Annotated in this window: 46 protein-coding genes (1 of these 46 running past the window's edge); 23 read left to right on the top strand and 23 right to left on the bottom strand. The window is 53.6% G+C overall.

Annotated features, from left to right (window positions below; genetic code table 11):
* Window positions 1–1002, bottom strand: a 1002-nt coding sequence (locus tag K3T83_RS38195; protein WP_220208385.1) for a methyltransferase domain-containing protein, incomplete at its 3' end; no start/stop codon positions are given.
* Between the two features lie 190 nt (window positions 1003–1192).
* On the opposite strand from K3T83_RS38195, the gene K3T83_RS38200 reads away from it, so the two are divergent.
* Window positions 1193–1660, top strand: a complete 468-nt coding sequence (locus tag K3T83_RS38200) for a hypothetical protein (protein WP_220208386.1) — start codon at window positions 1193–1195, stop codon at window positions 1658–1660.
* Between the two features lie 218 nt (window positions 1661–1878).
* Here K3T83_RS38200 and K3T83_RS38205 read toward each other — a convergent pair whose 3' ends face one another.
* The 7 genes from K3T83_RS38205 to K3T83_RS38235 form a co-directional block, all read right to left on the bottom strand.
* Window positions 1879–2478, bottom strand: coding sequence for a dihydrofolate reductase family protein (locus K3T83_RS38205; protein WP_220208387.1), 600 nt, complete (start codon window positions 2476–2478; stop codon window positions 1879–1881).
* Window positions 2479–2654: 176 nt separating this feature from the next.
* Window positions 2655–3188 (bottom strand): dihydrofolate reductase family protein, encoded by a 534-nt coding sequence (locus K3T83_RS38210; RefSeq protein WP_220208388.1) that lies wholly within the window; start codon window positions 3186–3188, stop codon window positions 2655–2657.
* Between the two features lie 21 nt (window positions 3189–3209).
* Window positions 3210–4094, bottom strand: a complete 885-nt coding sequence (locus tag K3T83_RS38215) for a haloalkane dehalogenase (RefSeq protein ID WP_220208389.1) — start codon at window positions 4092–4094, stop codon at window positions 3210–3212.
* Window positions 4095–4265: 171 nt separating this feature from the next.
* Window positions 4266–7376 (bottom strand): winged helix-turn-helix domain-containing protein, encoded by a 3111-nt coding sequence (locus tag K3T83_RS38220; protein ID WP_220208390.1) that lies wholly within the window; start codon window positions 7374–7376, stop codon window positions 4266–4268.
* Window positions 7377–7536: 160 nt separating this feature from the next.
* Window positions 7537–8667, bottom strand: a complete 1131-nt coding sequence (locus K3T83_RS38225) for a hypothetical protein (protein ID WP_220208391.1) — start codon at window positions 8665–8667, stop codon at window positions 7537–7539.
* Window positions 8668–8987: 320 nt separating this feature from the next.
* Window positions 8988–10025 carry an NAD-dependent epimerase/dehydratase family protein gene (locus tag K3T83_RS38230; RefSeq protein ID WP_220208392.1) on the bottom strand — a complete coding sequence of 346 codons (1038 nt, stop codon included), beginning with the start codon at window positions 10023–10025 and terminating at the stop codon, window positions 8988–8990.
* A 164-nt stretch (window positions 10026–10189) separates the two neighbouring features.
* Window positions 10190–12100, bottom strand: a complete 1911-nt coding sequence (locus K3T83_RS38235; RefSeq protein ID WP_220208393.1) for an N-acetylmuramoyl-L-alanine amidase — start codon at window positions 12098–12100, stop codon at window positions 10190–10192.
* Between the two features lie 305 nt (window positions 12101–12405).
* Between K3T83_RS38235 and K3T83_RS38240 the strand changes: the two genes are divergently transcribed.
* From K3T83_RS38240 to K3T83_RS38255, 4 genes are all read left to right on the top strand, one after another.
* Complete coding sequence (locus K3T83_RS38240) at window positions 12406–13224, top strand: MerR family transcriptional regulator (protein WP_220208394.1); 819 nt, start codon at window positions 12406–12408, stop codon at window positions 13222–13224.
* Window positions 13225–13386: 162 nt separating this feature from the next.
* Complete coding sequence (locus K3T83_RS38245) at window positions 13387–13743, top strand: nitroreductase/quinone reductase family protein (RefSeq protein WP_220208395.1); 357 nt, start codon at window positions 13387–13389, stop codon at window positions 13741–13743.
* Between the two features lie 45 nt (window positions 13744–13788).
* Window positions 13789–13935 (top strand): hypothetical protein, encoded by a 147-nt coding sequence (locus tag K3T83_RS38250; RefSeq protein ID WP_220208396.1) that lies wholly within the window; start codon window positions 13789–13791, stop codon window positions 13933–13935.
* Window positions 13936–14066: 131 nt separating this feature from the next.
* Complete coding sequence (locus tag K3T83_RS38255; RefSeq protein ID WP_220211050.1) at window positions 14067–15941, top strand: glycoside hydrolase family 6 protein; 1875 nt, start codon at window positions 14067–14069, stop codon at window positions 15939–15941.
* Window positions 15942–16444: 503 nt separating this feature from the next.
* Here the strand turns inward: K3T83_RS38255 and K3T83_RS38260 are convergent.
* The gene (locus K3T83_RS38260; RefSeq protein WP_236065161.1) at window positions 16445–17815 is read right to left on the bottom strand and encodes a cellulose binding domain-containing protein; all 1371 of its coding nucleotides are present in this window, start codon (window positions 17813–17815) and stop codon (window positions 16445–16447) included.
* Window positions 17816–18154: 339 nt separating this feature from the next.
* Between K3T83_RS38260 and K3T83_RS38265 the strand changes: the two genes are divergently transcribed.
* Complete coding sequence (locus tag K3T83_RS38265; RefSeq protein WP_220208398.1) at window positions 18155–18583, top strand: nucleoside triphosphate pyrophosphohydrolase family protein; 429 nt, start codon at window positions 18155–18157, stop codon at window positions 18581–18583.
* On the opposite strand, the gene K3T83_RS38270 is transcribed toward K3T83_RS38265, so the two are convergent.
* The 4 genes from K3T83_RS38270 to K3T83_RS38285 form a co-directional block, all read right to left on the bottom strand.
* Window positions 18509–19411: a carbohydrate ABC transporter permease gene (locus K3T83_RS38270; protein ID WP_236065162.1), complete on the bottom strand. Its 903-nt coding sequence runs from the start codon at window positions 19409–19411 to the stop codon at window positions 18509–18511. The two genes, K3T83_RS38265 and K3T83_RS38270, sit on opposite strands and share 75 nt — an antisense overlap.
* A 66-nt stretch (window positions 19412–19477) precedes the next feature.
* A complete protein-coding gene (locus K3T83_RS38275; RefSeq protein ID WP_220208399.1) occupies window positions 19478–20380 on the bottom strand; it encodes a carbohydrate ABC transporter permease in 903 nt (300 codons plus the stop codon).
* Between the two features lie 38 nt (window positions 20381–20418).
* Entirely contained in the window at window positions 20419–21744 is a 1326-nt protein-coding gene (locus K3T83_RS38280; RefSeq protein ID WP_220208400.1) for an ABC transporter substrate-binding protein, read from the bottom strand.
* A 356-nt stretch (window positions 21745–22100) separates the two neighbouring features.
* The gene (locus K3T83_RS38285) at window positions 22101–22493 is read right to left on the bottom strand and encodes a hypothetical protein (RefSeq protein ID WP_220208401.1); all 393 of its coding nucleotides are present in this window, start codon (window positions 22491–22493) and stop codon (window positions 22101–22103) included.
* Window positions 22494–23002: 509 nt separating this feature from the next.
* On the opposite strand from K3T83_RS38285, the gene xylB reads away from it, so the two are divergent.
* A complete protein-coding gene (gene xylB / locus K3T83_RS38290) occupies window positions 23003–24457 on the top strand; it encodes a xylulokinase (protein WP_220208402.1) in 1455 nt (484 codons plus the stop codon).
* Window positions 24458–24673: 216 nt separating this feature from the next.
* On the opposite strand, the gene K3T83_RS38295 is transcribed toward xylB, so the two are convergent.
* The 3 genes from K3T83_RS38295 to K3T83_RS57410 form a co-directional block, all read right to left on the bottom strand.
* On the bottom strand, window positions 24674–25567 hold the full coding sequence (locus K3T83_RS38295) for a Clp protease N-terminal domain-containing protein (protein WP_220208403.1): 894 nt from the start codon (window positions 25565–25567) through the stop codon (window positions 24674–24676).
* Between the two features lie 187 nt (window positions 25568–25754).
* Window positions 25755–26963 (bottom strand): M20 family metallopeptidase, encoded by a 1209-nt coding sequence (locus K3T83_RS38300; RefSeq protein ID WP_220208404.1) that lies wholly within the window; start codon window positions 26961–26963, stop codon window positions 25755–25757.
* Window positions 26964–27114: 151 nt separating this feature from the next.
* Window positions 27115–27243, bottom strand: coding sequence for a hypothetical protein (locus K3T83_RS57410; RefSeq protein ID WP_268963542.1), 129 nt, complete (start codon window positions 27241–27243; stop codon window positions 27115–27117).
* A 403-nt stretch (window positions 27244–27646) separates the two neighbouring features.
* Here K3T83_RS57410 and K3T83_RS38305 point away from each other — a divergent pair, with 403 nt between their 5' ends.
* Window positions 27647–28837, top strand: a complete 1191-nt coding sequence (locus K3T83_RS38305; RefSeq protein WP_220208405.1) for an MFS transporter — start codon at window positions 27647–27649, stop codon at window positions 28835–28837.
* A 445-nt stretch (window positions 28838–29282) separates the two neighbouring features.
* Here K3T83_RS38305 and K3T83_RS38310 read toward each other — a convergent pair whose 3' ends face one another.
* Window positions 29283–33077 (bottom strand): CheR family methyltransferase, encoded by a 3795-nt coding sequence (locus K3T83_RS38310; RefSeq protein ID WP_220208406.1) that lies wholly within the window; start codon window positions 33075–33077, stop codon window positions 29283–29285.
* A 398-nt stretch (window positions 33078–33475) separates the two neighbouring features.
* Window positions 33476–34540, bottom strand: coding sequence for a chemotaxis protein CheB (locus K3T83_RS38315; RefSeq protein WP_220208407.1), 1065 nt, complete (start codon window positions 34538–34540; stop codon window positions 33476–33478).
* 276 nt (window positions 34541–34816) lie between these two features.
* Here K3T83_RS38315 and K3T83_RS38320 point away from each other — a divergent pair, with 276 nt between their 5' ends.
* The gene (locus K3T83_RS38320) at window positions 34817–36550 is read left to right on the top strand and encodes a helix-turn-helix domain-containing protein (protein ID WP_220208408.1); all 1734 of its coding nucleotides are present in this window, start codon (window positions 34817–34819) and stop codon (window positions 36548–36550) included.
* 1 nt (window position 36551) lies between these two features.
* Here K3T83_RS38320 and K3T83_RS38325 read toward each other — a convergent pair whose 3' ends face one another.
* Window positions 36552–37589, bottom strand: coding sequence for a phosphotransferase enzyme family protein (locus K3T83_RS38325; RefSeq protein ID WP_220208409.1), 1038 nt, complete (start codon window positions 37587–37589; stop codon window positions 36552–36554).
* A 406-nt stretch (window positions 37590–37995) separates the two neighbouring features.
* On the opposite strand from K3T83_RS38325, the gene K3T83_RS38330 reads away from it, so the two are divergent.
* Window positions 37996–41160: an alpha-mannosidase gene (locus K3T83_RS38330; protein ID WP_220208410.1), complete on the top strand. Its 3165-nt coding sequence runs from the start codon at window positions 37996–37998 to the stop codon at window positions 41158–41160.
* 191 nt (window positions 41161–41351) lie between these two features.
* Here the strand turns inward: K3T83_RS38330 and K3T83_RS38335 are convergent, their stop codons facing one another.
* From K3T83_RS38335 to K3T83_RS38345, 3 genes are all read right to left on the bottom strand, one after another.
* Window positions 41352–42329 carry an RpnC/YadD family protein gene (locus K3T83_RS38335; protein WP_220208411.1) on the bottom strand — a complete coding sequence of 326 codons (978 nt, stop codon included), beginning with the start codon at window positions 42327–42329 and terminating at the stop codon, window positions 41352–41354.
* 254 nt (window positions 42330–42583) lie between these two features.
* Window positions 42584–43039, bottom strand: coding sequence for a hypothetical protein (locus tag K3T83_RS38340; RefSeq protein ID WP_220208412.1), 456 nt, complete (start codon window positions 43037–43039; stop codon window positions 42584–42586).
* A 349-nt stretch (window positions 43040–43388) separates the two neighbouring features.
* The gene (locus tag K3T83_RS38345; protein WP_220208413.1) at window positions 43389–44615 is read right to left on the bottom strand and encodes an FAD-dependent monooxygenase; all 1227 of its coding nucleotides are present in this window, start codon (window positions 44613–44615) and stop codon (window positions 43389–43391) included.
* 711 nt (window positions 44616–45326) lie between these two features.
* On the opposite strand from K3T83_RS38345, the gene K3T83_RS38350 reads away from it, so the two are divergent.
* The 12 genes from K3T83_RS38350 (at window position 45327) to K3T83_RS38405 (ending at window position 56741) form a co-directional block, all read left to right on the top strand.
* Window positions 45327–46838, top strand: coding sequence for a sugar ABC transporter ATP-binding protein (locus tag K3T83_RS38350; RefSeq protein ID WP_220208414.1), 1512 nt, complete (start codon window positions 45327–45329; stop codon window positions 46836–46838).
* A gap of 3 nt (window positions 46839–46841) precedes the next feature.
* Window positions 46842–47894, top strand: coding sequence for an ABC transporter permease (locus K3T83_RS38355; RefSeq protein ID WP_220208415.1), 1053 nt, complete (start codon window positions 46842–46844; stop codon window positions 47892–47894).
* A complete protein-coding gene (locus K3T83_RS38360; protein ID WP_220208416.1) occupies window positions 47891–48895 on the top strand; it encodes an ABC transporter permease in 1005 nt (334 codons plus the stop codon). Before K3T83_RS38355 ends, K3T83_RS38360 begins: the two co-directional genes overlap by 4 nt.
* A gap of 11 nt (window positions 48896–48906) precedes the next feature.
* On the top strand, window positions 48907–49956 hold the full coding sequence (rhaS, locus tag K3T83_RS38365; RefSeq protein ID WP_220208417.1) for a rhamnose ABC transporter substrate-binding protein: 1050 nt from the start codon (window positions 48907–48909) through the stop codon (window positions 49954–49956).
* A 311-nt stretch (window positions 49957–50267) separates the two neighbouring features.
* Complete coding sequence (locus tag K3T83_RS38370) at window positions 50268–50660, top strand: beta/gamma crystallin domain-containing protein (RefSeq protein ID WP_220208418.1); 393 nt, start codon at window positions 50268–50270, stop codon at window positions 50658–50660.
* 158 nt (window positions 50661–50818) lie between these two features.
* Window positions 50819–51310: an SGNH/GDSL hydrolase family protein gene (locus tag K3T83_RS38375; RefSeq protein ID WP_220208419.1), complete on the top strand. Its 492-nt coding sequence runs from the start codon at window positions 50819–50821 to the stop codon at window positions 51308–51310.
* 272 nt (window positions 51311–51582) lie between these two features.
* Complete coding sequence (locus K3T83_RS38380) at window positions 51583–51843, top strand: hypothetical protein (RefSeq protein ID WP_220208420.1); 261 nt, start codon at window positions 51583–51585, stop codon at window positions 51841–51843.
* A gap of 74 nt (window positions 51844–51917) precedes the next feature.
* Window positions 51918–52331, top strand: coding sequence for a GntR family transcriptional regulator (locus tag K3T83_RS38385; RefSeq protein ID WP_220208421.1), 414 nt, complete (start codon window positions 51918–51920; stop codon window positions 52329–52331).
* The gene (locus K3T83_RS38390; protein WP_220208422.1) at window positions 52328–53290 is read left to right on the top strand and encodes an ABC transporter ATP-binding protein; all 963 of its coding nucleotides are present in this window, start codon (window positions 52328–52330) and stop codon (window positions 53288–53290) included. The genes K3T83_RS38385 and K3T83_RS38390 overlap by 4 nt, the downstream gene beginning before the upstream one ends.
* The gene (locus K3T83_RS38395; protein ID WP_220208423.1) at window positions 53290–54042 is read left to right on the top strand and encodes an ABC transporter permease; all 753 of its coding nucleotides are present in this window, start codon (window positions 53290–53292) and stop codon (window positions 54040–54042) included. The genes K3T83_RS38390 and K3T83_RS38395 overlap by 1 nt, the downstream gene beginning before the upstream one ends.
* Window positions 54043–54727: 685 nt before the next feature.
* Complete coding sequence (locus tag K3T83_RS38400; protein ID WP_220208424.1) at window positions 54728–55648, top strand: CPBP family intramembrane glutamic endopeptidase; 921 nt, start codon at window positions 54728–54730, stop codon at window positions 55646–55648.
* Window positions 55649–55835: 187 nt separating this feature from the next.
* Window positions 55836–56741, top strand: a complete 906-nt coding sequence (locus tag K3T83_RS38405; protein WP_220208425.1) for a CPBP family intramembrane glutamic endopeptidase — start codon at window positions 55836–55838, stop codon at window positions 56739–56741.
* Between the two features lie 16 nt (window positions 56742–56757).
* Here the strand turns inward: K3T83_RS38405 and K3T83_RS38410 are convergent, their stop codons facing one another.
* Window positions 56758–57303, bottom strand: coding sequence for a TetR/AcrR family transcriptional regulator (locus tag K3T83_RS38410; protein ID WP_220208426.1), 546 nt, complete (start codon window positions 57301–57303; stop codon window positions 56758–56760).
* A gap of 141 nt (window positions 57304–57444) precedes the next feature.
* On the opposite strand from K3T83_RS38410, the gene K3T83_RS38415 reads away from it, so the two are divergent.
* On the top strand, window positions 57445–57671 hold the 5' portion of the coding sequence (locus K3T83_RS38415; RefSeq protein WP_220208427.1) for an aldo/keto reductase. The gene runs 826 nt beyond the window's last position; only the first 227 of its 1053 coding nucleotides appear in the window; the start codon lies at window positions 57445–57447; the stop codon falls past the right edge of the window.

Here is a 57671-nt window from a genome sequence, read left to right on the forward strand (position 1 = left end):
CAACAGGGCCAGCGTCTCCCCTTCACAGAGACCATAGGTGGCGACGACGAGGGTTGGCAAGCCAAGCTGGAGCATGACGGGAATAATCTGGCGCGTCATCCAGGTGTTTTCGGCCACAATGTCGCAGAAATCATGCGCCTGTAGAGCCAACCAGAGATTCAAGCCGCTGACTTCTCCCTGCAACATGCGAACCTCCGTCGGCTCATCTCGCCCATTGGTAAGTAGCGCGGCATAGAGCGCAGACGGTTTCACATGAGCGCGCGTAGTGAGATAGAGACCCGGTTCGGGACCGAGCGCATAGCTTTGCTGAGTAAAAGCAAAAGAGCCGCGCAGGGGAATAAACCAGCTCGCATGCACGGATCGGCTCGCAAGAATGGTACCCCTCTTCTCAAAGGTCACAAGGGCATCTATCGTCAGGCGCGACTTCAGCGGAGTCAGTTGTAATGGGATGACCAGCAGACCGCCAGGTGCCAGTTGTTCAAACCAGGCAGGAACAATATCGGACGCCGCCGTTGTCAATATAATGCGGTCGTAAGGTGCCCCAGACGCATAGCCGAGACCACCATCGCCGCAAACAACCTGTACGCGCTCATACCCGGCGGCGCGCAAATGCCGACGCGCCGCCTCCACGATATCCTCATCAATATCAATCGTCGTCACCTGCCCCGTCTCGCCGACCAGATGAGCCAGCAGTGCGGCATTATACCCGGTTCCTGCGCCAATTTCCAGGATATGCTGCCCCTTTTGCACATCAAGCAGTTCGAGCATATTCGCCATGAGAGAGGGCTGCGAGGAAGAGCTGATCGGAACACTATCACGTATTTTTGATACGACATGCGTATCTTGATAAACGGTTTGCAGCGGTGTATCGGGCAAGAAGAGATGACGAGGTATCGCGCGAAATGCTTCTTCTACCGATTTAGTTGTAATCGCTCCCTGCCGTGTCAGATGATCGATCAGCCCTCGTTGCAGTGATGCAGCTTGCTTATTCTGTTGCTCCATAATCGCCATTTCCTTGATACAAGAGGAGTAGATTACAACGATTGTCGCGGTCTCTGTCCATTATAGTTGTTAGGGGAAGGAGGTTCAACCTGGGGAACGGTCTTTGCGGGATGAGGAAATACATACCGAAACAGGTATAATAAACACATGTCAATTTTTTCTGAGGAGTATTCTACCAATGAGTGTTTGCATGAGTTTTTTCTGTAACTCGTCTAAAGATCTTGCTGAGCTGGCTCAGGATATCAATGCTTGCCTGGGTTGTTCTCTGGCCCCATACAAAGGTCGGTCCGATGACTACTTTACCCGTTTTCTCGGAATCGAGTTCTCACTCTCCTCGGCAGAAGGATATGAGAACGATGGCGATATCGACTTTGAGTCTTTCCGGTATGAGTTACAGCTTCGCACCCCGGCGTCAGCTGGAGATCTGCGCACAATCCAGTTACCTGCTCTCTTCATGGTTGTCTATGTGTTACATCGCCGTCTGGGGCTTACCGGAATAACTACTAGGGAGGTACAAACCCTGGTGGCACGCTATGAAGAATGCGAACAGACGCCCGGAGAACGCTATCTCTATGATGTACTCACGCACACCTCTTTCGACGATTTTCTTTTGCACTTCTCCGCCGTCAGCAGGCGGCTCGACGAAACGCAGCTCTAAACCCAGCGTTCGTCGAACCGTCTGGATGCGGTGCATAGTCCTCTGTCAACTTTCATCACGTGGTGTTGGTGGGTCTTCCCCGAATATGGCAGGGGCGAGGACAAGCCATCGCCCCTGCCATATTCGGTCCCATCCCGCAGGAGTTCATGGATGCACCAACGATGAAGTTTGACAGAGCAATAGGCTTTCGATTCGCGCAGAGTACTACGACAGCTTCACTATCTCTTCACCACACGGTATCTGATATGAGTTACCAACTCTGTGCCACTTATTGCAACAGGTTCAAGTCCGAGATCGGGAACCCCATCAAAGAGACGTGATCCAGAACCTATGGTGACAGGGACGATGTGGAGCCACAACTCATCAATAAGTCCAGCTGACAAATATTGATTGATCGTATTTGCGCCGCCTGCTATTGCAACAGGTTTCTCCCCAGCCACTTCTTTTGCTTGCGATAGTGCCGCTTCAATGCCGTCTGTAATGAAGATGAATGTGGTGCCACCCTCCATCACAATAGGGTCTCTCTGCTTATGAGACAAGATAAAGACAGGCACATGGTAGGGTGGATTCTCTCCCCACCAGCCCTTCCAGTCGGCACTCTCTCGCATTTCTTTTGGGCCGAACATGTTACTCCCCATAATGAATGCACCTGCATCTTGCAATGCATCTAATTCAGCCCGGTGTTTTTCTGGCTCATCAAACATCCAGTGGTGGAGTAAATCTTCAGGGATGTCCCCGAAGGGTTTCTCAAAACTCTGGTTGGGGCCTGCAACGAAAGAATCTAATGACATTGCGATTGAGCTGGTAACTTTACTCATACAATTTTCTCCTATTAGCAACAGGTACAGCCCTCAAATCTCCGTAGATCGAGAACATTTACATATTTATCAACTATCCACATGTTTTTGAGGGCATAACCTTTAGCTTACCACGCGTCCACGGAAAAAACTTCTTGAATCTTGCTCTCCGATGCTTCGTTGCGGCTCATGTCAGCTTACGCCAACGAGTAGCGCAATTGCACGACGCCAGAGCCAAGCGGCTTGCAATCCAACAATTGCACATCTTTGTACAGGTAGTGGTCCTGGTCGAGCAGCAGGTTGAGTCCCTTGCCCTCAAAGACTGGCGCGATATCAAAGATTACCTCGTCAACCAGCCTTTGAGCGAGAAAGGTGTTGTGCAGGTCTGCGCCACCTGAGAGCAGAGCTGTTGTATGCCCCTTTGCTTGCAGATAGGCAAGGGCTGCTTGTGGCGACTCCACCACTTTGACGCCCGGAATCTCTTTGACGCTTTGAGAAAGCACAACAATATCAAGACCGGCAAATGGGTTGCCAGCGCCGGATTGCTCCCCCTGAGCAACCCGGGTACTATCCTGCATGCCCGCGAAGGTGCGACGACCAACGATGAAATTACCAGCGGCCCGGGCCTGCATAGCAAAATCCTGCAATGCCTCCGGTTTGGGTGGATTTTCAGGGCTGGATTGCGCATAGTTTCCGTTAGCGGTTAATGCGGCCCAGAGAATTGTTTTCATTTGTTATCGCCTCTATTTCTATTATTTATTGACAATCGTTTTCAGCCAGCTTGCAATTGCCTGCCCGATCTCGTCGGGAGAGTCCTCTTGCGGTGTATGATGTCCTCGCACGGCAACTTCAATTTGTGCAGGCCAGGAGCGATTTACGGCTGGCTTGTCAGGATTTCGCGTGCCTGGAACGGCCTGAATGAGCAATTTAGGAATATCGTTATGAGCAAGCCACTCACCGGAAGAGGTGATGATCTCGGTGATATCGGCTGGCTCACCCTCAATCGGCAATTGACGCGCCCAGGAAAGCATCGGGCGTCGTCCCTCGCCTGGTTCTGTATAGGGACGGCGATATTCGTTCATCTCCTCCTCCGTCAGAGTACGTAGAACAGTCTTAGGCAGATTGAACTCGATAAATGAGTTCTGTTGCAACACTATCTGCTCACCCTGCGGGGAACGCATGGCCTGGAAGCGCGTACGGGCAACCTCGGACGACTCGCTCCACGAAACAGTTTCGATCACCGCTTCCATGTAGGCAATACCACGCACAGCATGCGGATGACGATGCGCCCAGTCAAACGCCAGGGCCGCTCCCCAGTCGTGCCCAACCAGCGTAACGCGTTCATGCACTCCTAATGCTTCGAGTAGCGCGTCGAGGTAGCGACGATGCTCGACGAAGGTGTAGGAGTCGGGGCCACTGACGGGCAACTTCTGCGAATCGCCCATCCCGATCATATCTGCTGCGATGATTCGGCCAGCGCCCTGTACGTACGGAATAATATTGCGCCAGACGTACGAGTAGGTCGGGTTGCCATGCATAAAGACAATGGGATCACCCTGGCCCTCATCGATATAGGCCATCTCTACCCCTAAAACGGAGATTCTTTTTTTCTGATAAGGAAATGCTGAGCTTATCATGATGTTTTGTTATTCCTCTCTGAAAGCACATTGTTATGCTGTTATCGGCGTTCCGTTCCCCTCATGCGAGGAGCGGTGTTTGTTGATGTCAGTAGTGTACATTTCAGATGGATGATTTGCCCTCACCTGTTGGGATGATTGCATGCATGATTCGAGGGATCAACGAGAGGATTAGATGAGGTCAAGCTCGCGTGCAAACTCGCTGGCAGCGCTGCGGCTGTGGACACCAAGCTTGCTATAAATGCTCTGCACCTGGGTACGAACCGTATTAACCGAAACCACCAGGGCAGCGGCAATATCCGCATTTGAGCGATGCTGTGCCAGGAGGTTTAAAACACGTAATTCTTGCGGAGAGAGAGGTTCGATCAGGGTCGCCTGCGCTCCCACATGCTGTTGATTAGGAAAGGCACTCAGGAGCATGCGCACATAAGCGAGCAAGGGCTGATCGTGCAACTGAGGGAGCAGAGAGCGCAGCGCGTTCGCCATCTGTTCCCCGGCATCGAGGAACGGACGTTGAGCATTTCTGGCAAACGCGAGGGTCAGCGCCTCTTGTAGCAGTTGTTGCGCCTCTGTCTTACGCTTCTCCGCAACGGCGACCAGCACCATCTCTATTTGAACGTCAAGCGTACAGCGAGCATGACCCTGCATGTGAGCAGTCGCGAGCGAACGCTCAAGCCGCTGCGAGGCCTCTTCCAGCTTGCCCTGGACGCGCAACCAGCGACAGATAAGCAACTCAGCCTCGCTCTCCTGTGCGAAATCGGGGTGCGGCACGCGACCGGTTGCCCAGCGCTGCACCACCATCTGATCACCAATGGAGAGTGCCAACGATGCCTGTGCGGTCTGAACCTCCTGCGCGAGATGAGGTGAGGAGACGGGTATTCTCTCCAGGAGGGCTGTGAGTTGCTGTTGGGCAACAACGGCCTCTCCCTGCGCCTGTTGCACACGAGCGAGGATGAGCGCCGCATGCACCTCATGATGGAGCAGATCACGGGTCTGACTGAGAGTAATTGCTTCCTGCGCATAGTGGCGCGCATTTTCCCGTTCGTTCCCCTCATAGTAAAGCGCCGCCAGACCCAGCAAAGCAACACAGCGCCAATGGGTCAGCATGCTCGTTTGCTCATCCTCCTGGGCCTCTGCGATAGCCTGACGAAACGAAGAGAGCGCCTGCGGGATCTCTCCCAGCTCAAAGCACAATTGAGCAAGCTTGATCAGAGCGACCCGTTTGAAAAAGTGATTCTTCACAGCCGAACAGAGCATATATGCTTCGAACAAGGCAGTTCGCGCCTGCTGGACCTCTCCCATCCGTAGCCATTTCTCCGCGACGATGGACAGGCTAAGGCCACGCCAGAGATGATGCACGGACGGCAACCATACAAGCGCCTGTTCCGCATCGCTGATTGATTCTTGCATTTTGCCCTGCCGTAAGTCAAATAACGCGCGAAACGCAAACAGTTCGCCCAGTTTCGTCAGATCATGCTCAACACGAAAACGCGGTTCGGCTGTCTCCAGCAGTCTGTTCAGTGTGGGTATGGTCAGAGCATCGGGCTGCCACGAGGCGCTTTGAAATAGTAGTACGGCGGCATAGCTCAAGCAGAGGACGGGATACCGTTCCAGGGTGGTCTCAGGAAGCTGTTCTAGCCAGCGCTGCAAGGTATGCGGGGTATAGATTTCTCCCGGAAAAGTATGCTCCTCGATTGAATGGGCAATCAAGACTGCTGCTCGTTCATCATTCTGAGCAGCGAGCGCGGCATCGATGGCCTCATGTGACAAATCGTGGGTTTCATACCAGTGAGAGGCGCGCAGAGAAAGGCGTTGTACCTCATCTTCGCCGAACCGACGACGCGCCTCATTGCGCATCGCTTCGGCAAAGAGCGCATGGTAGCGATACCACTGCTGCGAATCGTCGTCAAGCGGTTCGAGAAAGAGATTGACGCGCTCCAATAACGCGAGCGTCTCCTGACCGTTCTGCCGTTCGGTTACAGCATCGCAGAGAGAGGCGGTCAAACGCGAGAGAAAGCTGGTTCGCAGCAAAAACTGTTGTACCGCCTCTGATTGCAGATCGAGTATTTCGCTGACAAAGTATTCTTGCAAGGAGGCGTTGTTACGAGAAAAGTGCGTCAGTACCCGCTCCCCCTCAGTCGGAGTGGTGGTTCGCCGCAGCGCCAGTTCTATCAGATGCAACCCGGCTCCCCATCCTTGCAGATGCGCATGGAGCCGCTGAATGGTCGCGGGCGCTAACGGGAAGGGCAGAGAATGATGAAGCAGGATGGTGGTCTCTTCCTGAGAGAAACGGAGGTCAGCGGTACGTATTTCGCACAACATATTGCGGGTGCGCAATTGTGTCAGCGAGAAACCGGGAGCGCTGCGTGTAATCATGATGAGATGGAGAGTCGGCGGGAGATGCTCAAGGAAAAAGGAGAGCGTCTCCTGAATCTCTGGCGCAGTGATAACATGGTAATCTTCCAGCACCAGAATGCCCTGTGCTGGACGGTTCGCAAGGGCATTGAGCAAGGACGTAAGCAGCGGTTCCAGCGATGAAGGCACAAAAGGCGGCTGTGGTGTCACAGATTGTAGCACCGCCTGGACAGGAGCAAGGTCGATCTGGAACGTCTGGCAGGCAGCGATAAGATAGCGCCAGAAACGCAGCGGATCATTGTCGGCTGCCTCCAACGAGACCCAGGCCAACGGCGGGAAATCGGGTCGTGCGCGCCGCGCAGCCATCCACTGACACACGAGGGTTGTTTTGCCGAACCCGGCTGGCGCGGAAATGAGCGTGAGATGACAGGCTCTCCCGGCGTCGAGTAGCGTAAACAGCCGCGAACGATCAAGCAGAAACGTATGCAGGCGCGGAGGCGAGAGCTTGGACAGGAGCAGCGGAGGCGCTTCAACAGGCGTGTCCTCCATGTGCGCAATCGTTGGAGCCTGGGCCGTTGCTTGCTCCAGCTCTGCTTCTTCACGCGAAACAGATTGAGACGAGAGGCTTTCCAGTTGATGAGCGATCTCCTCCAAGCGAGCAAACGTAAGATCGGTCGTTCTGCCAAGATAGCGCTTGACGATGCGCCCATGCAGGCGGCGATACGCATACCAGTAACTACTCCCGCGCTGCACCCGCTGCTTGCGAACGGTATAGTACATACCCCAACGGCTCTGAAAAGCAAAGGAAGCCGTTTGCTCAAGCCAATCGCTGGAGAAAGTTTCAGTGTTGGCCTGATCCCCAGTGAAGAGATTGTAACTCTGTGCCTGCTCGGACCAGCGCAATTGAGATGAGGTATGCCTGGGCATAGAATGTTCCTTTAAATCCTGTACTGTTATCAATTTATATTACATGTATGTTGCCTAACAGATATAGCCCAACAAGTATAGCATAATGCTGATCTGTTAGGCAACATACTTTTTGTTACCTCCATATGTATTTGCGTCGAGATCCAGACTTCTTCCTCTACTACTTCGTGAACAGACCGAGAAGCAATGGGAGAAGTGTGAGGAGGACAGGCAAGATCAAGAGAGTCACCAGGCCACGTAACTGCATGATCTCAATGGGCCATGTAGGGATGCTGTCGCGAACTTCCTCGTAGGATGCTCGTAATGCGGCTAACCGCTCTGTCCCTTCCTTAATCGCTGCAACATCACCCCTGGCCCCTGCCAGCATCTCACCAAGCGTTTGCTCATACTCGTTAGTGAGGGGTTGTAAGAGCTTATTACGAGCCTGTACCATAGCTTGACGAGGTAAGGCGAGCCAGGCTCTCAGAGGCAGAGCCGCAGCAAGCAGGTAAAACACAACATCACCCAAAATGAGGATTCGATCAGACTGCGAAGAAGCGCTCCCCCAAAAAGCAGGTGCGGCGCAACCTGCGATCACTACTAAAGGGGTAGCTATCCACAGGAAACGATTAAAGAGGCCAAGCCCTCCAGAGCCATCCGGATGCAAAGGTTTTACCCGAACGGTGAAGGTACGAAACAATCGATGGGTGATAACGGCTATCATCAGGAGCCATATAAAGACAAGAACAATCCCATAGTTTCCGGCTACGACAATGAAGACAGCGAGAACATCCAGCCACAAAGGGAGACTTCTCACCATTTCGGGATGAGCGAAAACGATAAAGAGTGGATTGAGAATGGCTGCCAGGAGCGCCAGTGCTGCCCACCAACGGGAATGAATCCAGGGGGCTTGCTTCTCCACGAACGCCTGATAAGAGAGTGATTCTGGCGTATCAGCCTGACCATCGCCAATGACCCCATTTTCCCAGAGGCGGTTGAAGAGATCCGCTATTGTGGAGGGCAGAGAGAGATACGTTCCAATCATCACGAGGTAGGCAGCAGCGAAAAGCAGGAATTCGAGAGGGGAAAAAAAATCTCTGCCGTTCCATCTCTCTATGGGAAGGATGGCAGCAATCGTCAGCAGGAGACCGAAAATAAGTATCCCCCATCCTATAATGATCCACCAATCGTCGAGACGGAGTTTGATTTTGAGCAAGACAAGCAAAGGATCATAGACGTGCGAAGGCTCAATGATCCTCTGAGAAACAGAACCTTCTCGGAAGGTTTGTTGGCCTGGCATTTGGATATCCAATTTCCTGATCTCCTGAAAAGTGAGCGATGATCGAGGTTGACAAATACCCTCCTTGACCATTTCAAGGAGAGATGTTCCAAAAATCGGTCTACAACAGAAGAACTCAATTTACAACTTCCAGTCAGAGTATATCATAGTGGAGCGATTTTCCTCTAGAATCAGCGAGGTTGCGTAAAAACCAAATTATGGTAATTCTGACATATCTCCATTAAAGCGGGAGGCTGTTGTGCGGGAAGAGAGCGCGGTCAAAAAGGTACAAATATCTCAGGTCTACCCTATAAGTGAGGACAGGAGACCTGAGAAGACACGCTATATTGTTATCACTGCTGGTGTTGATGCCAAGCTTGCAAAAATCGGGCCTCATCTTCTCGCGTCAGACCAGCTTCCCAGCGTATGTCGGCGGGACGTTGAAGGCTCCATTCAAGCGTATCGCGGGCGGTCTGGATCAGGGAGCGGAAGGTCAACCCTGCCGCTAGCGCCTTCTGGCAACTGATGGTCTGATGACCAACATACTCATCATCAGGAAGCCAGAGAGGGATTTGCGACCAGGGAGCAGCACCAGCTTCAAGCAGGAATGACTCGTCAACCCAGGTCAGATGAGCATCATTGTTGCTCGCATTTTTGCAGGCTTCCAGCGCCTCTTGCATCATGGCTGGCTGCTCAGGTCCGGTCGCGTTATAAATGCCAGTTTGACGAGCTTCTATCATCCGAATCGTCCACTCCGCCAGATCGCGCACATCGATAAGTTGCACCGGGCTATCAGGCCGACCAGGAGCCAGCACTTCTCCACCCTGAGCCATCCGATGAGGCCAGTAGGTGAAGCGGTCGCTGTAATCGTGTGGACCAACGATCAGCCCCGGACGAATGTTGAGGACGCGACCGGGCATGGCTGCTTCTGCCGCCTGCTCGCAGAGCGCCTTCAAGGGGCCATAGTTCGGGCCATACGCTCTGGCAACAGTTCCCATTCTGGGCGGCACCACCTGCTCGGCCTCCTGAAGCTGTTCTGTCGTAATAGTCCCAACCGGGGCTGTCTCATCCATGCCCTGTTGATGAAATGAGGCATAGACGGAAATGCTTGAGATAAATGTATAGTGTTCGATGGCATTGGCAAGCAGCTGCGTCGAAGCCCGCACAATAGAGGGAACATAACCATTGGTATCGACGGCCGCGTCCCACTGTCTGCCCTGCAACGCGCTGAGATCTCCTTCGCGCGTCCCTCGCAGGCGCTCAACATCCGAGGAGAGTTGATCCTCGTGTAAGCCACGATTGAAAATAGTCACTTCATGCCCCCGACTCAGCGCAGCCTCAACCAAATAGCGGCCAACAAATTTTGTGCCACCAAGAATTAATAATCTCATTACGCCTCTCCAGATGTGATAGTAGAGAATAGAAGTTGTGGTCTAAACACTATGATAGAGGCTGCGAACCATAAAAGGAAGGGGAAATATATGCTGTCAGCATGTGGATGAGAGGAAAGATCTCTCAATCTTTCCTCTTTTGACGGTGTTGCTTATGTTATTTTCTATTTCGCCTTTGTGATCTCGCTGGCGGGAACCCAGGCCTGACGGTGGTTGAAATTGATTTCGTACCACTGCGTCTGAGTGCCATCGCTCTCCGTGATGGTGGCGGTGGCGGCAGAGACGAAGAGAGCGCCGTTGGGAGCCTCACCAATCTGGTATGTCTGATACCCGACCGCTTGTGTCGCCGGGCGACCATAGATAGGTGCAACGGTAGCGCTCTGCTGATTGAGAAAGACAACATCGCCGGAACCAACACCCTCGACAGCCGCCCCAGATGGAACAGCCAGCCATGCCTGTTTCACATGTGCATAGTGATTGTTGGGAGGTGTGGCATCTGGCTGATCCTCTTCGCCATACCAGATCTTATACATAATCTTGCCGGTGCCAGCTTCGTCAACCTTGCGGTCACTATAATAATAGCTGATCGTGGTCTCGACATTGGTAGTTTCGTCGGTAATATCGGAGGTGTTGCCCGTATGCGGAATCAGGCCGGAAGTGGTGCTGGGTCCGGTGTAGAGGGAGAAGAAGTTGAAATTGTCCTGCGTCTCCGTTCCGTTGGAACCAAGCGGCTTGCGACCAGAGGGCGGGAGCAGCGTCACCAGCCCGGCATGGCGCGAAATTGGCGGCAGCGATACCTGCTGTTGCGCAATCAGCTTGCCGTAGTACTCCCAGAGCCAGTAGGGGCCGGGATCAACATGGTTCGGACTGGTTCCCAGCGTGGGTGCAGGAATGGCACCGTGTGAGACGATATAATCATGGTTAAATGGAATATGATACTGCTTGATTAAATAGGCAACCAGTTTAGCGGAGGCCAGGTATTGCGTCGCATTGTACCACTTATAACCGGTGGCATCGAAGCCTGCATGCTCAATGCCAATTGAATGCTGATTGTACCAGTAGTTGCCAGCCTGATAGCCGATATCCTCATTGCGCAAAACTTGATAGACTGTACCATCAGTATCAACAATATAATGAGTACTTACCACGCTGGTGAGAGCCTGGAAGGTGGCGAGGGCGGCCAGAGCGCTACCTTCAACGTCGTGAATCACGATCCGCGAAATGTCGAGATCCTGTGGGCGGTTGGCCGACTCGTAGTTGCAGGGCTGATTGTCGGCGGTCGTGTTGCAATCGTGGGTCTTCTGATCGAGAATGCAATTGATTGCCGGAGCATACTCGGCTTTATCGCTCGTGCAGCCAGCCGGGAGCGTGGCGTCCCCTTTGGCATTGATATGCAAGGTCGCATGATTGGGCGTCACACTTTGCGGTGACAGGGTGACGGTCTCGCCACTGTCGGTTGTGGCCGTAAAACCGCTCTGAAGGAGCTTGAAGACGGCATCAGCATACATAGTTGCGGTCGAGGGGATAGTGGCATTGCTATAGGCGGCAACCGCACCATACCAATCGGCAAGCTGCGTGGGCAACGTATGAGTGGAGGAGAGCGAGATCGCCTGTTCGTGCAAAATCGCGGCCCCGGCACGAATATTGATGGCAAAATCGGTCTTGATCTGGTCGCTGCTCACATGCAACAATTGTGCAGAGTGACCGAGCGTGTCGATCTGCTTCCTGGTGAAGTGATGGGTGCAGACATCACCTCTGTTCTCCGCGAGTCCCTTGCAGCCATCGGTGGAATCGGTATGCACGAGATTCATACAGCCATAGCCTTCGCTGACGCTGGGTTCGCCTCCATGCATGCTCAGGTGGCCCTCCATCTGGCAGAGAGCTTTAAGTAGCTCGGCTGGCACGCCCGATTCCTGGGATGCCTGAGTGAAAGCCTGCTCTGCTGTCGATGACGAAGCAGCGGTCGCACGGCTGGATGGTTGCAGCCCCAACATAGCCAGCAGAAGCAAAGCGCACAGAGGAAGCAAAACAAGCATCCATGTGGCTTTTCGCTCTGGCGAAGCAGATGTTTTCATAGATGAAACCTCTTCTATAAAAATATTAAGAGAGAAATATTGAGAAGGTCTGGTGACTACAGTCCGTTGCTCACACCTTCTCCTCTAAATAGATAAGAAGCGATGAAAAGTTATATTTGTCGTAATTTGGGAAAAAAGTACTGAGAGTGGAAAGAAGTACTGTCGAGTGCGTCTTTGTGCATGGAAGAACAAAGCGCAAAAATCCTGTTTGCATGCTTTCCAGATTGGTGATAAAAAAGCTTGCGTATGACGTTACGTCAGCCCTTATACTGCCAACAGAAAGGAGGAAGATCCTGGATTCACATTTGTATTACACGGGCGAGTTTGCTCTGAAAGCATCTGTATCGATTCGCACCTTGCGCTACTATGACAGGGTGGGCCTGTTGTCGCCCTCGCGCTACACCGAGGCGGGCTATCGTCTCTACAGCGACGACGACCTGTTGACGCTTCAGCAAATCCTGGCCCTCAAATTTCTGGGCTTCTCGCTCAAAGAGATCAAAGCCTGTCTGAGCAGTGGACCGAAGCGGCTGCATGAGGTGCTGGCAATGCAAAAAGCGATGATGCGAGAGCGACGCACACAGCTTGACAGCATTATCCAGGCCATTGACGAGACCGAACAGGTATTACACGAACATGCCCTCGATTGTGCGGAGGGGAACTGGCAGGCTATTGTAAAAGTGATCCAGGCGATTCAAATGGAACAGAACGAAGATTGGGTTAATAAGTACTTTACTCCTGAACAGCGGCAGACGATGAAGGAGCTGTCCGAAAAATCCTACTCGCCGGAAGCAGCCCAGAAATTGGCGCAACGGCGCGAATGGACGAAAGAAGATCAGCACGTGGCTGACCAGCAGTGGGGCGCAGTCCAGGCAGGTGTCAGACGGTTAGTGGCACAGGGAGCCGATCCTGCCAGCTCGGAGGCTCAGGCAGTAATCGAGCAAGAGCAAGCGCTGATCGCTCAGTTCACGCAGGGCGATGCGGAGATAGACGCCAGCCTCAAGCGCTGGTGGAATAACTACAACGAACTGCCCACCGAGAAAAAGCCCTTCCCTGACTTCTATAGCAAGGAGGAACTGGCATTTCTCGAAAAGGCGCATCAAGTGTATAAGCAGCGTAACGGATAGTAGTTTTTGCAAGCCAAGCCTGCGGAGAGGGTATAACCCTGCTCTTGCAGGCTTCTTTGTTGTACTGGCGAAAATCTGTCCGAGAGGACGATGCGCGCTGTGCAAAGGTCTGCTAAAAAGAAGGAATGAAGAGCATGTACTCTTATCAAGCAAGGAGACACAATGGACGAGACGCTTAAAGAACTGGCTCACAATCCCTTCTGCTATCTGGCGACTACCGGGCGGCGCAGTGGGCGCGACCATACGATAGAGATCTGGTTTGCCCTCGATCAGACCACGCTCTACATGCTCGCCGGGGGACGCGAGCAGGCCGATTGGGTGCGCAATGCGCGCAAAACGCCGCAGGTGCGCATCAGGATTGGCACGCAGCACTTCTCAGGTCTGGCGCGCGATGTGCGAGACGGCGAAGAAGATGCGCTGGCACGACGCATCGTGTATGACAAATATGCTCCCAGCGAGGGCGATCTCGAAGAATGGGCGGCAACATCCCTGCCTATCGCGGTCGATCTACAATTATAATGAACTTGAACACAATTATAAGAAAAAGTAGATCATAGTGGAGCGATGGATCGCGGTGGGGTTGGCTATGATGCAACTCGGGCTACCGCGATCCATCGCTCCACTACGACTCGCATTATTGTCACTTTATCATCAGTTTGCCCTTCCAGCCTCATTCCAGTGCGTACGACGTTGACAGGCAAGACGCTCTAATGTTATCTACATTACTACAGATAACATGAACCTGTCTCGTGTTCCTTATATTGCACGTAAAGGGATGTACATGCAATATACATTTTTCTTTATAAGTATGTCATCCCCTATGGAAGGAGGATATGACTATTATGAATCCCAAACGTATCTTACAGGGTTCAACGAGGCTGCGTAGCCTGCCAGCGCGAGCTTTCCTGGTCCTCACAGTCGTTGCTTCATTGGCCTGGAGTCTGGGTTTTCAGTTCATGCAGTCAGCGCACGCAGCATCGTATTGTCAGGTCAGCTATACCGTCACCAATCAGTGGCCTGGCGGCTTTGGAGCCAGCATCACCGTCCAGAATACCGGCACCGCCGCCTGGACAAGTTGGAGCCTGACCTTCGCCTTTCCAGCCAGCGGCCAGAGCGTGACACAGGGCTGGAACGGAACATTTACGCAATCGGGACAGAACGTCACGGTCACGAATACCAGCTACAACGGCAACGTTGCGGCCAATGGTTCTGTTAATCCTGGCTTCAACGGCGCGTGGAGTGGCAGCAACCCCGTTCCCACCAGCTTTAGCGTGAATGGCAACGTCTGCGGCGGCACCTCGGCTACCCCAACGCCAACGACAGCTCCCAACACGCCAACACCGGGAACAACTCCGACCGTTGGCACAACTCCAACGCCAACTCCGACAACCGGACCAGTCACTCCTACCGCGACGCCGACGCCTGGAACACACGTTGACAATCCATTTGCCGGAGCGAAGTGGTACGTGAACCCCGACTGGGCAAGCGAGGTCACAACAGCGGCATCCTCGGTGGGAGGAACGCTTGGCGCGCAGATGACGAAGGTTGCCAGCTACTCAACGGCGGTCTGGTTGGACCGAATTGCGGCTGTCACCGGCGGCTCCGGCGTCACGCGCACGCTGGCGGGACACCTGGACGCGGCGGTTTCACAGGCCACTGGTAGCCAGCCGGTCGTGATTACCATCGTTATCTACGATCTCCCCAACCGCGACTGCGCGGCCCTCGCATCCAATGGAGAGCTAACCGTCGCCAACAACGGCCTCGCCAACTACAAGACGGAGTATATCGATCCGATTGCGAATATTTTGAGCCAGTCGAAATATAGCAATCTGCGCATCGCCGCCATCGTCGAGCCGGATTCGCTGCCTAATCTGGTCACGAATCTGAGCATGTCGAAATGCTCTGAAGCGAACTCCAGCGGTGCTTATGTGCAGGGCATTCAGTACGCGCTGAACAAACTGCACGCGATCTCGAATGTGTATAACTACATCGACATCGCGCACTCAGGCTGGCTCGGCTGGGATAGCAACTTCCAACCCGCCGTCAACCTCATCACCAGCACCGTGAAGGGGACGACAGCCGGGGTCAATAGCGTGGATGGCTTCATCAGCAACACAGCGAACTACACACCGACAACCGAGCCGTTCATGACCGCCAATCAGCAGATCAACGGTCAGCCGGTGCGCTCGGCCAATTTCTACCAGTGGAACCAGTATATTGATGAGGCATCCTATGACACGGCCATGCGCAACGCGTTTATCACTGCGGGCTTCCCAAGCAGCATTGGTATGCTGATCGACACTTCACGCAATGGTTGGGGCGGTTCCGGTCCCCAGGGTTCGCGTCCAACAGCGGCCAGCACTTCAACGGACCTGAACACGTTCGTCAATCAGTCCAAGATCGACCGGCGCGTGCATCGCGGCAACTGGTGCAACCAGTATGGCGGCATCGGTGCGCGACCAACGGCGAGTCCGGCAGCTGGATTTGACGCCTATGTCTGGATCAAGCCGCCCGGAGAGTCTGACGGCGCAAGCCAGGCGATCTCTAACGACGAGGGCAAGGGCTTCGATCAGATGTGTGACCCGACCTATCACGGTAGCCAGCAAGCGAACGGCGGCAACCTGACGGAGGCCATCCCCAACGCTCCGCTCGCCGGTCACTGGTTCGAGGCTGCGTTCGAGATCCTCGTTCAGAACGCTTACCCAGCCATTTCATAGCACCTCACTTCTTCATCGCGGTCCACACCATTCTGGCGAAATGGTGTGGACTGTTTATCTCTATCTCCTCTTCGACGAGGATAGGGAAAGCGCGTCAGAGTTTTAGGAGCACGCATCACGTGAACCCTTTCCAGGCAATCATGAAATCCCTCATTTGTAAGGATATAATTGTTGGTACATTCAACACATGAGACGGAGAAGTTCGTGGATGCACCATATAAATTTTAACAATTCATGAAAATAATCTCCCTATTGTCGTAGTGCTCTGTCAAACCTCATTCGTTGATGCATCCACAACATCCTCTGGGGGTGATCGGAGATGGCAGGGACGATGGCAACACGGGCGAGGACCAGCCATCGTCCCTGCCATCTCCGGGGAATATCCACCAAAACCACGCGATGAAATTTGACAAAGTAGTAGTCGAGCGATTTATCGCGGGGGAGCTTGTCACGCGATCTCCCCGCGATAAATCGCTCGACTACGAATTGAGATAGCAGTTTTTCTAGCTTGTCGTATAAGGTATAGCGAGATAGGGAGCGGAACAGGACGTGCCGCAACTGGTCGGGTAGGAGAAGTTGTAGATGCGACCGTTGTTGATGAGTTGATCGGCGGCATCGTAGACGCGGACCTGGTAGCTGCTGCCGCCAGCGGTAGTCGGCAAAATGACGTAATCATCCCCCATATCGCTATCCATCGCGGCCTTAACCCAGGCTCCATTCTGATAATAATCGATGCCGTGAATGCCGCTTGGGAGGTGGGTGATCGAGATGGCCGACCAGTAGGCATTGGCTCCTTGCAGGAAGCCGATGTTGATATCGCCGCTGTAGTTCGGTGCTGAGATGAACTTCCAATTGACGTGACGGTTGTTCCAGGCATTAGGATACATATCACCGACTGGTTGCCCGTTCAAGACAAACGAATTGAGGGAGTTCTGGGAGAGGTCGATATGATAAGGATCGTCACGACACCAGGCGTTTCCGTCCTGGCAGCTATCGGCGACGATGAAATTGAGGGTCGCGCCATTATACTTGTCGGACACCCAGTTGCCATTGCGACAAAACGGCTGGTTGGGGGCACCATCGTTGACACCTGTACAATAATCGCCGATAGTAACCTGAACCCAGCGCCCACAGTTAAGGCCATTGTTAAACATGCCAATCTTGCTGGCGTTCTGTGATGAGATCGGGCGCGAAAGGAAGGTGCTGTAATCGCCGGGCGTGTTCTGGACGTTGAGCGCGAGGAAGTTCTGCGAATCCAGATTGGCCTGTGGCACGCCGCAGCCGCCATACGAATTGCCACCGATGCCGGAGTACCATGTGGCATTGCCGGTATGCGTATCGCCGGTGGGAGTCGGGGTTACACCAGGGGTCGGCGTTGTACCAGGGGTGGGAGTGCTGCCAGGGGTTGGTGTCGCGGGAACGGTGGTCGGCGTTGGCGTGGTCGCTGTGCCACCGCAGACGTTGCCGTTGACGCTAAAGCTGGTGGGAATGGGATTGCTGCCGCTCCACGAGCCATTGAAACCGGGGGTAACGGTGCCATTGGCTACGACGTTGCCGTTGTAACTGGTATTCGTGACTGTGACATTCTGGCCTGATTGCGTAAATGTTCCGTTCCAGCTCTGCGTCACGCTCTGACCACTGGCAGGGAAGGCGAAGGTCAGGCTCCAACTCGTCCAGGCCGCAGTGCCAGTATTCTGAACAGCGATGCTGGCTCCAAAGCCGCCGGTCCACTGATTGGTGATGGTGTATGTGACCTGACAATAGGAGGCGGCATGGGTAATCGAGGCGTTGGCAAAAAACGTATGTATCAGGCTGCCCGACAGCACAATTGCGAGGGCAGCGGTGCATAGACGAAAGCGTCCCTTGCTTATCATCAGCTTCTCCTTGCACAATGAGGGATCGAGATTCATTCCGATCGATTCGCTGAAATCTGAATACCATGCACAGTTGCGGTTGTCAATTGGCAACAGGGTAGGTGACGAAAATGTGAAGTGTTTCCCCTGTCGTTGTCAGGCGATTATTGGCGCATCTGGTATGTTGAGGGGGAAGCGCCACCCGGATATGGTAGGGGCGACGGCTTGTCCTCGCCCGTGTTGCTCCTCATACGTGTAATGTGAGCCAGGGCGAGGACAAGCCGTCGCCCCTACCATATCCGCTCGCACCTGGAGGATTTTATGGATGCGTCAATTATGTTGAGGAAAGGCAAACAATTCATGGATGTTAAAGAGATAACGGAAATAGTGGAGCTGGTATCGCAACTTTACGCGGAGAAGTTCGATATCGAGCGGGATGCGAACTGGTTTATTTTGAAGTTGCAAGAAGAGGTTGGCGAACTGATTCAATCATATTTGATGTTGATTGGGAAGGCGCGAACAAAGGGCAAATCCGCTGAAGAGATCCAGATTGAGTTTCGGAAAGAGGTTGCCGATGTTTTCTGTCACGTGCTTTTGTTAGCCAACTTCTATGGGGTTGATCTGGAAAAGGAAATGGATGCGAAATGGCTATCGAGGAGGAAAGAGTTGCGCTTGAACTGGCAGAGGGAAACGGCCCCTGCCAGTTCAAGCGCATTAACGAATGCTGCCAACAGTCATGCCTCGGATAAAGAAGCGCTGGAAGAACAGGAAGAGCGCGATCAGCGGTAGCACGGTGAGGAACGAGGCGGCCATCAAGAGATTGAACTGGATGTCGTGGCTTTTGCGGAAGAGCTGCAAACCGATCGAGAGCGTGCGGAAAGCATCGTTCTGAATGTAGATCAGCGGCCCCATGAAGTCCTTCCAGCTATCAACCGCCGTAAAGATCGCGATGACCCCGATAGCTGGCAGAGCGAGCGGAAACATGATGCGCCAGAGGATTTGCCATTCGCTCGCTCCATCGATGCGCGCCGCCTCGGACAACTCGCGCGGCACCTGCAAGAGAAACTGGCGCAACAGGAAGACGTTGAAGGCGCTCGCAAAGAAGGTCGGCACCACTAGAGGGAGCGCTGAATCGACCCATTTGAGGGTGGCGAACAGGTCGAAGAGCGGGATCATCGCGACCGGAAACGGCAGAAACAGCGTCGCGATCACAAGATAAAAGACCTTATCGCGACCCGGCCATTCGATGCAGGAAAAACCATAGGCGACCAGCATATTCGAGAGGACCGCCCCGATGATCTTGAACAGCGAAATGATAAACGAGTTCCAGAAGTAAGTGCCGAAGGGGATGTAGTTTACCGCTGTCCAGAAGTTGTCCCAGCGCACATCCTTCGGCCAGAGCGTCGGAGGGAACGCGGCCAGTTCGGGCGTCGTTTTCAGTCCCGTAACAAGCATCCAGTAAAGTGGGATGAGAAAGAGCAGGCTCATTGCGATCAGAAAGATACGCACAATTACATTATCAGTGAAGCGCTGAAGGGCCAGGGCGCGATGTCGTCGCTGCACCACCTCCTTGTCAATAATCGGCGTTTGCGGTGTCATCATCTTTGAGGTTGCCATATGCATTTTTCCTTTCTACCTTCGCATAGCGATAAGCGCAAGGCATTGTCGCTACTTCTCTGTGGCCTAGCTGACCAGTTCGTAATTGACGTAGCGCTGGGAGAGGCGGTAAATGAGCAGGGCCAGCAGCAGTCCAATGATGAAGAGCACAAACGCCAGCGCTGAAGCATAACCAAGCTGGGCATAGAGGAAAGCGGTTCTATAAAGGTAGAAGATGTAGAACAACGTCCCGTTATTGGGACCACCGCCAGTAATGATGAAGGCCGGGTCGAAGACCTGCATTGCTCCGGTCAGGCCAGTAATCAGCGCGAAAAGAATGACCGGCGAGAGCAGAGGGAGAGTGATGCGGAAGAAGCATTGCAGGCGATTTGCGCCATCGATTCTGGCCGCATCGTAGAGCGTCTGCGGAATGCTGCGTATGCCTGCGAGAAAGATCAGCGCGGTTCCACCAGCACCGTACTGAGCGAGGGAGACAATAACCAGTTTGGCGCTATTGGGATCGCTGAGGTAGTTAGTCTGAGGTACGCCGAGGAAGGAGAGCAGATACGTAAACAAGCCGTACTGGGGGTTAATCAAGACAATGTAGGTGAGGGCGAGCGCGAAGGGTGGGATGATGGATGGCATGTAGACAGCAGCGCGGTAGATGCCGACCTCTTTGACGTTGCGGTTCATCGCCAGCGCCAGCACAATCGCCACCACAATCCCTATTGGCACCGCAAAGGCCGCATAATAGAGCGTGTTGTAGAGCGATTGCCAGAAGAGGTCGTCGCTAATCAGGCGTTGATAGTTCTGCAAGCCGAGCCAGACGGGAGGCAAGAAGCCAGAATAGCGCACAAAGCTCAGACCAATCGAGTAGACGGTAGGATAGACGGAGAAGACGAGAAAACCGATGATCCAGGGGCTAATAAAGAGCAGACCTTTTATCAGGTTCTTGCGCTCTTTTTTGGATAACTTCTGCCGTGCAATCAAGATTCGACCTCCTTTACAAATTGTTCTTGCCTGAGTTATCAGAGCGGGCAATATTGTTGCAATTCAGGCTGGACGCGGCGGTAGACGGTCTGAAGAGCCTGCTCAGGGGTGGCGGCATGCAAGACGACCTTATCCTGCGCATCAGAGAACTGGTCCCAGAGCTGGGAGCCAACCGGCAGCGGCACGCGGCTCTTCGAGAAGGGGAGAATCTGTTTAAAGAACTGCATCTTGCCCGGGAAGAGATCCAACTCGTTGAGCAGCGAGGCCCAGGTGGGCAACTGATTGGTGGCTTTGTCGTAAATGCGCTGGCCTTCCTCGCCAGTCATAAAGCGCATGAAGCGATAGGCACCAGTGGGATTATGAGCGCCGGTTGGCATGACCAGCGCGAAGCCGCCAGACCAGGTGGTGGGCCTGTCGCCAGCCTTTTCGACGGGAATATAGGTGATGCCATAATCAACCTTCGGCGCATATTCCTGCAAGCTGGCAATCATCCAGTTGCCGGAGAGCACCATAGCGAGATTGCCGTTATAAAAGGGATTTTGCGTGGGAGGTGCGTTTTCGGGCTGATAAGTGGCAAAGAAGGTATCTACTTTTTCGCGGGTCAGCTTCGCGGCCCAGTCGTATTGAAATTGCAAAGCGCGCACCATTGCAGGCTCGGTGGGCGTGACCTGACAGGTTTTGGGGTTAAAGAACTTCGCACCAAAATCCATCCCCCATGTAGTAGGCGAGGCCTCATCTCTCCAGGGGACAAAGCCAATGCGATCAAAGGTGCCTCGACTGTTGAGTTTGTTGATTTTGAAAGAGATATCGCGCAACTGATCGACAGTGATCGGACCGTGCAACGGGTCCATAATGGCAGGGTCGATGCCAGCGGCGCGAAAGACATCTTTGTTGTAATAGAGGCCACGAGCATCGGTATGTAGCGGTAGCGCATAAGGATGGCTGCGATAGAGCGTCTCACCCCAGGCGAAGGGAAGATAATTTTTGGCGAGATCGACCCCCTCCTTGTCGATAAAGGGCTTGAGATCCTGCAACAGCCCGATGGCGGTTTGCTGGTTGACAGTGAAACGATCGATGTAGTAGACATCAGGACCGGTACCTCCACGTACGGCAGTGAGCAGCGTCGTCGTGTCGCTCCCGCCCGGGAGTGGCACCAGCTTGACATGCACATCGGGATTGGCCTTATTGAAGGCCGCGACAACCGCGTTTTCAGCTTTGATGCTGATATCGCCCACATCAGCCGTCCAGTAGATCACTTCATGTGGATCTCTGGGGGAGAATTCGCAGGCGGCAAGGAGCAAAGAGATAAAAAGCAGAAAAAGCAGTCCAATCTGCACATTGGGGAGAAAGCGCTGATTGTTCATCCAATGAACTCCTCTCGTTTTGGTATCGAAGAACAGAGAAGCACGGAAAGATGGGGAAATGCGCTGATCTGCGCCCTATTTGTTGGGTCTGAGTAGAACCTTAATGCCCTATAAATTTAGTATACAGATTGGATGGAGAAATAGCAATAGAAAAAAGCGACAAATAGGTATGAAAAGGTGACAATTTACATAATCTGCCTCAATAATATATAAGCCACTTCGACAATAATAGTGGAAACAGCTCTGTTTCTATGGAAGAATAAGAGAAACAGGGGAACACTTACGAAAAAGGATAGGTAGGGAAGGGATGAAGAAAGGGGATGCAGTGCGGGGAGCTGGCTACACCGCTTTTGCCCTTAGCAGTAAGCCGGGCCTGGAACTAGTACTTTTCCTGTAATTGCGTGATATGTCTCGCTATCAGTGCTTACCGACGCACGGGGCGTCTCTGGCGCTTTCGCCTTTTTGCTTGTCGCCTGGACCTGTTTCTTTTTGCGCAGGGACAAACCGTACCAGCGCGGCCACTTGCCACCGCTGGAGGCGAAGCCCAGCTCGGTTAGCTCGACGCGCAACTGACCGAGCAGCGCGGGATGCTTCGCCCCATGCGTCACCTCGTTCCAGTAATCACGAAAGCGGCGAAAGAGAACGCGACCTGCGATCTTTTTTTCAGGGGCGACTTCACAATGTTGCGCGAGAAACTGGCTCACGATACGAGAAAAAAACGCTTCTTGATACCTATCATAGTTGTCCACGGAAACCTGCCTTTATACGATTGGCGTACAATTGATGTGTAATAGTGAAATGTTCCAACTACATAAATACTCTCTAATAAAGAGATGTGTTGTGATGGGAAAATGGATACCGTTAAGTATCTCTTACTACCATACATTACGCATCAGTCAAATGGAATGTAACTCTTTAACATGGATAGATCTGGATATTTTTTGGCACTGCCTATAGTTATGATATACTGCTGGTAAATGCGAAAACAGCTCTATAGTGTAGAAAAACTATCGGAATTAAGAAGACGGATTTCATGTGAAACGCATACAGTAAATGATGCAAGGAGGCAAAAATATTGAGCTTTCAGGGCATGATCGAGCAGCGGTCATAGCACTGGCAGGAACGGATGCATTTCACCCTTGAGAAAACCTTCAATGTATTGGAAATGAATTATCGCAAGCATGCAGAGCTTGTACGAATCTAAAGGCTGGCGATCTTTTATAGAGGATTATTTTCGCTTAAAATGAGGAGTTATGGCATGGCGCTATTGGGCATTGATCTGGGAACGAGTGCTGTCAAGGTCATGGTGCTGGATGAGCAGGGACACACGCTTGGCATCGGGAGGGCAGATTACAGGGTGCTGGCACCGCAACCGGGCTGGTCGGAGAGCGATCCGGCCGAATGGTGGAGTGCAGTTGCAGCCGCCTTACGAGAGACAGTAACTCCCCAGGTCAGGATCGACGCTATCGGGCTTTCGGGACAGATGCACGGCCTGGTGCTGACAGATGCAGCAGGGGAGCCGATACGTCCGGCGCTGCTGTGGTCCGATATGCGCGCACAGGAGGAGTTGGAGCGCTATCGCAGCCTGCCCGCGTCTCTGCTGGCACGGTTGGCAAATCCGCTGGTGCCCGGGATGGCGGGGCCGATGCTGTGCTGGCTGGCCGAACACGAAGCGGCATCATATCAGCAGGCAGCATGGGCTATTCAACCGAAAGATTGGCTCAGGTTTCGACTCACGAACGAGGTGGCGACCGATCCCAGCGATGCCTCCGCAACCCTGCTCTACGATCTGCTGGCCGATAGTTGGGCTGATGAGGTGATAATGGCACTCGGCCTGAACCGACGCTTGCTGCCACCGATTTTGCCATCGGGGGCCAGAGCAGGTACGCTTTCAGCACAGGCAGCGGAAGCGCTGGGGCTACCAGCAGGCATTCCGGTGGCGACCGGGGCAGCGGATACAGCGGCGGCGGCACTTGGCACGGGCTTGCTAACTCCAGGCCCTGTGCAATTGACACTGGGAACTGGAGCGCAATTGATCTCCCTCTGCTCCGGGCCACAGGCTGATCCGAGCGGACGCACGCATCTCTATCGCGCCGCCGATGATGCCAGCTGGTATGCAATGGCGGCAGTCCAAAATGCAGGACTCGTTCTCAACTGGGTGCGCCAGATGTTCAATGCAACATGGGATGAGGTCTACGCCAGCGCAGGTGCGGTGCCTCCTGGGACTGATGGCCTGTTCTTTCTACCCTATCTAACGCAAGAGCGCCCACACCATCCATTGCCAGCGAGCCGGGGAGCCTTTGTTGGCCTGCGCATCGATCATCGGCGCGAGCATCTGCTGCACTCAGCCCTCGAAGGTGTAGCGTTCGGTATTCGCGTCGCGTTTGAGGCATTGCCAACGGCACACACAACCACAACACTACGGCTAGCAGGAGGAGGAAGCGAGCATACGGCGTGGCGTCAAATGCTTGCCGATATCCTCAAGCGAGACCTGCTTGGTATCGATACGTCTGCGGCCTCGGTTCGGGGCGCTGCCCTGCTTGCCGGCATTGCCAGCGACGTCTGGCCCGATGCGGCGGCAACGGCTGCCCTGGCCCCTCATGCCTCGCCCATTGCCATGCCTGACGAGGAGCGTGTACATAGATATGATGCGATCTTTGAAGCATATCTTGCCAGCGCGGGAATGAAAGAATCTGATAAAATCGATGGTTGATGCATCCAACAATTATATGAGAAGTAGAGGACATTGGGTCTCACGTAGCGACAAGGGGCGGTTGGGGGTCTTGGCGGGGGCCTTGCGCTTGTCGCCCTTGCTGGGTGGTTCCAGCGACAAGCGCAAGGCCCCCGCATCACCTCCACCACCACCCCTTGTCGCTACGTGGGGTGAAAGACTGATAATCGAAGTCTTCTTTCCAGCCTGGCAAGCTTCTCAAGAGCCGCCCTGCTCCTCATCCGATTGCGCACTGGACGATTCAGATGATTGAGTCAACGCCTGACCGCAATTGAAGCAATAGCGGAATGACGTTGGAGATTTGGTTCCACAAGAGCTGCATACGAAATGTGGTACATCTACATTTGCAGCGGCGGCGGCGTCGGTAGCTTCCAGCAGAACTTTAGGGAGGGCGATCTTCTCGCCTATCATGCGAATCACTTCGGCCCGCACCGCATCGCGAGCTACTCCCATCATCTCAATTACTTTGCAAGCAATGCCTTCTCCTTCGCGGACGATGCCGAGCAGCAGGTGTTCGGTGCCGAGATAGTGATGGCCCAGGCTCTTTGCCTCCTCTACGGCCAGTTCAATCGTATGTTTCGCGCGCGGTGTCAGGCCCGGCTGTCCTCCGATCACCGCCTCTTTGCCCATGCCTATGATCTGTTCTATCAAGAGACGAGCCTGCTCCAACTCAACCCCGAGATTGTGAAGTGCGAGGGCGGCAACTCCCTCTTTCTCGCGCAATAAACCCAGCAGGAGATGCTCGGTACCAACATAGTTATGCTGGAGCTTTTGCGCCTCTTCAATTGCCAGGCTCATCGCTTTACGCGCCCGATTGGTAAAGTGCTCAAAGCGGTCGCGCTCTTCGGGAAAGATGCGGCGAAACAACAAAGCCAGTGGACCAACGCGGCTCACGGGGTCGGATAGAGCGTTCTCGTTCGCCTGGACGCGCTGGCGCTGGAGATAGCCTTCTATATCGGGTTCCATGAAACGATACTCGCCGCCGACGCGATAGGCCGTCAACTCTCCCCGGTTCACGAGGCGGCGAATCGTGACCACATCGACGCGCAGATAGGCCGCCAGTTCATCAGAAGTCAACAACGGTTCCATCATTATACCTCACTTTGGATTACTTTGACGAATTCTGCATTACTTTGAATCACTATCTAATATAATTTATAGCATATTAGAACTGAATATGGCAAGGCGATACTATGGAAAATTTAAAAAGATGCAAACAAAAAAAGAGATGCCGCATGAAGTATTCAGCATCTCTTTTTATATAAAAATTGAGTATTTATCAGGCAGTCCAACCGTCGATGCACCAGGCGTGGACGATCTGTTCGAGCCGTTCGAGGCCGAGCACACAATGGTCGATGGGGATGCTTTCGTTGGGCTGATGGGCCTCTCCCAGCAGGCCGGGACCACAAACATACGAATAAATACCGAGCTTCTGGAAATGGCCGCCATCGGTGGCAAAGGGTGCGCCGCGATCAAGCGGCGTGCCAATAATCTGGCTCAACATCTTGCCGAAAGGAGCCTCTTGCGGCGAAGAGAGCGGGGGAGCGATGACACATTCTTCGATGCGCGCATCGCAGTCGACAGAGATAGCGCGCATTGGCTGCGCAACCTCGCGCTCGATCCGCTCACCCAAACGAGCAACCAGAGACTCTGCATCGTCGCCCGGAGCGATACGGAGGCTGACGGTAAGACGGCAGGTTTCGGCAATCATATTGGCGGCCAGCCCACCATGAATGACGCCGAGATTGAAGGCGGAGGCGGGATTTTCAGGGAAGAGATCGCGGTTGATGGGCGAGATGTGCAATTGCATGTCCGCGTTGACCTCTTGAAGCATCTGGATGATGTGGCCCATATTAGCAATCGCGTTCAATCCCCGGTCCGGCAGGCTGCTATGTCCGCCCTTGCCATGCACAACGATATCGAAGGCAGCGAATCCTTTATGTGCAGGAAAGACCTCGAAGCCGCTTGGCTCGCCGATCAGGGCAATCTTCGGCAAGGGAATGGTCTTGAAGAGTTGCGGGAGAACCTGAACGAGGTTGCCCGATCCCTGGCTCGCGACCTCTTCGTCGTAAGTAAAGATATAGACGAGCGGGCGCTTGAGTTGGGCCAGCGGGAGATGCTTTGCCGTCAGGAGCATCTGGGCGAGAAAGACCTTCATATCGGTGACACCACGACCGTACAGCCGTTGCCCATCGCTTTTCAGCACGAGCGGGTCCGATTGCCAGCCGGGTTGTCCATCAAAGGGCACGATATCCGTATGGCCCGAGACGATTAGCCCATCGGCGCTCTCCGGGCCAGCCCAGGCCACAACCGACGCCTTTTGCACCCCTTTGATCGTATTGGTCAGCACATGTGTTGTGAAGCCGCACTCGTCCAGATAGCCAGCAAGATAGTGAGCGGCCTCAAGGTTGCTGAGCGCGCTGACGGTATTGAAGGCTATGAGTTGCCGCGTGACCTCCCATAGCTCAGTCTGTTGGAAACTGGTCATGAACTATTCCCGTTCTCCATAATTACTAACACGTTTTGAATATGTACTCTCCCATTATCAAGGATAGAGCGAAGGAGCGTCAAATATGATGTCGTAGTCGAGCGATGATGATTTTTCACCACCAACATCGGGAAGCCTCTCTGTTTCGTCGTCATGCGATGCGTGGTGCATCCGACATATGATACCTCTCGAATATGGCAGGGGCGATGGCTGGTCCTCGCCCGGCTCCACAGGCCGTGATGGTAGCACCAGGGCGAGGACCAGCCATCGCCCCTGCCATATTCGGATTCCCGATCCTGGTTGTTCCATTTCATTATCGCGATTGGTTTGAAGCGCATCTCATGCTGCCCAATCGCAATTATAAAATTTCCTTTCAAAACCGATAAAATGTTTCGTAGTGGAGCGATTTATCGCGTTGGTGGAACCGCCTGTGGAGCCGCCCCAACGCGATAAATCGCTCCACTACGAAACGGGGAAGATCACCATCATTATGTTATACTCATCATATGCATACGCATAGCCCTCCTCATTAAATTCTTGCAAGATTACATTGCCCATCCCCATGTGATGGGTCTGATAGCGACCGGACAGGCATACTCCTCCGCGTCCGGCGGTGTCGTGCGCCTCCTTCTCTGAATGGTACTCCTCTTTCCCGCTTTTCACCGTTCAGAAAGGATGTATGTATGTTTCACCGTCTGTTTGTCGGACAGAGAAAAACTGGCTCCTGGCTCACGATTGCGCTGTTGAGCGTGACCTGTCTGGATGAGATCGTTTCGGGCTTCCCAACGGTTGGTCTGCCGCTGATACGCGATCAGTTCCACCTCGATTACGCCAGCATCGGGCTGTTGTTCAGCATCACCGAACTGGTCAGCACATTTTTGTCGAAGCCAGTAATTAACTTGTTGAGTGACCTGGGATCGCGGCGCTACTGGATTGCAGGCGGGCTAGTTGTGCTGTCGGCAAGCTTTCTGCTGGCTGGGAGTAGCAATATCTTTGTCGTGCTGCTGCTGGCCTTTATTCTGATTCATATGGGAGGGGAGGCGGCGCTGGGTGGTGCGCAATCGGCCCATATCGATCAGCATCCTCTCGATACTGTACGAGCAATGGCACGCTGGACACTGGCGAGCGGCGTTGGCGACGTGCTGGCTCCATTGGTGGTAACGCTGCTTGTGGGTCTGCATCTGGGCTGGCCCGCGCTCTGCTGGCTGGCCGCGATTTTGTGGTTGGGCCTGGCGCTCTTTGTGAGCGTGCAGCGTTTTCCCGCACCGCTGCATAGCGAGCATGCAGAGATACGAACATCGCTGCTGGCAACGATGCGCACAGCTTTGCATGATCGAGTATTTCTCAGCTGGGCCGCGCTCTCGCTCATCCCAACCATGATGGACGAGATCTTCATCGGCTTTGCCACCCTCTACCTGCGTGATGTCCTGCACGCGAGCGAGGTTGCGATTGGCCTGCTGGTGGCCGATCTGACGATCTCGGCGCTGCTCAGTCTGCTGGTAATCGAGCGCTGGCTGCTACAACGAATCGCGCCTATACGCCTGCTGGCATGGCTCTCCGGGCTGGTACTAATCGGAATGATCCTCTTTTTGAGTACGCAGTCGCTCTGGCTGATCGCGCTGGCACTCTTTCTCATCGGAGTAGGTGTCACGGGCTGGTATCCCATCGCCAAAGGGCAAGCCTATGCATGCTTGCCGGGGCGTCCTGGCATGGTGCGCACACTCATCAGCCTGGGTAGTCCGTTTGAAATTGCGTTGCCCGCGATCGTTGGCCTGATTGCGGGCAAATCTGGCATCTGGGCGGGCGTAGCAACGCTGGGAGTGGCTCCACTGCTGGTGCTGCTACTTTTGCCCGGGACGCGGGCACAACGCTAAATTCTTCTCAAGAAGAACATGTCAATTCCATAAACTTCTAAATGTAGAGCTTGTCATCAGCACTACTATATGTTATAGTAGAACAGTGAAGAATAGATCCTCTCAAATTTAGTGAGAGATCAAACAGGCCTCTGCGGATGGATCGGTAACTGGGTATCCAACTTCCTCCAAAACCATTCTCCATCCATCAGTAGAGGTCGCTTTTCATGTCGAGAAGCTAACAGCACGGCGCTGGCGGACAGAAGCGCAAGAAATTCCAGGAATTGAACAAATTCCAGAGGAATTTGCATCGGAAAACTTCTTTGAATCGTGTAAAAGAGGTAAAGGGATCAGGCTGTTTCTGATACACGCACAGGAGAGATGACACCAAACGGCTCCAGAACCCTCCTTGTCAAGAAGTCCGTCGATGCAACCTCTCCTCTCCTGTGCGAACTCTTTCTTACACTTATTGCAGAGGCAGAGAGAAGTAGAAGGTGCTACCATCTCCGGGAGTGCTTTCGAGCCACATACGGCCCCCTTGCTGAGTGATAATCTCATGAGAAATGTAGAGGCCCAGCCCCAATCCTTTTTCACTGCCATTTGTGGAACGATGTCCGCGATAGAAGCGCTCAAAGATATGCTCCTGCTCCTCCTCGCTGATGCCCGATCCCTCATCATGGATGGAAACAACGACCTCGTCGGGCTGCTCCGCGTTTTTCGCGACCGCCACCGTTATCTTTGTTGAGTCAGGACTATATTTGAGGGCATTGCCGATGAGGTTATGAAGTACCTGCTCGATACGCGAGACATCAATAGAAACGTGGATGGGCTGTTCATCAGCTTCCAGAAGCAGGGTGTGATCGGAGGAGGTGATCTGCTCAACGACCTCGCGCACCAGGGCGACGATATCCACCGTTTCGCGATCATGCAGCGCAAACATTCCACGATGGATGCGCGGCACATCAAGCATCTCTTCGATGAGCTTCCTCATTCTGCTTGTCTGGTGAACGATGCGGTCGAGCGAGGTCTGCTCCTGCTCGATGTTGCGCTCATGCGTGGTTCCCTGTTCACCGGCCTCGTATTGACGCTGAAGTGCGCGCTGCAAAAGTTGCGCATTGCCGTGAATAGTGGTGAGGGGATTACGCAATTCGTGGGTGACGAGCGAGAAAAACTCATCTTTCATGGTATCCAGTTGTTCCAGTTCTTTGCGCGCCTGCACCTGTTCCGTGACCTCCACAGCGGAGACCAGCACAAAACGGACCACATCATTGTGTTCCTGATCCAACAAAGGCATCAGGTTATAATCCCAGATAATCTCTTCGGAGTCAGGGGAGGGACGATAGGACAGTTCGGGGATGCGAACGGGTGTGCACTCCTTAACGACCTGTTGCCAGAATTGCTCTATCTGCTCGTCTGATGTAATAAACGTGATATCATGCCATCTACGCCCGATCAGGGACTGAGGAGAGAGATCGCGCAAGCGACTCACAATGTCCAGATAGCGGGGACTGCCCATCATCAACTCGCCCGTCTCGGCATCAAAGAGGGCGAGGGCTGCGGTCGAGAAATTCTGAAAGATGAGTTTGAGCCGTTCACGCTCCTCTTCCATTTCGCGCCAGCGCTGTTCTGTCTCGTCGAGCGTGTAAATGATCACGCCATCAACTTTGCCGTTGGCATCATGCGATGGCACGATGGTATAGGTAAAATAGTATTCTTGACGCCCGACTTGCGGATTGGGCAGATGGGTGAGCATGCGCGGTGTGGTGAGCACCATATCGAGGCGATAGGCATCTCTAGCCCTGTGAACAATCTCCACGCCGGATTCCCAGAAGAGATCGAGCACCTCATCAAGCGGGCGTCCCTGGACGGCACGCGCATCGAGCAGGCGAGCATAGCGAGGATTGTACGCCTCCACGATCAGAGTCGGGCCGCGCAGCACGAGGATATAGAATGGGGCTAACTCAACCATTTCAGAAAGGCGGCGACGCTCGCTTTCGAGAATAGAGGTCAACTCCTGTAGCTCGCCAGTGCGGGCGCGCAGCTCGTCATTGGTCGTTTCTAGCTCTTCGTTAGTCGCCTGTAGCTCTTCGTTATTGGTTTCTAGCTCTTCGTTGGTCGCCTGTAGCTCTTCGTTGGTCGTCTCGAACTCTTCAATACTGGCCTGCAACTCCTCATGGGTTAGCACCAGTTCTTCGTTCGAGACCTGTAGCTCTTCGTTAGCATCGATGAGTTCTTTATTCATTTCGCTCAGCCGCTTGTTCGCGGTGCTCAGTTCGTTCATTAGCTGTGTCTGTTCAGCCTGGACGGTTTCGAGTTGCTGGCGCACCTGGACCTGTTGCGTTACATCGGTGACACAGATCGTCGCCAGGTCAGGACTACCGTTCTCAAGCTGCATAAAAGAGATGGAGAGGCTAATATAGCGCCCGTTGCCGCCCGCAGAGGCATCCAGTTCGATTTCAGGTAGTTGGGTCGTGCTACGGTCACGAAAGGCGCTATCGATGGCAGCTCTGCTCTCATAATAAGGGATGCCACGCACGGCATGCAGAAAATCCTGTTCAGCAGCCACATGGCGCAGACCCAACAAGCGGCGGGCGGCACCATTGGCGGTCAGGATACGATAGGTGCGGTCGATAACAACAACACCGATGGGCAGGAAACGCAGAAGCAATTCATTAAAGCGATGCAACTGCCCAATTTCGAGAGATGGGGCTGGCGGTTCCTGATCCACAGGTTGTTTTCCTATCGTTCTATGTTGACGATTTATGGCCGCTCCCTCCAGACGTGGAGCGTTCATATCTACATTCATGAGTGTCTGGCGGCGCATTGAGGGGAGGGCGTTGCCAGTGCAGCGATAGACTTTCCATTGTTTGTTGACAAGCTCATAAAACGATTGTATTGAGCGCACCGTCTCGGCCTTCCCCAGGAAGAGATAGCCAGAAGGCGAGAGCGAGAAGGCAAACTGATTGAGGACGTATTCCTGCAATTCAGGCGTAAAATAGATGAGCACATTGCGACAGAGCGCCAGATCGATTCTAGGGAAGGGAGCGCTTCTGCTGAGATCCTGCTGACCAAAGATAATCATCTGGCGCAACGTTTTCGAGATGCGATAGCCATGATCGACGCGTTCAAAAAAGCGGTCACGATATTCAGTGGGCATGCCTTTGAGCATACTATCAGAATAAAGGCCACGCCGGGCAAAGTTGATGGCGGCCTCGTCGAGATCGGTCGCGAAGATCTTCACGCTCCATTCGGGCAGTTCTGCCCCGAGCAGATCGGTGATCAGCATGGCGAGGGAATAGGGTTCTTCGCCGGTGGCGCACCCGGCAGCCCAAAAGCGCAAAACGCGGTCTCGGCCACGCGCAGTGGCAATCAACGTGGGCATGATCTCATTCTTCAAATAGGCAAACGCCTCACGGTCTCGGAAGAACTGCGTGACATTAATGAGAAAGGCCTTGACGAGCTGGCCGACCTCTTCGGGAGAGTTTTTGAGATACTCGGCATATTCGCGCATGCTGCGGTTGTGCGTCACGGTCATGCGACGACCGATACGACGTAAGATGGTCGAAGTTTTATAGGGGCGGAAATCGATGCTGGCCTGACGACTAACCAATCCGAGTATTTCACGCAAGACATCCTCGGTTCGTTCTTCTGTTTGTGGAATATTGACTCCCGTCAGTAAATCATAGAGCAAAGGCCCGATCTGATCGATATTGACCTCAAAATCGACAACAGTTGGCGGCAAGGCCAGAGGCATAGAAGGATAGCGAGCAGTTTGTGGATCTTGCACAATAACGATCCCTCCAGCATTTTTCACATCAACCGCGCCAACTGCCCCATCTGAGCCGGAGCCGGTCAGGATCACGGCGATTAAATGATCGCCATAGGATTCTGAGGCGGTAGAAAGCAGCGTATCGACAGACGGCCTGGGACGTTTGGCCCGATCATCACGCACCTCGACCTGATGATCGCGAATGCTGACGTGGCGATTGGAAGGAACCACATAGATATACCCATTTTGCATTTGCGTGCTGGACATGACAACCTCAACGGGCAGGCGGGTGCGTCGTTGCAGGATCATATCAAGCGTGCTGGGATGGGAGGGATCAAGATGCTGGGCCAGAACGATAGGTGCCGGAAAATCCAGGGGCAAAGTCCCTACGAAAATAGAAAGGGCCTCAACACCGCCAGCGGAAGAGCCGACAACAACCAGATCGCCAGGAACAGCATCGACCTTCTCAACGTCGTTCTCGCTCATACTCATAAATATGGTCCAGCTTCTTCTATCAGATTCCAGCAAAAATAAGGCAAAACAGCACGTTACTACTATATGCCTGTTTGTAAGTAGTGTCAATATTTTCCCTTGCTCTAACAGGGCTTTCCAGTTCTCCGCTCAAAGGGGTGCAGGGGTCTCCCTGCCGGGGCCTGGGGCGTCCCCAGTTTCCTTCCCTCCTTCGCGCGCCGCCTGCGGCGGCGCGCAAAAGAGAAGAAAAAAGGTTTTTGCGGGGACACCCCGCACCCCGGCAAAGGGCTGCCGCCCTCTGCACTCCTGCTAGATGGGAGAATTGGAAAGCCCTGCTTGCTCTAACACCTCGGTCGTAGTCGAGCGATTGACTACGACCGGGGGAGTGTCAATGTTTTCTTTATTCGATGAAGTGTATCTCAGGAGGGCGTCTCCGGGTCCACTTCGTCTCCTCCTTCGTCTACCAGAGCGAAAGGTTCTCGCGTCCCTTGCATCAAGATACGCCTCAAGAGGATAGCGTGTTCTTCTGCATCACGCCACTGCATTTCATAGCGCTGTGCCAGCCAGGAGCGCTCGTTCTCCTGAGCCTGAAGAGCTAGGCGGCGCATCAGGCTCACCTTCTCTTCCAGCGTCTTTAAAGCGGCCCACAGCGCATGTTCCAGTTGTTCGGATTGCTCAGCCAGCACGCTTTCGGGAGAGAAGGCATGCCCGGTGCGACAACGGAAGTGCAGAAGATTGCCATCCTGAGTCTCCCAGAGGACGCCGCCGCATTCCGGGCAAGAGTAGACCGAAGGTTTTCCTATTTGTTCATGCTCATTCAGCGCATTTGTTTCCATCGCCGCGATCCTTATTTCACGTTGCAGATCTTCAGGTGGCGGAGAGAGCTGCAAGGTTTGCACAGGTTCATGAGCTAAGCGTGTCAGGAGAGGGCCAATCTCTGCCAGAGGGAGGCGATAATCGACAGGCACATGTTCTATAGCACTCAGTGGCATACTAGGATAGAGCGCCTCATCAGGATCTTGCACGACAGCGATGCCGCCACGTTGCTTAATCGCCAACAAGCCGGAAGTTCCATCGTCGAGCGCTCCCGTCAGCACAACGCCTGTACCGCGTGGACCATAGGAGTAGGCGAGAGAGCGGAAGAGAGGGTCAATGGCAGGACGATGGCGATTCTCTTTGGGTCCACGCGTCACGCAGAGAGAGCCACGTTCAATCAGCAGATGATGGTCTGGGGGAGCGACGTAGACATGCCCGTAGGCGATCTTTACCCCATCTTCTGGTTGCAGAACAATCAAAGGGCAGATACGATTTAAGATATCAGGCAACAGACTGGGACTCTGAGCAGGGATGTGGAGCACAACAAAAAGCGCTGCCGGTAGATCTTTGGGCAATGTTCGCAAAATCGCGATAAGAGCCTCAACGCCTCCCGCCGAAGCACCAAGAGCAATCATATCATGTCCAGTCATATGGCTCTCTTTGTTCATGCTATTTTCTCCTTCCTACACCTCCTTCTTGTATACGCTTTATGTAATCAAAACGTGCCAGAGTTCATAAGGCAAGAAATTTCAGGAAGAAATCTTCTAGCACAATTGCCTTATCGGCTTGACGCATTTCTTAACCAGCAGTACACTCACGAAAGTAGAAAATAGTTGTTCTTTTTACTTCAGTATGTGGAACAAGAAGTCTTGCAACAGGGCAGAGTTTCCGAAAGAGATCACATTCTGTATTCTGTATTCTTGGGGGCAGAGAGGATCGGAAGCATGCAATCTTTATTGGGAGAACATATCCGTCACCTTCGGCGAGAGCGCAGTCTGACGCAAACCGAACTGGGAGGAAAGCAGTATTCAAAATCATATGTTAGCGCGATGGAGCGAGGCAGTATCACACCCTCGCATGAGGCATTGCGTTTTTTTGCCGAACAGCTTGCTCAACCTGTTGATCTTTTTGAACAGTTGTTACAGCAAAAAGCGGAACATGGCGATTCTTCTCTAGTGCTGGAGCAAGACAAGAAGGAATATCTCCACGAGGCACAACAAGAAGTAACCGCTCTCTTCAACTTCATCCTGTCCGACGCCAATCCCTCGACGATCTCGCTGGCACGTGAAATGCTGATGCAGGCAAATGAGCAGCAGGAGGCATCGCACGCGATTCGACAGGCACGAATGGCTTTTTTACGAGGTTTGATTGCGCAGGGCAAGGGAGACCTTACGAGTTCACGGCCATACTTTGAATATGCACTGGTCCTTGCGCCCGAACACCAGCAGGCCCCGATCCTTGATGCGCTGGGCACGAATTATTACCTTGAGCAGAGTTATATCCAGGCCCTCTCCTATCATCAAAGAGCGCGGCAGACCTTACAACAGTCCCCAGTTGAGGAACAGCACTCGGATTTGCCGATGCTGATCGAGTTGCATTGCGGGCACGATTACTGTGTGCTGGCGCAGCATGAGCAGGCACGCAACCACTATGAATACGCCCAGCAACACCTACGCTCCACCCATCATCTGCTGCTGGCGGCACAACTCTATCTGGGCCTGGGCTATTGCACCTATGCGGCTCTCTATCGCGTTCAGGATATTACAGAGGAGCGGCGACAGACAGTAGAAGCATATGAGCAAACCTATCAACGAGCGATCAGCTTTTTACTTCAGAGCCGCGCTCTCTATCAGGCCAGCCACGACACAGCAGGCGTGGGGCGCGTTCGGCTGATGCAGGCGATGATCTTGCTCGATTATAGCGCATGGCAGCGGCGATATACAGTGGAACGGGCGAAAGAGAACGATACACGTCCAATCTTCAACAATACTGTCCTGCTCGATGATGCAGAGGAGCAGTGTTATCAGGTGTTCATGGAGTGGCAGGAGAACGATGTCAGCATGCCAGAGGAGAAAGAGCTTCTGCTCTATACGGCGCTGGCCTATCTTGTACGTTTGCGCATCCAGCGTGCGAAACAGGCGCGGATTGGCGGCAATGACAGCACCGGACAGCGCGAACTCGCCCGGGCCGCATCACTCTGTCAGCTAGTCCTGGATGCTATGAGCGACGAGCAGCGTCTCTGGCCCCTTTTGCAACAGGTGCAAGCGTTTCGGGGACCAGCACCACTTGCCACCTCGCCAGCCCTGCCATGTCTGACCGAGGAAACGCTCAAGAGTGAGCACAATCCACTTATTCAGGCAGAGGTCTATCAGGCAACCGGGCAACTGGCGCAGGAGATAGCGAAAACGGCATCCGAAGAGGGCTTCATCAGCAGTTGTTATCGACAGGCTGACCGTTGCTGGCATCTAACCCTTTCGCAGCTGCGCCGCCTCCCCACCAGCCCTCAATGTGATACAGGTTATCTTATCCGTGCTTATCACTGCTACATCAACACTTTACGGGAGCGTGTAGGGACGAACCCGGATCTCAAGGAAGAACTCTATCCCGTACTGCTCAGCTTATTGGAAGATGTGCTGAGTTTCGCGCAGAATAGTATTCAATTAAAGGATCTTGCATAGCTCAAGCATCGAGAAAACGTTTCAACCAGTCCAGGCTTGATTCGATCCATGCAGGGGCAAGCGCGAGATTCTCGGGCGTATCCAGGCGTAAGAGATAGTTGACACGTTTTATCAAGCGTTGGGCGGTAAAGACATTGAGCCACTCTTCGTAGCGTGGAGGAAGCGCACGCATTCGTGTGTAGCCCTCAAAGAAGGCAGCTCGCAGCACATCCTCATCGGGTCGGGCCATCACACCAGAGAGCGTGATCGCCATGTCGAAGAGATAGTGGTTCCAGCAACAATCCTCAAAATCGATGGCCCGCACCTCGTCTTTATAGAAGAGATAATTCGTTTGCTGAAGATCAAAGTGAACCAACCCATAGTGAGCCGCATCGCGGGGCATCGCACGCATAGTCACGCCGACCTTCTCGGCGCAGGCAGTAAAGATTGCCTGCGCATCTTCCGAGAGCTTATGCCTGGCGACAAATTCGGGATCGAGCACCGTATTTTTATCAAATATCCACTGCCAGTGCCAGTGCGGACGATCAAAAGAGGGAGGAGGGGTAAATTTTTCGGCGTGCTGATGGAGGCGAGCCATAAACATACCGACGCGCTCCATTTTGGTTGGCGTCAGGCCGCTATCGACGAAGCGACCATTGACCCAGCGAAAGACGACGCAATGTGCCACCTCCGGGATGCCCTCCACCGCAACCTCGGTCACTAGCGAGCCATCACGGGCAGGGACAGGCTCCGGCACCACCAGCTCTGTCTCTTTACGCAACGCCGATAGCCAGAGCAGCTCGGAAACAACCTGATTTTCGGGCGGGAAAGAAGTTGTGTAGAGCCGCAACATGTAGCGCGATTTTTCCACGCGATCCAGTTCCTCGCCAGCCAGATCCTCTATTTTTCTCGTGGCATGCACCTGAAAAATCGTGTTGCTGCGGTGGGTTAGCAGGGAGAGGCGTCCATTGCCCAGGTCATAATAAGTCAGTGCAGCCTCCGCCAGCTCGCGTGCTCGGCGAATCTGTCCACTATAGCTCAGTTGGGTAAATGTCTCCATCACCATCTTCATCCTATTCGATTTCTATGCGACACATCAATGAAACGAGAATCGCTCATCGTCGATAGTAGGGGCGATGGCTTGTCCTCGCCCACGTTGCTCATTTTGTGTCTTATGAACCAGGGCGAGGACAAGCCATCGCCCCTACTATCGACGAGCACACCCCGGAAGGTTTTGTGGATACACCACAATTATCCGCTCAAGCCCCGTGAGTAGAAATACAAATATATCCATTTTTGCCACAGTATACACCACTAAAGCCACACCCCGAAAGCCCTGATCACTGGTTGAACAGGATTTCTTCTATTCTAAGAGTCGAGAGCCTGTAATTGAGCTGACAACGTTGTCCTCAAGGAAGTGGTATACTAAAAAGATATCGTTATCTTATTTTCAGGGAGAGTCTTTCGTGATTCACAAAAACCGTTGGACGGTACAGAAGATCGAGCAGCGTTTGCAGCTCATTGAGCCGCTGGTCTATCGGCGACGCCATCCATTGTCACCCTTCGCCTATACAGAGCTTGCCAGCCCGGACGCAGCGCCACTCATCGGCGACGACGTAGATGATAACAACTGGCAGATCATCGGTCCCGACACCTATTGGGGAACGTGGCGGACCGATTTTATGATGCGCGGCCATTTCCAGATCCCGGCGGATTGGGATCGGAACGGCACCTTTGCCCTCTATTTGCCGCTGGGCGATGCCGGGGATTTCATTCATCCCGAAGCATTGGTCTATATCGATGGCGTCTCTTATGCGGCCTGTGATCGCTATCACCATGAAGTACACTTACAACAGAAATGGCACGATGGGCGCGAGCATGCGCTGGCCCTGCATGGCTGGACCGGCCTGGGTGGAGGCATGGGAGAAGCATCGAGCGGACATCTGTTAATGCGGCAATGCGAGGTGGTGCAGATCGATGAGCCGACACGAGCATTTATCGCAACGGCCAGAGTCGCGCTAGGGGCTGCGAAAACGTTGAAGGATGAGACACCGGCGCGAGGCCAGTTGTTGCACGCGCTCAACGAGGCGTTTATCGCGCTGGATACCAGCGAACCCTTCGGCGAGGGCTTCTATGCAAGCGTGGAACAGGCACACGAGATCTTAAAAGCGGGCATTGCTCACGCAGGCGCTCCCCTGAATATCGAGGTCATCGGCACGGGACACGCGCATATCGATGTGGCCTGGCTCTGGACGCTGGGGCAGACAAGGCGCAAAGCGGGGCGCACCTTCCACACGGTCAACAGCCTGATGGAACAGTACCCGGAATATCATTTCACGCAGAGCCAGCCACAACTGTACGACTATATCCGCCAGGATTATCCAGAGCTATTCGAGACCATCAAGCAGCGCGTGGCAGAGGGGCGTTGGGAGCTGATCGGCGGCATGTGGGTTGAAGCTGATTGTAACCTGAGCGGCGCGGAGTCGCTGGCACGTCAGTTCTTACTGGGCCGCAACTTCTTCCATGAGCATTTTCCCGACATTGAGGATTCGCCGGTGCTCTGGTTGCCCGATGTCTTCGGCTATGCCTGGGCCTTGCCGCAATTGATCAAGCAGGCTGGGCTGGAATACTTCTTCACCATCAAGATTGGTTGGAGCCAGTATAACCGCCTGCCCTACGATAGCTTCTGGTGGCAGGGACTGGACGGGACGCGCGTGCTGACACACTTTAGCACGACACCCGAACAGAGCGCCTACGCCAGCACCTACAATGCGCTGGCAACGCCCGAGCAGTTGTACGGCACCTGGACGAACTTCCAGCAGAAAGACCTGGGGCGCGGTCTGGAGAATCCACCGCTGCTAATGGCGTTTGGGCATGGCGATGGCGGCGGCGGTCCGACGCGCGAGATGATCGAAAATATTCGCGAAATGGAGGCGCTACCAGCCTTCCCACGCATGCGCCAGGGGGATGTGACCTCGTTCTTCCGTCAGCTTGAGAAGACGAGCGAGGAGCATTTGCCGACCTGGAACGGTGAGCTGTATCTCGAATATCATCGCGGCACCTACACCACGCAGAGCCGCAATAAGCGTGCCAACCGCAAGAGCGAATTTTTGCTGCACGATGCTGAGTTCCTGGCGGCGCTGGCGGCCCGGCTTGACGGACAGTACAGCTATCCAACGGAGAGCCTGCGCCATGCCTGGGAGCTGGTCTGTCTCAATCAGTTCCACGACATTATTCCTGGCAGCAGCATCAACGCCGTCTACGTTGAGTCGCAGAAGCAGTACGGAGAGATTGCGGAGATCGGGACGAGCGTGCGAGATGGAGCGTTGCAGAGCATTGCGGCGCGCGTTGGCGGCGATCTGCTGGTGGTCAATCCGATCTCCTTTGAGCGTGCAGATCTGGCACTCTGGTCGGGCAAGCTGGCGGCGGGTCAGCATCTCACCAATAGCGCGACCAACGAGCCGGTCTACACGCAGGAAACCGCAGATGGCACGCTGATTGCGCTGGAAGCGGCGGCATCGAGCGTCAATGCGTTGAACGTTGCGGCAGGCGATGCAGTGGCGGCGGCGGAGACAGGACTGGTTGCCACGTCCTCGCTGCTGGAAAACCGCTATGTGCGGATCGAGTTCAACGCGGACGGCGATATTGCGCGCATTTACGATAAAGAGGGCCAGCGCGAGGTGTTGCCAGAGGGGAGGCTTGCCAACCAGTTCCAGGCGTTTGAGGATCGTCCGATGTTCTGGGATGCCTGGGATGTGGATATCTTTTATGATGACAAGCAATGGCTGGCAGAGCCTGCAACCTCGATTCGCGTTGTCGAGAGCGGCCCGTTGCGAGCAACGCTGGAAATCGAGCGGCGCATCCTGCACAGCAGTTACACACAGCACATCTCGTTGCAGTACAACAGTCCGCTCCTGGACATCGACACGACGATTGATTGGCGCGAGCGACATGTGTTGCTCAAGGTGGCCTTCCCGGTCGAGGTGTTGACGCCGACCGCGACGTATGACATCCAGTGGGGCAATGTGCAGCGACCGACGCATCGCAATACGAGCTGGGATTGGGCGCGCTTCGAGACCTGTGCGCACAAGTGGGTTGATCTCAGCGAGGGCGATTACGGGGTGAGCGTGCTGAACGATTGCAAATATGGGCACGATATCCGCGACAACGTAATACGGATCAGCCTGTTGCGCAGTCCAACAATGCCCGATCCCGAAGCGGACCAGGGCGAGCAGCGTTTCAGCTATAGCATTTTGCCACATCAGGGAAGCTGGAACGAGCAGACGATAGCTGCCGCCTATGCGCTGAACGATCCATTGCTGGTCTATCAACCAGCTGAGGCGCGTGCTGCCGAGCCGCAAACTGCTACATCGTTTATCAGTGTGAGCCGACCCAATATCGTGATCGAGACGATCAAGCAGGCGGAGGACGGCAACGGGGTGATCGTGCGGTTGTATGAGAGTCAGCGCCAGCGCGGACCCGTCACGCTCTCGACCGGCTTTGCGCTGGCAGGTGCGCACCGCACGAACCTGTTAGAGCAGAACGAGGAGGAGCTAGCGGCTGATGGGCAACAGGTTACTTTCTCTGTGCGACCATACGAGATCGTGACGCTGCGGCTACTCCCGGCGTAATGTTCAGGGAGGCACGAGTGAACCTATGAGGCTTCCCTGATTTTGAAACGTCTATCCGGTAAAGTTTTCGTAGTGGAGCGATTTATCGCGGGGGGGCCTGTCATCGGTCCCCCCCCGCGATAAATCGCTCCACTACGAAAGAGATTCCCACTTCCGAAAGGAAATTTCATCATAGAGCTTGGCAGCACACATTATTGATCGTTGAGCAGTTTATAGACAACATCTCCGTTGGGAGCTGTAAGGATCAGGTGAAACAACTGCTGAAGTTTAGCTGGATCATCAATCTGAGCCAGTTGACGTTCCGCCAGGTCCAGCAGGCCGGGAAAATGAGCGGAGACCACCGCGAGCGTTGTAGTGCGCAACGTCTTTATCTCGCCTTTTTCGATCCCTTTTTCGATCCCTTTTTCGATCCCCTGTTCGATCCCCTGTTCGATCCCCTGTTCGATCCCCTGTTGTAAGCCCTTTTTTATGGCCTCTGCCGTAATAGCTTGCACTTTAGGATCTTCATCCCAAATTCGCTCGAACATGCTCAACCTCCTGTAGATTGTATCTTTCGCTTCAACGGACATCGCGCCGGAGCGACGCATGAGTATTTCCATCCAGATCAGTTCCTGGGAAAGCTTGGTCTGATCTCCCCTATAATTATCCTCCATTTCTTGTATAGCACGCAAGATCAATGGTGCATCAGCACTTTCCATTGTTGGCAGCAACACATACATGGCGAGATCGTGATCGCGCACATATTGATGAGCGTCGAGTTCCCACAACGCTAGCGTGCGGAAATGAAAAGTCAGCAGATCGTCGTCGCCGCTTTTGATGCACAAAGGCGAAATTGGCATGGTAGCTTTAAAAGGATAGATGATGATCGAGATCACTGGAAGTTTGTGCTTCTGGTAGATGACAGCGTTATAGGTCAGCAGGCGTGCGGCCATCTCCTCGTCGGCATCGCTTGACTCGAACTCGATATGAAGAATGTGCTGCACATTGCGATACCAAACTAAGTAGACCCTATCGGCTCGCATAGTAGGACGAATAATCTCGATATCGAGTTCGCGCTCGAATACAACACCTGGACACAGACAGGGCAGTATTTCGGCGGCGTGTTCCTGCACAAGCGATTTCAAGGAGGTATCGTATCTCTGATGGCGTTTATATGAATCTTCTGGCATGTGGTGTTCCCTTACTATCCCAACAGCATCATTGTTCCAGTATAGCACAACCAGATATACAATGCAACAGATGATTTTTAGAAGAGTATTTATTATATAACAGTTATTTAATACTGAATAACAACATCACAGCAACGCGGTGAGGAGTGCAGGTTGAGGCTTCTTCCTGCTCCCTGCCCTTAAAAATGCGAATGGCTGATAAATTTTGCGCTCCGGCAGTCCTGACTATGAGCCTCCCCAGGACACGCGGGTCTTTAATCGCTCTCAGGAATCGGCGGGGGCGTCTCGTGAAGGCGGTGGCCCATCGGTCGGTCAGTACGAACAAATACAGGTTTGCCATAGAGCGCTACTATTTCAGGATGGTATGGATCGTGTGACGGTAGAAAGCCATAGCCACTTGGCTTACTCGCTATGGACATATTTCCACTCTCATCAATGACTACTTTTCCTATATGATTAGGCGCATAGCGCCAAAGTTCATCTGGATGATCATAAGGATTGGATGGATAGTGTTTTGGCTCATAGTAGAATACTGCCTCGCTGTTCTTTGCCTCGTCTTGCTTAATAGCGTAATATTTATGATCTCTTATAATAGTCTGGACTTGCTCGTCCTCACCAATATTTCCTTGTCGATCAATGAATACATCAGCATGGCAGTTGTATCCTGGCGTTGGATCCTCTAGAGGGGGATGACTTGGGAACTTTCTCATATGTTCTTCTCTCGACCCTGTTTCGTTGCTGCTCTTGCTCTAGAGCCACGTGCAATTTCATCACATCTAGCGCGCTGCTCTTATCAGAACCAGGAGTGGTGAGTCGGGTGCTCTTATCAGAGCCAGGAGTAAAAAGCCAGGTATCCCCACTAGAGCCAGGGGTGGAAGGTTGGGTATCCTTATCTAAACTAGAAGTAGAATGAAAAACATCATTGAACTTCACCATAAACATGCATCCTTTCCAAGCCATGACTAACATGATGAATTTCCAGGTATCTCATGCAAGTATAGCTGATACGGATTTAAATGGAAAGATGGAAAAAGCTCAAAGACTCGTTGATTTCCGCAACTAAAGCACAGTTTGGGTATTCTCGTAGCTTTTGAGCATGCTGGACCAGGGATGCAACCGCCGCACAATCCCTTCTGGCACCAGCACAGCTCGTGCCAGCATCGGGGCAAGATGGTTGCGTGCCCATAGACCGAGCGGTGTTCCGGGGATCAGGAAGTCAGCGCCCGATTGCAGCTTCTTCTGCTCCTTCTCGACATATGGCTTGAAAGCCTGCTCATAGCGCTGAAATGCGGCTCGGCAATCGTCAGGAGTGGCGCTCAGTTCTCCGGCCAGGATATACGCTCCGATCATGGCAAGCGTCGAACCGTAGCCAGTCAGGAGCGCGGGACAGTAGGCAGCATCTCCCAGCAGCACGATGCGGCCACGATGCCAGGTCTCCATGCGAATCTGGCTCACTGAATCGAAGTAGAGATCGGGAGTGGTTTGCAACTGCTCAAGCAGCTTCGGCACTTCCCATTGCTGATCCGCAAAGATGCTGGCAAGCAGGCGCTTTTGCTCTTCGCGATTGTGGCGGTCGTAGCGCAACTTCTGCGGCTGCTTCCAGATAAACATAGCGCCAGCGACCCCGTCTCCCTTTGGACTGCGAACATAGACCTGTTTCCCTGGCACGCCATTGACCAGAATCGTTGCGCGGTCAAGCTTCAGGTAATTGTCGATGCCGAACACGCTCACCTGATAGCTGCTATAATGCTCGAATTGTGCTTCATCGCCAAAAGCCAGTGCTCGCACCTGAGAATGCAGGCCATCGGCCCCAACAACCAGATCAAAGCGGCGCGGGCTGGTATGCTCAAACGTTATCTCCACGCCCTCCTCGCTCTCCGTAAAGGTCTGAATGGAATCGCTAAAAATGTACTCAACATCGTCTTTCGTCTGCTCATAGAGTACACACGCCAGATCGCCGCGCATAATCTCAACCCAGAAACGCTCAAGTTCGGTTGATTTGGTCAAGCCCTGCACGTTCACCTCGTTGATAGGTTGATGATGCGCACCGACAAACACAAGTTTCCCCAGCGTCGTCTGTTCCCGCTGCAAGCGCGGCCAGATGCCCATACGCATCGCAACTTCTGCCGCCTCATAACGCACATCTATCGGATAACCACCGGCCCGAATCTGTGGCGCACGCTCAACCACTGTCGGCTCAAATCCAAAGCGTTTGAGCCAGTATGCTAGAGTTGGCCCTGCAACGCTAGCGCCCGATATGAGGACTTGCTTCTTTGTGTTGCTCATTGCTACTCTCCTCCTTCTTCGTGAGAACGAAAATGCATTTTTGAATGAATATCCAGGCAATTGAATATGCATTCATCCACTATATACCATGAGCAAACGCAACTGTCAATATGTTTCCCCCTATGAGTCATCCTGGAGTGTCATAGTATGAGAGAACGCCGGGACGGTTCTTCTCGCAGCAAAGCTGCTCGGCTGTTGTTGGAGTGTGGAGGGTGGCGTGAGGTGGGCGCAGCCCATCTCACGCCACCCTCCACACTCCAACAACAGCGAAGCGCCGAAAGCGCTGAGCTGTCGGAATGCAGAAGCACCTTGGGCCATAGCAAAAAAGTTCGGGATGACTCATGGGAAAAGAAAGCAATGGAGCTTTCTCTCTATTTTATTTTCGTCTGAAACGAAAAGAAACACAATTAGGGGAAAGCGACAACCACAAGGGATTGTCGCTACCCTTTGAAAGCGGGGCGTGCGAGTTCCACAGATAATAATTAGAGAATAAAAAGTGATACTGAGTGAGACCGCCTGTGCAGCGTCTTCCCATCGATCAAGGGTAATAGCAAGTATCTCTTGACAAATAGCATTTTTTCATGTTATCTTTTTAAAAGAATTTGAAATTAAATGAAATAAAATCCTATATATCCTTCGCGCTGCACCTCTTCATTAAAAATAAGCATATAAGGTCTACCGTCACACACATCCCGCGAGGAAGGGGGAACCATGACGCAACCTTCAGAACCCATCGCCGAACTCATCGATATTTCCAAACAGTTTGGCACCACCCAGGCTTTGCGCGGCGTCGATCTGGCACTCTATCCAGGCGAGATCCATGCGTTAGTGGGAGAAAACGGCGCGGGCAAAAGTACGCTCGTGAAGCTGCTGGGCGGCATCCATCGTCCCGACACAGGTATCATCCGTATCAACGGTACGGAAACCGAACTGCATAGTCCGGCGCAGTCTCAGCATCTCGGCATCGCGGTCATTCATCAGGAACCCACGCTCTTTCCAGATCTCAACGTCGCCGAAAACGTCTTTATGGGCCGCCATCCCCGCGATCGCTTTGGGCGCGTGGACTGGAAGCAGATGTATCAGGAAGTGGAGCGGCTGCTGGCCTCGCTCGACGTACATTTGAGCGTCTATGCCCCGGTGCGTGGACTACCAGTGGCCGATCAGCAGCTTGTCGAGATCGCCAAAGCCCTCTCGCTTGATGCCCGTATCCTGATTATGGATGAGCCAACAGCCGCACTCTCCCCACATGAGGTGGAGAAGCTTTTCACCATCACCAAGCAACTCCGTCAGCGTGGAGTCGCGATCCTCTTTGTCAGCCACCGCCTGGAGGAGATCGCAGAACTGGCCGACAAGCTCACTATCATGCGCGATGGTGTTCGCGTCATCACCGCTCCAGCCTCCGAACTTACCTCTGAAGAGATTATTCGCCACATGGTCGGGCGCGAACTTACCTCGCTCTTCCCCAAAGGCGAGGCCCAGATAGGCGAGATCGTGCTTGAGGTTCGGCATCTGACGCGTAAGGGTGTGTTCCGCGATGTCAGCTTCCAGCTACGGCACGGCGAAATTCTCGGCTTCTCCGGGCTGGTCGGAGCCGGGCGCACAGAGGTTGCGCGCGTGCTGTTTGGCATCGACCGGGCCGATGAGGGCGAGATTCTCATTGACAATCAGCCGGTGCGTATCTCTTCGCCGAAAGCCGCGATGCGACACGGCCTGGCCTACGTGCCCGAAGATCGCCGCCAGCAAGGGCTGGTCATGGATTTCACGATTGCCGCCAACATGACACTGCCTATCGTGCGGCAGGTCAGCAAAATCGGTGGCGTGGATCGTCAGCGCGAACACAGCATCGCCACGAACTACTCACAGCAGTTGCGGATTCGCTCGACTGGCATTCAACAGCTCGTCAAGGCGCTTTCGGGCGGCAATCAGCAGAAAGTCGTGCTGGCGAAGTGGCTCATCACCAATCCCTCGATCCTCATTCTCGACGAGCCAACGCGCGGCATCGATATCGGCGCAAAGGCCGAGGTCCATCGTATTATTTCCGAGCTTGCCGCAAAGGGGCTGGCTATTATCCTTATCTCCAGCGAACTGCCTGAAGTGCTGGCAATGTCTGATCGCGTGCTGGTCATGCATGAAGGACACGTCACCGGCATCTTTGAGCGCGATGAGGCAGATCAGGAGCGCGTAATGTTTGCAGCAACCGGGCAAACCAATAGGGAAAAATAGAGTATGACGACCACAAGTAAAGGGTTGGAAAAGGCACCAATCCCACCACGAAGCAGCCAGAGCCGGCTGGTCGGGTCAGTGAGCAGAATTCGTGAACTTGGATTATTTATCGTCCTTATCCTGATCGTTGCCATTGTCAGCATTCAGGTGCCACGCTTTCTCTCGCCATCGAACATCGAACAGATCCTCCTTTCGATCGCAATTCTGGCGATTGTGGCGGTTGGAGAAACTCTGGTGGTGCTGACGCGCAACGTTGATCTCTCCGTTGGCTCAATGGTTGGCCTCACCGCGTTTTTCGTCGCCAATCTCTTCAAGCAGCAGCCCGGCACCAACCTGGTGCTTGCTATCCTGTTAGGATGTGCAGTGGGCCTTGTGCTAGGGGCCATCAACGGGCTGATCGTCACGGTCGGGCGCGTTCCCGCCATCATTGTTACACTGGGCACGCTCTATGTGTATCGCGGCTTGGATTTCGTGATTGCTGGCGGCTCGCAGGTCAGCGCCTCCGATGTACCGGACAGCTTTCTCAATCTGGCAACGGCGCGCATCGGGCTGTTCGGGGTAGGCGTCCCGGCCCTGATTATCTTTGCTGCCGCCATCGCCCTGATCTTCGCCTATCTGCTCCATTCTACACGCAGCGGTCGCCAGCTCTACGCCATCGGTAGCAATCCCGAAGCAGCGCGGCTCGTTGGTATTCGCAGCGATCTGTTAGTCTTTGGCACATTCATGCTGTCGGGCCTGCTCTGCGGCTTCGCGGGCGTCCTCTGGGGCGCGAGGTTTGCGACGGTGGATGCGACGGCGGCGACCGGACTCGAACTTCAGGTTGTTGCTGCTGTTGTGGTGGGAGGTGTGAATATCTTCGGCGGTTCGGGCACCATCATTGGAGCAATGTTGGGCGCAATCGTGCTGGGAACCATCGATGATGCGCTCAATCTGCTCAAGCTCTCGCAGTTCTGGCTTCAGGCCATCGATGGGGCCGCTATCCTGGTCGCCGTCACGCTCGATTCTTTCATCACCCGCTGGTTGCAGCGCACACTGGTTGTCAGGAGGCAGAGATGATCAAAGAGCGAGCAAAAGCGCTGGTAAACTCGTGGGATGCTTTTCTGGTTGTCCTGCTGCTGCTTGCCATTGTTTATGGCAGCTTCCGCTCACCCTATTTTCTCACGGCCTTCAACTTCTCCGCGCTCACCCGCGACCTGATGGAGAAGGCGATTATGGCCCTACCCATGACGCTGATCATCATTGCGGGCGAGATCGATCTCTCGGTTGCCTCTGTGCTGGGTTTGACAAGTGTGCTGCTCGGCGTCCTCTGGAATGCGGGCATCCCGCTCTGGTTGTGTATCGTAATCGCGCTGCTCGTCGGGGCCATAGCGGGATTGCTCAACGGGCTACTGGTGACACGGCTGGGGCTACCCTCACTGGTGGTCACGCTGGGAACGCTGGCGCTGTATCGCGGACTGGCGTATGTCATCATCGGCGATCAGGCCGTCAGCAGTTTTCCCGCCGACTTCACATCGTTTGGCTTTGGTAGTGTGCCGGGAACGCTGATCCCCTGGCCGTTCGTAGTCTTTGTTATTTTAGCGCTGCTCTTTCTCGCGCTCCTGCATCGCAGTTGGGTTGGTCGACAGATCTATGCGATTGGCAACAATCAGGAGGCAGCGCGGTTCGCGGGCATCCATGTTGCGCGGATCAAGCTGCTGCTCTTCGTCCTCTCTGGCCTGCTGGCGGCGCTTGCAGGCATCGTTTTCACGTCCCGATTTGCCAGCGCGCGCCCGGACAATGCCCTCGGCTTTGAACTGGACGTGGTAACTATTGTGCTGTTAGGAGGTGTCAACATCTTTGGTGGTCGGGGGACGCTGATCGGCGTGATCCTGTCACTCTTTATCATAGGAGCATTGCGCAATGCTCTTGGCCTTACCAATATCAGTGGAGATATCCAGAACATCGTCGTCGGAATACTGCTGATCTTTTCGGTATTAGGGCCGAACGTGGTTCAGCGTATCCGAGAGGCGCTCGCTCGCAGGCAGATGGTCGCGGGTGGATCGCCCAAAAAAGTGTAAAGGAGAGGCAGATGAAAAAACTGTTTCACGCACTGGCACCTGGATTTATTATGCTGCTCGTATTTATTCTTGCCAGTTGTGGCGGTGGCAGCACTGGCGGCTCTTCAAGTGGAGGCAACAACTCCGGCGGCACGGGCGGAGGGCAACCGCTCAACATTACGTTTCTGCCCAAAGCGATTAACAATCCGTATTTCGATAGTGCGGCCAGCGGTGGCAAGAGCGCGGCTGGCGAACTGAAGGGCACGTTCAAGCAGGTTGGCCCCTCCAGTGCCAGCGCCTCCGAACAGGTGACGTGGATTACCAACCTGACACAGCAACATGTGAGCGCGATTGTCGTTTCTGCCAACGATCCAAATGCGCTGGCTCCCGCGCTCAAGCAGGCGATGTCGCAGGGCGTCAAAGTGGTGAGCTACGACTCGGACGTTGCCCCTGATGCGCGTCAGGTTTTCGTCAATCAGGCCAACGCCGAAGACATCGGGCGGACAGAAGTGCAGATCCTCGGCAAGCAGATCAACTATACGGGCCAGATCGCGATTCTGTCTGCCGCCAGCACCGCCACCAACCAGAACACCTGGATCAAGTACATGCAGGACGAGCTTTCCAAGCCGCAGTACAAAGGGATGAGCCTGGTCAAGACCGTGTACGGCAACGACGACGACCAGACAAGCTTCAATGATACATTGTCCCTGCTGCAAGCCTATCCCAACCTCAAAGGTATCATCTCGCCAACGACGGTTGGTATCGCGGCTGCTGCTCGTGCTATCGAATCAGTGAACAAGGGGGGTAAGGTCGCGCTGACCGGTCTGGGAACGCCCAATCAGATGCGCAAATATGTCAAAGATGGTACGGTCCAGCAATTCGCCCTCTGGGATCCTGGCAAGCTCGGCTATCTGGCTTACTATGCGGCGGCAGCGCTGGTACAGGGCAAGATTACCGGCAAAGAGGGGGATAGCTTCGACGCTGGCACGCTCGGCAAAAAGACGATTGGAGCCAACGGCGCGATCCTCTTAGGTCCGCCCACCATCTTTAGTAAAGACAACATCGATCAATTCAATTTCTAGTCTCACGGTCCTTCCCGCTGAAAACGGCGGATATGGTAGATGATCTGCCATATCCGCCGTTTTCATTGTATACGCACCTTTGGAGAATAGTGAAACGGCGGACCTTTACCACCGTTTGCTCACCGCATAAGCCACTCATTACCGCAGCACCTCTCTTCTCTTCATCTTAATCAGCGACAAAATGAGTAATATTACTCATGTATTTACCCTTTTTCTCGTTTATATTGGAAAGCCGCAGGAGAATAGTGAACGAACTGTTCTTCTCGCATATATCAGTTGTAAAACGTATAATGTACAAGGAGAAAGACTTCGTGAAAAAGTCTACAAAATATCTGGTTCTTGTTTGCACCCTGCTGCTGGCTCTGGGAGCCATCTTTGGCACCGTCGCGGTCCACACACACGCTGCTGCAAAGTCGGCGAACAACATCCACGAGGTGTCTTGTGACACGCAATCAGCCTTCTTGCGAATATTTACCAACAGTGATGGAGTGAGATGCTTTACCGATTCGGGTATAATCAGCAACATAACTATTGAGAATATTTATCGGATATGCTCTGGCAATAATAGAGTAACTTTCGATATAGACACGACTAATCCTGGATTTGGCGAAGGAGTCGTTGATGGTAGTCACGTCCGACTCGACCAATACGAGTGCAGAACGTTTACTGTACCGGCGAAAGTAACACTTCTTGAGATTATATAGATTCTAACGATCCCTCGATGGGATAAGGTAGATGACCTTTTCAAAAGAGATTTTCCCTCTTTTCTTCTTGAAGAGAGAAGTTTATCTATATATGTTTAAGGTAATAATTTAATGAGATCACAAAGTGCATTACTGGAGACTGCACTCCCGATCAGAGTATGCTGAAACAAAAAATTGCGGCCTTAGAAACCCGCCTGATTCAGGTCTATGAAGAGATCCATACAGCGGCTCCAGATGCCGACATTTTCGTTATTGGCTACCCTTTGCTGGTCGCCGCTCCTGATCAAGCAAACTGTCACGACTCAACTACGAAATCTAAGTTGAGCACCAGTGAGATGGCCATGATCCGTACACTGGGAGACCAGTTTCACTCTGTGATGCAAGGTGCTACCCAGTTTGACGGTGTATCCTTCGTAGATGGAGCCAGCACATTCCAGGGGCACGAGGCCTGCACCAGCGACCAGAGCGCGGAGTGGATCAACGAAGTCACACTTACCAACACCACTGGCTCTTTTCATCCCAACCAGTTGGGAAACGAGGCCTACGCTAAAGCAGTGAATGACGCTCGCAATAATCTCTACGCCTCTGGGCAGGTTCGTCTAGAGGCCACAGGTAGACAGATCTTTTTCAAGAGCACACATTCTGGATAAGATTTGTCTATGGGGCGAGGGCGACAAGCGCAAGGTTCTCGCGTCCTCTCCCCATGCCCCCCTGGTCGCCTGGGTGGACCAAAAATCCTTTGTGCCCAGAGCCATTCCTCTTCAATTGCCAGATGCACCAATGATAAATTTTTACGAACGGATCTGGTAATCTCTTTCGTAGTGGAGCGATATATCGCCCCACTACAACTCTATCATTGACCCAACATCGCATGTATAGTATTCTGGCAGAACCAATGAATAGAGGTATAGAAAATAGAGCTATGAAAAAAATGCATGCGGTCAACAAAAAAAAGCGCACATTGCTGATTATCTCAGGTCTTGTGCTGCTACTAGTAATCTATGTGTACCTCAATAATGGCCCACTTTTCCTTCAAGCACACAGTGGCAAGCCGCTGCTGCTGGCTCATCGGGGTGTGGCACAGACATTTCACCCGGAAGGTATTACCAACGATACCTGGATAAGATCGCGCCGCTCTATCGTGGCAAGTAATAATTGGAGGAAGTTCTGCTTCCCCTCTTGACAACTTCGTTTTTTTGCTATATCATTTCCTCAATGTATCAATGTTATGATACATTAATAGATAAGGACAGGAACGTGGCGATCTGGTTGCATATTAATATACGCAGCGGCGTCCCTATCTATGTGCAGTTGATCGAACAGATTCAACATGCGCTGGAGGTTGGCACGCTCTCCCCTGGGGATGGCTTGCCCTCGGTGCGCGAACTGGCGAGCGAGCTGTCAATTGCACCCAATACCATTGCGAAGGCATACAACGAACTTCAGCGCATGGGCCTCATCGAGAGCCGAGCAGGGAAAGGGACCATTGTTCTCGGCGAGGTCGAGGAGACTATACGGACGCGGCAACAGGAGGCGCTGATCGAACGTTTGCAGGCAATAGTTCACGATGCCAGCAAGCTAGGAATGAGCGCCGAAACGTTACAGAGCCATTTTGAATATGCCGTCCAGCAGTTCTTTCCTGAATTGCAACGACCAGGAGACAAGAAATGAACGATTATGCGTCAAGGACGCGCAACGGAGACGCCCGGCCTCAGTCGCCCACAGGCCAGGCGGCCATTGAAATAGAGAATCTAACCGTCAGTTACGGGAGGCACCAGATCCTCAAAGGACTGAGCCTGGAGGTTCCTACCGGTTCGATCTTCGGCTTCCTGGGAGTCAACGGCTCTGGCAAGACGGCCGCCATCAAAACACTGCTCGGGTTCCAACGACCTACCAGTGGGCGCGCACGCGTGCTGGGCTATGACGTGGTGAACCAGCAAAGCGAGATGCGTATGCACGTTGGCTATGTTAGCGAGACAAACAGCTTCTACGACTTCTTAACCATCCCGCAATTGTGCGCGCTTTCCCGCGATCTGCACCAGCGGTGGGATCAAGAGGCGGTGGATCGCTCTCTCAAACTGTTTGAGCTGCCGTTGAACAGGCATGTCAAGCACTTTTCCAAAGGCATGAAGTCGCAACTGGCTCTCTGCCTCGCGCTGGGCCACGATCCCGACCTGCTGATCCTGGACGAGCCAACAACGGTCCTCGACCCGGTTGCGCGCCAGGTCTTTCTCAAAATGCTTATCAAACAGGTAGCGATGGCGGGTAAGACGGTCTTCTTCTCTTCGCATATTATCTCGGAGGTTGAGGCCATTGCCGATCACGTCGCCGTCTTGCACGCAGGCAGGCTTGTCATTCACGACGAACTGGACCATGTGCGCGACTGGCAAAAGCAGGTGCGCTTCACTTATATAGAAGAGCCTCTGGCTGAGGAGATAGAGCGGCTCGGTCGCCTGCCAGGAGTTCGCCGGATCGAGCAGGAGGGGCGCGCCGTGCGCCTGCGCGCCGAAGGAAATGTCGATGCGCTTGTCGAAACGCTTCAGGCGCGACCTTACGAGTTGCGCAATCTAGAGGTGACTACCGTCAGCCTCGAAGATGTGCTGCTTGAATTTCTCAGAGGAGAGGTCTGATGAAAACGAAAGAGGTGCTGGAGGCACGCTGGAAAGTGAGCATCTTCGCCCTGCTCGCCTTTCTCGTCGCCAGTGTAAATAGTGCTTTCTATCAGATTGATGGAGACACAATCCCCCTTCGGAACGACGTTCCTCCTCCTCTCCAAAATCTGATACCAGAACACCTGGCAAGTACTTTCAATGCCTTTGCCTGGCTTCAGTGGTTCGCAACAAACGGGCCGTTCCTGCTGGCGCTCCTGGCTACACTGCTGGGAGGCGGACTGATCGCCAACGAGGTCAGCAAGGGCACCATTTTCTTTCTGCTCAGCAAACCGGTCAGCAGGGAACGCATTCTGCTCACCAAATACGGGGTGAGCGCTGCCCTGCTGCTGGTTGTGAGCGTCATTGGAGGTATAGGGCTTGCCATCGCTGGCACCGCGCTGAGGCAGCCGCAGAACGTGCTGCATCTGCTGATCGCAACGATATTGCTCTGGCTGGCGGCTCTGTTTCCGCTGGGACTCGCGCTCTTTTTCTCCGTCGTCCTGTCCGATGGTTTTCGCGCGATGACCTTCTCTCTGCTTGTAACCCTGGCGTTCGCACTGTTCCCTGTCATCCTGCCCAACGGCTGGAATTGGAGCCTCTGGCACTACTGGGGCAACCTGAATGCCTATCTGAATGGCGGTTTCCCGCTCAAGGAGTATCTTGTCTGCCTCGTAACGGCGGCGATCCCCTTGCTGGCCGCCCTTATCGCGTTTCGGCGCAAAGCGTATTAATAATATATATAGATAATGCAGACGATATGGAAGAAAAGAGAATATAACAATGCATATCTTCGATTTATGGTCGCGTCCGGGTATAGTTGAGACAATGGCTCTGCCTCGTCCGAGTCACCTGCTATACCCATCGCCCGGCACTTTGTATGGATACCCAGTCTCAAATTCGATAATCCATGCCTTTGATTTATGGTCGTGTCCGGGCTACCTGTCATACTCATCGCCTCCTGGCAACTTGTACGGATATCCAGTCGCAAATTTCCCGCATTGGTGGTGGTTGCCCTGCATAGAGGTCCATCGCCCCTACGTTTCAAGCATAAGGAGTTTTCTATGAACATCCCGTCGTCCGCTCGTCCTACTTCGTCGCCGGGGAAGCTAAGGCAGTTTTTGCAGCGCTACCCGCTGATCTGCTACTTTGTGATGGCTTGAGAAGAACAGTTACCTGGCTCTGGTGATCGGCTTTGGCACGTTTGCCATATTGATGATTGTCTTCACACGTGGTCGCCTCGGCTATAAACAGACATCTGTACCTACAGATATAACAACGGTACTCGACAAATACGGGTATTAACGAATTCATGTCAACCGGTCTACAGGAATTCATTGCTATAAAACTCAAGCAAAGGGAATGTATGTCTCTTCTGACTGAACATTGCCCTACCTATCAACATAAAGGAGTTTTCTTATGAGCATCTCATCATTTGATCGTCCTACCATTCCCGCTGCGGGAGGGATTCGTGGGCTGCTTCAGCGCCATCCGCTGCTCAGTTACTTCGTGATAGCCTTTGGGTTCACCTGGATTGCCTGGCTACCTTATGTGCTTGGGAAAGATGGATTGGGCCTGTTGCCCTGGCAGCTTGGTCAGGTAGGTCTCGTTCCTGGAGCGTATCTCGGGCCGCTTCTGACGGGCTTTCTGATGGCTGGGGCAACGGAGGGTAAAGCCGGTGTACGCCATCTATTACGACGCCTGATCCAGTGGCGTGAGGGCTGGCAGTGGTATCTGGTTGCCCTCGTGGGCATCCCGGTCATCAGCATGCTCGGCTTCCTTGCAATACCGGATGCGCTGGCGGCTTTCCACCCTGTCTTCCCTCAAGTCATCCTGTTTCTTCTGCTGCTTCTACCTATAGAAATGCTCACGAGCGGACTGGCCGAGGAACCGGGCTGGCGTGGTTTTGCCCTGCCGCGCCTGCAAGAGCGATATGGTCCCCTGCTCGCCAGCATCATTCTCGGCATATTGTGGCAATGCTGGCATCTCCCTCTGTACCTTACCGATTGGGGGAGGGATGCCGGTTGGCTCGGAATCGGTCTGGATATTATTGGCAATCTTGGCCTCACCATCCTGATGACCTGGGTCTTCAACCATACGCGGGGCAGCCTCCTGATCATGATTTTGCTCCATGCCATGCTTGATGCCTTTGGATCAACGGCAGCAATCAGCCTCTTCTCGTTTGAATGGGTACAACAACATGGGCATATGGCACTGCTGATCGGTTTTGATACAGTTGGGCTGATACTTGCCATCGTGACGCGTGGCCGTCTGGGATATAAACCAGCTTCTCCTACCCCTACTGACATAACAACAGTCCTCAACAGGGATAGATATTAAGACTTCACCAAATACCCTGGGAACGTCACCCGAATATGGGAGGGGCGATAGCTTGTTCTCGCCCGTGAACCCGTCGCGCCGCCTGGGAAGCCGGGCGAAGACAAGCCATCGCCCCTCCCATATTCGATTACATCCAGAGAATTTAGCAAATATACCAATTGCCTGTCAATATAAAGGAGTTCTCTATATGAGCATTACGTCGTTTGATCGCCCTGCCATCCCCGCTTCAGGAGGGATTCGCGGACTGCTACAGCGCTACCCGCTCGTTTGTTTCTTCGCAATGGCCTATGGCTTTAGCTGGCTTGGCTGGTTGCCCTACATTCTTTCTCTGGACGGGTTGGGCATCCTGCCCTTTCGCCTGCCGCTCGGAGACTTCTCAGTTGCGCCAGGGGCGTATCTTGGGCCATTGCTGTCGGGCTTTCTGATGGTCGGGGCAACCGAGGGTAAAGCTGGTGTGCGTCACCTGTGGCGGCGTATGATACAGTGGCGCATGGCCTGGTACTGGTACATCTTCGCGCTCATCTGTACCCCCCTCATCAGAACGCTTGGTGCGGTCGTCCTGCCAGGTGTTCTGGGGACAGTTCGCGCTGACGGTCTGCAAGCATCATTATCAACTTACCTCATACTCCTTCCTGCCGCCGTGCTGATTAGCGGATTAGCCGAGGAACCCGGATGGCGTGGCTTTGCTCTGCCGCGTCTACAGGAGCGTTTCGGGCCATTGCTGGGTACAATCATTCTTGGAGTACTGTGGTCGATCTGGCATTTCCCGCTGTTCCTCACGTCCTGGACGACGGCCGCTGGCCTGCTGCCACTTATTGAGTTCACGGCTACCGCTACAGCCATCGCCATCATCATCACCTGGGTCTTCAACAACACACGCGGAAGCCTGCTGATTGCCATGCTGCTTCATGGGGCCGTCGATGCCTACAGCCCGGCTGTGCTTTTTGCCGATCCCCAGCTCAACACAACACTGCACGCGCTGATCGGCTTCGGCATGGTGGCGCTCCTGCTGATCGTCCTCACGCGTGGTCGCCTGAGCTATCAACGGCTCGTTTCCTCCGTTGATGCACACGATAAATTACAAAATGTGTAATTTTCTCATGCTACACTTAGCGCAATCCACAAAGAATGATATCAAGCAAACGTTCAGCCTGCTTAAGGCCAGCTTGATCCTGAGGAACGCGCCACAACGCCGAGACTAATAACAGGACATCATCAGGGAGAATGTTGGGCTGGATCTGTTCTGCATCCGAAGCCGCTTTGAGGAGAGAAGACAGTGCCTGAATGACTATCGGATATGTGCGCTGAACGACACTCTTTTCGGCGGCTTTGGTTAACGCTTCCCCGAGGCCGTGCTTCATACGTGTATAGATGGCAAGCTGCTCTATCCACACCCGCAGCGCCGCAAGTGGCTCCATCTCCTCAAGGAGATGGTCAACAGTATCAGCGTGATGCTGCACGTCATGACAATACAATTCCAGAATCAGTTCTTCTCGGGTCGCGAAATGCCGATACAGAGTTCCAGGACCAACGCCTGCCTTCTTAGCAATGGCATTCATGGAGACGGTTTCATGATGTAACAATAAATCATGGGCTGCTGCTAAAATAGCCGCCCGATTGTGCAGAGCATCTGCTCGCTGATCTTTGGGATTCACTCTCTTTTCCCCATGTAAAGTCCTTGACAAACGGAGAGTTCTCCGTTTAATATAGATATCAGAACGGAGAGTTCTCCGTTTATTCTGGTTTCCAGAGAGGAAACACTTTCTGAATCCTATTAAAATACAGCGAGGACATTTATGCAATACCGAAAACTCGGGATGACCGGCCTTGAAGTGTCACCCATCGCCATCGGGGCGATGACCTTCGGTGAACCGACTCGCGGCCATCCCGCCTGGTCGCTTGACGAAGAGGAAAGCCGCAAGCTTATCAAGCATGCACTCGATGCAGGGATTAATTTCTTTGATACGGCAAACATGTACTCCCAGGGCAGCAGCGAAGAAATACTTGGGCGGGCGCTGAAAGA

The organism is Reticulibacter mediterranei (assembly GCF_016587455.1).

Excerpts from the sequence above, each read along its gene's own strand:
- K3T83_RS38320 (WP_220208408.1), top strand. The coding sequence starts at position 34,817 with ATGCAATCTTTATTGGGAGAACATATCCGTCACCTTCGGCGAGAGCGC.
- K3T83_RS38310 (WP_220208406.1), bottom strand. The coding sequence starts at position 33,077 with ATGAGTATGAGCGAGAACGACGTTGAGAAGGTCGATGCTGTTCCTGGC.
- K3T83_RS38260 (WP_236065161.1), bottom strand. The coding sequence starts at position 17,815 with ATGATAAGCAAGGGACGCTTTCGTCTATGCACCGCTGCCCTCGCAATT.
- K3T83_RS38375 (WP_220208419.1), top strand. The coding sequence starts at position 50,819 with ATGCTGAAACAAAAAATTGCGGCCTTAGAAACCCGCCTGATTCAGGTC.
- K3T83_RS38400 (WP_220208424.1), top strand. The coding sequence starts at position 54,728 with ATGAGCATCTCATCATTTGATCGTCCTACCATTCCCGCTGCGGGAGGG.
- K3T83_RS38270 (WP_236065162.1), bottom strand. The coding sequence starts at position 19,411 with ATGGCAACCTCAAAGATGATGACACCGCAAACGCCGATTATTGACAAG.
- K3T83_RS38205 (WP_220208387.1), bottom strand. The coding sequence starts at position 2,478 with ATGAGTAAAGTTACCAGCTCAATCGCAATGTCATTAGATTCTTTCGTT.
- K3T83_RS38405 (WP_220208425.1), top strand. The coding sequence starts at position 55,836 with ATGAGCATTACGTCGTTTGATCGCCCTGCCATCCCCGCTTCAGGAGGG.
- K3T83_RS38230 (WP_220208392.1), bottom strand. The coding sequence starts at position 10,025 with ATGAGATTATTAATTCTTGGTGGCACAAAATTTGTTGGCCGCTATTTG.
- K3T83_RS38305 (WP_220208405.1), top strand. The coding sequence starts at position 27,647 with ATGTTTCACCGTCTGTTTGTCGGACAGAGAAAAACTGGCTCCTGGCTC.
- K3T83_RS38255 (WP_220211050.1), top strand. The coding sequence starts at position 14,067 with ATGAATCCCAAACGTATCTTACAGGGTTCAACGAGGCTGCGTAGCCTG.
- K3T83_RS38280 (WP_220208400.1), bottom strand. The coding sequence starts at position 21,744 with ATGAACAATCAGCGCTTTCTCCCCAATGTGCAGATTGGACTGCTTTTT.
- K3T83_RS38345 (WP_220208413.1), bottom strand. The coding sequence starts at position 44,615 with ATGAGCAACACAAAGAAGCAAGTCCTCATATCGGGCGCTAGCGTTGCA.
- K3T83_RS38210 (WP_220208388.1), bottom strand. The coding sequence starts at position 3,188 with ATGAAAACAATTCTCTGGGCCGCATTAACCGCTAACGGAAACTATGCG.
- K3T83_RS38360 (WP_220208416.1), top strand. The coding sequence starts at position 47,891 with ATGATCAAAGAGCGAGCAAAAGCGCTGGTAAACTCGTGGGATGCTTTT.
- K3T83_RS38390 (WP_220208422.1), top strand. The coding sequence starts at position 52,328 with ATGAACGATTATGCGTCAAGGACGCGCAACGGAGACGCCCGGCCTCAG.
- K3T83_RS57410 (WP_268963542.1), bottom strand. The coding sequence starts at position 27,243 with ATGGCAGGGGCGATGGCTGGTCCTCGCCCTGGTGCTACCATCACGGCC.
- K3T83_RS38335 (WP_220208411.1), bottom strand. The coding sequence starts at position 42,329 with ATGCCAGAAGATTCATATAAACGCCATCAGAGATACGATACCTCCTTG.
- K3T83_RS38350 (WP_220208414.1), top strand. The coding sequence starts at position 45,327 with ATGACGCAACCTTCAGAACCCATCGCCGAACTCATCGATATTTCCAAA.
- K3T83_RS38325 (WP_220208409.1), bottom strand. The coding sequence starts at position 37,589 with ATGGAGACATTTACCCAACTGAGCTATAGTGGACAGATTCGCCGAGCA.
- K3T83_RS38200 (WP_220208386.1), top strand. The coding sequence starts at position 1,193 with ATGAGTTTTTTCTGTAACTCGTCTAAAGATCTTGCTGAGCTGGCTCAG.
- xylB (WP_220208402.1), top strand. The coding sequence starts at position 23,003 with ATGGCGCTATTGGGCATTGATCTGGGAACGAGTGCTGTCAAGGTCATG.
- K3T83_RS38250 (WP_220208396.1), top strand. The coding sequence starts at position 13,789 with ATGGATCGCGGTGGGGTTGGCTATGATGCAACTCGGGCTACCGCGATC.
- K3T83_RS38380 (WP_220208420.1), top strand. The coding sequence starts at position 51,583 with ATGAAAAAAATGCATGCGGTCAACAAAAAAAAGCGCACATTGCTGATT.
- K3T83_RS38395 (WP_220208423.1), top strand. The coding sequence starts at position 53,290 with ATGAAAACGAAAGAGGTGCTGGAGGCACGCTGGAAAGTGAGCATCTTC.
- K3T83_RS38235 (WP_220208393.1), bottom strand. The coding sequence starts at position 12,100 with ATGAAAACATCTGCTTCGCCAGAGCGAAAAGCCACATGGATGCTTGTT.
- K3T83_RS38300 (WP_220208404.1), bottom strand. The coding sequence starts at position 26,963 with ATGACCAGTTTCCAACAGACTGAGCTATGGGAGGTCACGCGGCAACTC.
- K3T83_RS38220 (WP_220208390.1), bottom strand. The coding sequence starts at position 7,376 with ATGCCCAGGCATACCTCATCTCAATTGCGCTGGTCCGAGCAGGCACAG.
- K3T83_RS38215 (WP_220208389.1), bottom strand. The coding sequence starts at position 4,094 with ATGATAAGCTCAGCATTTCCTTATCAGAAAAAAAGAATCTCCGTTTTA.
- K3T83_RS38295 (WP_220208403.1), bottom strand. The coding sequence starts at position 25,567 with ATGATGGAACCGTTGTTGACTTCTGATGAACTGGCGGCCTATCTGCGC.
- K3T83_RS38340 (WP_220208412.1), bottom strand. The coding sequence starts at position 43,039 with ATGAGAAAGTTCCCAAGTCATCCCCCTCTAGAGGATCCAACGCCAGGA.
- rhaS (WP_220208417.1), top strand. The coding sequence starts at position 48,907 with ATGAAAAAACTGTTTCACGCACTGGCACCTGGATTTATTATGCTGCTC.
- K3T83_RS38245 (WP_220208395.1), top strand. The coding sequence starts at position 13,387 with ATGGACGAGACGCTTAAAGAACTGGCTCACAATCCCTTCTGCTATCTG.
- K3T83_RS38315 (WP_220208407.1), bottom strand. The coding sequence starts at position 34,540 with ATGAACAAAGAGAGCCATATGACTGGACATGATATGATTGCTCTTGGT.
- K3T83_RS38265 (WP_220208398.1), top strand. The coding sequence starts at position 18,155 with ATGGATGTTAAAGAGATAACGGAAATAGTGGAGCTGGTATCGCAACTT.
- K3T83_RS38355 (WP_220208415.1), top strand. The coding sequence starts at position 46,842 with ATGACGACCACAAGTAAAGGGTTGGAAAAGGCACCAATCCCACCACGA.